The organism is Bacillus sp. DU-106 (genome assembly GCF_004799705.1).
In the GTDB taxonomy this organism is placed as follows: Bacteria; Bacillota; Bacilli; order Bacillales; family Bacillaceae_G; genus Bacillus_A; species Bacillus_A cereus.
Window position 1 is genome coordinate 4,192,789 of record NZ_CP026607.1, and the last position, 56,151, is coordinate 4,248,939.

A 56,151-nucleotide genomic window follows, 5' to 3' on the forward strand; every position below is an offset into this window, starting at 1 on the left:
TGCCCTTTCCATATACATTTACCTCACGAACACCGAGGCGATTTAGGTTAGGACCGTTTACGAGGAGTAACTTTTTCATATTCTTAAAACTCCTTAATATTAAATATCTATACAATATTTTAACATAGGAGTTACTTATTTGAATAGTTCGTCTTCTCTTGCCCTTCTTGTTCTGCTTTATTGCTATTCACTGCGTAAGAAACAGAATATGCTATAAACACACCATACAATATAAAAATACATATTGTCGTCACAATTGTCTCTTTTGGTAAATGGAGCGCACTTTTAATAACAGGAGCCATTAAACCCATCCCCAAAAACAGTAGTGCCCACCAAAATAGCCCATAAATAATTCCCGCTATAATCCCTTCAAACTTCGCAAAAAATGCTTTATACAAAAAGGCGATCAAAATTGAAAGAAGTCCCATACACACTATTCCGAACACATTGCCCCATACCCCCTCTTTCCAACTTCCAAACGCAAATGGTAAAAGGAAATAATTCGGTCCCGCCTCCGTGAATGAAAATATATGAAGGAAATACCAGATCCCGCCCCAAAAGATTCCACCAAACAAACCAATCTGCACAAAATTCCTTGTTCCTAATTGTTCTTGACTCACATCGACACCTCCGCTCAATAGTATGCCCGAAACTATTTTGAAGCATGTTTAAATCCTGCGAAATTTGTCTATAAAAAGAATAAGAAATGTCCGACTCTCATAACATTTTCCCTTGTCATCTACTTGTATTTGCCGATAAAATAAAGGAAACTCGGTGATTGTCTTATTTCAAAACGACAGAACCCAGTATGACAATTGCCTCTTTTTCTACATAAGAGAGAAACAAATACAGGTTGGTGTTAACATGGCAGAAGAGTCAAAACAAATATATGGCGGGCAAGCGGTCATAGAAGGAGTTATGTTTGGCGGTAGAGAATATACTGTTACAGCGGTTCGTCGTAAAGATAAATCGATTGAATTTTATCGATTACCACGCGTTCGTAATAAAGTACTATCTACCCTAAAAAAAATTCCATTTTTACGAGGGATTGCCGCTATTGTGGATGCAAGTGCGAATGGAGCAAAGCATTTAAACTTCGCTTCAGAACGATTTGACGTCCACCCAGAAGATGATGAACAAATTGCAAATAAAAAAGAAGAACAATCAAAATTAACGATGGTATTAGGAGTTGCAGCTGTTGGCGTTTTATCTTTTATATTCGGTAAAGTCATTTTCACAGCAGTTCCTGCACTATTAGCTGAATTAACGAGACCGATTTTCCCATCTCATACTGGGCAAATCATTGTCGAAAGTGTCATTAAGCTCATGCTATTATTGAGCTATATATACTTTATTTCTTTAACCCCACTTATTAAGCGGGTATTTCAGTATCACGGTGCAGAGCATAAGGTAATCAGTGCTTACGAGAATAACCTTCCTCTGACTGTAGAAAACGTTCAAAAGCAAACTCGTCTCCATTATAGATGCGGCAGTAGCTTTATTATATTTACAGTCATTATTGGAATGTTCGTTTATTTCCTAGTCCCTACAGATCCTCTTTGGGCACGAGTTATAAACAGAATTTTATTAATTCCAGTTGTACTTGGTATTTCTTTTGAAGTATTGCAATTTACAAATCGATTACGAGACATTCCCGTATTACGCGTACTTGGATATCCTGGATTATGGCTACAACTATTAACAACGAAAGAACCAACAGATGATCAAGTGGAAGTAGCAATTGCATCGTTTGAAGAATTATTACGTTTAGAGAACAAACAATAATTATTTAAAAATGGTGTTCAACTCCTTTCCTCATCGTTAATATACTAATTTCAATATATGTTTTTAGGAGGTGTCCCTTATGAACGGTCGTTCGTTTACTTTCGCTATATTTGTGCTTATTATCGGATTGGCAATATTCGGCCTTGTTTCATCTGTTATTACAAATCCCATGGGTGTATTAAGAAATATCGGGTACATGTTACTTGTTGTCGGTATCTTTTACTTGCTATACAAGATGTTTACAAATTCCAGTGGTTCCGCAAATTCGCAAAGCTCATATAAGCGTGCGGCAAAACAATCGAACCGCAAACATGGGAAACAAAATGTAGCACCCCTAGGCAATTCTTTCTTTAAGTCAAATACTTCTAATGACAAAAGTAAAAAAGGGAATTCTTCCACTTTGAAACGAAAAAGAAAACAGTCTCATTTAACTGTCATTGAAGGCAAAAAAAGCAAAAAGAAAGACCGTGCTTCCTTTTAGGAAATACGGTCTTTTTTTATACTTTGAAGCACTTCTTTTAAACTTTTCTCTCTCATACTTTCAATTCGAAGATGATGATTTTCAAACGGTAAATTCCGTGTCACATCATTAGGTACCACAACGCACGTTAATCCCGCTGCAACTGCTGCTCTCAATCCATTTAATGAGTCTTCAAATACAACAGCTTCAGATGGCTTAATTCCTAATTCTTCTATTGCAACTCGATAAAGAGCTGGATCTGGTTTTACCTTCTCAACATCTTCTCTCGTTTTAATTACTTCAAAATATTCTCGAATTTGTAGCTCTTCTAAAAAATGAATAACCCATTCTCTAGAAGAACTAGAAGCTAGTGCGATTTTTAATCCCATTTCTTTCGCTTCTTCTAAATATTCTTTTACCCCGTCACGAGCTTCTGGTATTCTCATTTTCTCTTTATGTAAAGTTGCCACTTTTTCTTTTAATACACTTTTGTTAAACTTCTCTTTTAATTGATCATTTAGATATGTATAAAGTACCTCATCTGTTGTTCCAATGCATTTCGCAAATTCCTCTAAAGGTAGTTCCCCGCCGTATTCACGAACAGCATCTCTGAAAGAGTGAAACCATATCGTTTCTGTGTCCACAATTAATCCATCAAAATCAAAAATAATTGCTTTCATAATTCTCCCATCCTTTTCGAATTGAAATAAAAAAGGAAACGCCATACGTTCCCCTTAATTACTTTTCTCTTCATTTGCTCTTTGAACACCGCGAAGTGTTTCCACTCGGACTGTATCTTGTTCAAAGTATTGCACTAAATCACCAATGCGATCAATCGCTTCCCAACTTAAATGATGTTCAATTCCTTCTACATCATTGTAAATTTTACTTTCATCCACACCGATAATACGCATAAATTGCTCTAGCAAGTCATGACGATATACGAGACGTTCTCCGATTTTTTTACCTTTTGTTGTTAATACAAGCCCTCTATATTTTTCATAAATTAGATATTCATCTTTGTCTAATTTTTGCACCATTTTTGTTACAGAGGATGGATGTACACTAAGCGCTTCAGCAATATCAGATACGCGGGCGTAACCCTTTTCATCAATCAACAAATAAATTTGTTCAATATAATCTTCCATACTAGGGGTAGGCATCGGTTTCCTCCATCCAAGTTCATTTTGCTTATTCCGTACGAAGCAATCAATAAAATGATACACCAGAAAGAATAACGTGACAAGTTGAAAACGAGCCTAAATATATAAAACAAAAAAGAATCTGTATTTGCATACAGACCCCCCTTAAGTAAAATATTGTATTTCTGCATTAGGAAAAAATTCATTTATATAACCTCTTATCGTTTCTTCCAATACTGCTGCATCATCCTTTTTATATACATATTTTCCGATGCCATATCGTCCCCATTTATACTTCCGCTTCTCTTCATCCATTTCAAGCTTCGTATTTGGATAACGCTCTTGAATAACCTTTTTCGCTGGTTTCGTAAAACGATGCTGAATTAATTCAAACGTTAAATTTGGTATCGTCATATCTTTCAGCGCATTGTACAGTCGCTCAAATAGTTCACGATATCCTTCTTCCCATCCTTCATGCATATAAAGTGGCGCGACTATAAAACCAAGTGGATAACCTGCACCTGCTACTTTACGTGCCGCCTCAATTCGCTCCTCAAATGGCGATGTCCCTGGTTCAAAATTTTTAATTACATATCGTGAATTTATACTAAATCTGAAACGAGTTTTCCCATTATGCTTTGCATCTAATAAATGATCAACGTGCGAATATTTCGTGACGAAACGTAAGCGCCCATATTCACTTTCTCCAATGAATTCAATCGCCCGCTTTAATGCATGTGTTAAATGATCAATCCCAACAATGTCTGATGTACACGCTGCTTCAAATCTTGTTATTTCAGGTGCCCTTTCATCCATATATTGCTTTGCCTTCTCAAATATTTCATCAAGATTGACATACACACGAACGTAAGGCTTACTCCCAAGTGTTGTTTGCAAATAGCAATAATGACAATGTCCCATACACCCTGTTGCGAGCGGAATTGCATATTCAGCTGACGGTTTTGACGTATCAAACTTTAGCGTCTTCCTTACTCCAACGACAAGTGTAGCCTTTGCATTACGATACTTTTGCAAATCATTTTCTCCTGGCAAATTTCTAATTTGATTATGTGATGTCGTTTCACGAATTTCTAATCCCATCTTCGTAAACTTCTCATAAAGCTCTTTTCCAAGCGGATATTCAAGTGCCTTTGGTTCAAAGTAAACGAGTTTTGGCATAAATGGTTTCATGTGCTTCCCTCCCTCTCGTTAGTATGGGAAACGTTGAAAAATTAACACGCATTAAAGTTTTCCACTTCAGTAACTTGCGTTGCAAGTTACTGAATGTTATAATTTGGATAACAACTACCTTGCAACGCAAGTTACCTGAGTAAAAGGTGGTGAAATCATGCACAGCCAAATGTTAAAAGGTGTATTAGAAGGTTGCATCCTATACATCATTTCACAAGAAGAAGTGTACGGATATGAACTGAGCACAAAATTAAATAAACACGGATTTACATTCGTAAGCGAAGGAAGCATCTATCCGTTATTATTACGTATGCAAAAAGAAAAATTGATCGAAGGCACATTAAAAGCTTCCTCACTCGGTCCAAAGCGAAAATATTATCACATAACCGATAAAGGATTAGAGCAGCTTGAAGAATTTAAACAAAGCTGGGGAATGGTTTCAACTACGGTAAATAACTTATTACAGGGGGAGTGATAGGGATGAATGCACAAGACATGATTGAATTGAATAATAAAAAACGTGAGCTTCTAACACCTGAAAATGAAGTTGCTTATAGCGATATGTTAGTTTATCTTCGTTTATCTAACGTGCCAGAGCAACAAATGGAAGAACTGTTACTAGAAATATTAGATCACCTCATCGAAGCACAAGCAGAAAATAAAAACGCTTATGACATCTTTGGAGATAATTTACAATCTTATTGCGATGAACTTATATCAGCTTTACCAACTCAAACAAAGTTAGAAAAAGCCTCTTTAATTGGATTTTCTATTAGCTTACTTCTTGCTATACAGTTTGGCATAAATGCAATTATTTCATTTTTTATGTTTTTTCTTTGAAAAAAACAATACATTATCAAGTCCGCCTTTTAGCATCCTTGGAACTACTTTGTCTGTTTCAATAATTATACTAGGTATACTATTTATTTTATATTTATTAAAGCGTTACTCCTTTAATCAGAAAATGAATTGGAAAAGAAGAATTCTATTTGGATTCGCATTTGCTACTCCATTTTGTTCCGCTGTATTCTTAAATATTTATTTCCAAAAGCAACCTTATCTCATTTATCATCTAAACTTTTGGCAAAATGCTTTAATTGCTATCTTATTTTTTATTTTATATAAATTACTATATAAAAAATCAAATTTTTAACAGCCCTTCAAAAGGCTGTTTTTTCTTCTGTCTAATTTTACAAATTGAAAAATTTCATAAAGAAAATAAGAAAAATGCAAAATAATTAAAGTTAATTGTTGACGTGATGCTTTTATTATCGGTATCATAAATCTTCGTGAGCAATTATTTTTCGTTATACGATTTTTTTATTATTACTGAATTTTTGAGAGGAGAAATTAGATGTCAGTTAAGAAGAAAACGCAAGTACGCACCGGCAAAATGGTACGTGAACTAATGTTAGCAGACGAAGATGTAAATGCTTCGCTAATTATGGTATATAGTGAAAACGGTGTAAACGCAGAAATTAAAATCGAGGGCTTAACGCCGAAATGTAACGAAGAATTATTTTTGAGCGGAAACGTGGATTGGAACAAGAGTGTTATTTATAAAATTGTTGATTTCACTGGAAACGCTGAAGTTGGTAAAGTTACATTAACAGCGATGAACAAAAACAATGTTTCTCTAGAAATTGAACGCGTTATGTGGAGTAAAGAAAATAAAGAAGCTGCCGAGCAAGAAGAAACACAGGTAGAAGCAGCACCGAAAAAGGAAGTAGTTGTAGAAGCTCCAAAAGCAATTACGCCTGCTCCTAAGCCTGTTACGCGTGTGGAAACACCTGCTATGGCACCTAAGCCTACTCCGGTACCGACACCGAAGCCAGTAAGCGTAGAAGCAGCTGTAGAACTAGTTACTCCAGCGCCTGTGAAAAAAGCGGTCCCTACTCCAGTTACAAAGCAAGAGACAGCACCGGTTGCTCCTGCAAAACCGAAGCAGCCTGCTTTGACTGAAACAAATTCAAAACTACAAGAAAATTATGTTAAACTCGTGAAAAAGACAATTGAAGTTTGTCAAGATTACGAGCTTGGCATCGACATAGATGATTCTATTGAAAGCTTAAAAGAAGAACTACAAAGCCAAGGTATTAGCGTTACATTTGACAAAGAAATTATGGACGTTGTAAATCGCCTTCGTTCTTTACAAGATAAAGGAATCAAAGTAGAAAAAGTACTTAATTTACTATAAAAAAATAAGAGGTGGCAATTGCCATCTCTTATTTTTTATAATTCCACTCATTACTTTCATACTTTTCTTTCGCTAACGTTTGAACTTCATGTAACTGTTCTTCTGTTAATTCATATGGAACAAGTTCTACATCCAATCCTTTTTCAAAGCCAACTTCAAACGCTTTAATTAACTGTTCTATCGTAAATGTACGGTCTGTTAATTCATTAATTGCTACTGCTTTAGAAGAGAACATACTCTTCATGCGTTCCTTCACACGTTCATTTGGGAATAAAAATAGATCATATAGTTCATCTAAATCAATTTCTAATGGAATCGATCCATGCTGTAGAATAACACCTTTTTGACGCGTTTGAGCACTACCAGCAATTTTTCGTCCTTCCACTACAATTTCATACCAAGATGGTGCATCAAAACATACGCCGGAACGTGGATTTTTTAAATTTTCACGATCTGCTTCTGTTTTTGGAACTGCATAATATGCTTCTAACCCTAATGCCTTAAAACCATCTAATAAACCTTGCGAAATAACACGATACGCTTCTGTAACTGTTTTCGGCATATTCGGATGATCTTCAGACACAATAACACTATACGTTAACTCTTTGTCATGTAGTACACCCCTGCCGCCTGTTTGACGACGAACGAATCCATATTTCTTTTCGTTAACTACATCCATATTAATATCTTTTTCAACACGTTGAAAATACCCAACTGTTAATGTTGGTACTTCCCATTCATAAAAACGAATTGTTGGTGGCATTTTCTTTTCACTTTGCCAATTTAATAAACATTCATCTAACGCCATATTAAATGCCGGTGAACATTGACCAGAGTTAATATAACACCATTTTTCTTTTCCCATCCTGCACCTCATATAACCAATTATTTTTCACATTCTCTAGTCTACCAAATTCGACAAAATTTGTGAAAGAATACGAAATTTCTTCTTATATGCAAATGAATCTGTTGCATAAATACATAAGGGCATTATAATATTGAAAGTAGGATAAGAAAAAAGGGAGCGATAGAATCGTGTCAACAACTTGGATTATTTTATTAGCCGTAATCGTAGCATTTATCGGCTACACTGTATGGATGTACTTCTATCAGAAAAAATTAATTAAAACTCTTACAGAAGAAGAATTTCGCGCTGGCTACCGTAAAGCACAGCTTATCGATATTCGTGAAGCAGACGAATATAACGCAGGGCATATTTTAGGTGCACGTAACATTCCGTTATCACAAATTCGCCTTCGCCATAAAGAACTTCGTCAAGATCAACCTGTTTACTTATATTGCCAAAGCGGATTCCGTACAGGTCGTGCAGCGCAATACTTAAAAAAACAAGGCTACAAAGATTTCTACCAATTACAAGGTGGATTTAAATCTTGGACAGGCAAAATTAAAAAGAAATAATAACATACAAAAAACTAGCTGAATAAATCAGCTAGTTTTTTCATTTCATCTTATTCGCAATGTATAATAAATTCTGCTTGATTACCTTTTCATCGTTCTCTTCTACATTCCGATACAGCAGTTGATATTCAATTCCTTTCTCTTTCCATATAAGCGTAGCAAATTCGTCACCACGTTCATAATCATCTTTATTTTTAAAATAAGCAGACGTTCCATTATTCAGTTTCATTTGTTCTTGAAATCGCTTCTCTTCCACAAGATCCGGAAAACTATAAGGAAAGTTCGCGACATTTAACTCAATATACTCATTTCTACCTGGTTCTTTCTGTTTATATTTAATCGTTAAGACAGTGTTCTTTTTCCCAAGCGTTCTTACTTCCCCCTTCACATCACTTGTAATATCGTACGGTAAAAACGTTGGAACTTTAAACTTCACCGGAAAATATTTTGGAAGTTCCTTTAGCGGAATAGGATCCGTAACACGATCCATAGCTCCTCCCGTTGTTCCCACAAAGTGTTTTTCTTCTTGCATCGTTTGCTGAAACGAACACGAACTAAGCACGAAACTAGAAAACACGAAACAAATGATTCTTTTTTTCAATTTGTTTCCGCCCTTTCATATCGCTCTCTTAACGAACGAAGCGTTGATATTCTCTTCATATTCGCTTTGTCACCAAACTCCACCTTTGAAAACTTTCCACGTTATTCTCACACATTTTGACAACACTTTTTGCAAACAAAAAAGACCCCTATCATTCTTACGCCCAAGTGAAAAGGTTACGCGAATAAAAAGAAGTCTTATTAATACCATAGTTTGTGAAAAGCTTTTCAGGTCAAGATTTTTTCTTTCTTATTATTTTCCCTTTATAATAAGGGAAAGAGGTGATACATATGGCCAATATAAAACAAATTGCTAAAACTGCTGGTGTATCGATATCAACTGTTTCTCGTGTCCTGAATAATCACCCTTACGTAAAAGAAGAAAAGCGTAAGCGTGTTCTAGATGCTGTTGAAGAATTAAACTACGCAAAAAATATAAATGCTGTCCATTTAATAAGAGGGAAAACATATACAATTGGCGTTATGCTTCCTTTCATTAACCTCCCCTACTTCAGTACGATTATTGAAGGAATCGGAAACGAAGCGTTATTAGCTGGGTATCATATTAATTTATGTCAAACGAATTACGATAGCATTGAAGAAATTCGTGTTCTTGAAATGATGAAAATGAAACAATTTGATGGGATGATTATTTGCTCCCGAACGAGCTCTTGGGAACAAATCGAACCTTTTGCAAAATTTGCCCCTATTATTTCATGTGAAAAAATGAAGCATCCCCTCATTTCATCCATCTACGTAGATCATTATGAAGGTTTCCGTCTTGGTACTGCCTATTTACTAAGTAGAGGCCATGAAAAAATCGGAATTTGTTTAGCAAGAAAAACAAGTGTAAATTCCATGGAGCGCGAAAAAGCGTTCGCCGATACACTTCGTAACGAAGGGAAAACGTTGCATCCTGAATGGATTTTCCACCAATGCTATACAATGCAGGACGGAGCACAAATACTCCATCGTATTTTAAATATGAAAAATCGTCCAACTGCTATTTTCACAGCGAACGATCAAGTTGCAGCTGGTTTATTAACAGAGGCTCGAAAACATGGTATTCGAGTACCTGAAGACCTTGCTATCCTTGGATTTGATAATCATGAAATTTCAAAGGCATTAGAAATTTCCACAATTGAACATCCCGGTCTCGCAATGGGCTCACATGCTTTTTCTTTATTCCATAAGCAGATCCAAAGCGAGCAAATTGTCGGCAGTGCAAAAGAACTTTCATTCCATTTAATTGAGCGAGAGACTGTCTAAAAAGAGCGTTACTTATAACGCTCTTTCTCAGCTCTTCACCTATTGACTTTATATTTCCCATCTCATATAATGAAACTAACGAACGGTAGGTAGGGGATGAAAATGACAGCAAACCGCATTAAAGCTGTAGCACTTTCTCATTTCGCACGCTACGGCTATGAAGGAACTTCATTGGCAAATATTGCTCAAGAAGTTGGGATTAAAAAACCATCGATTTACGCACACTTTAAAGGAAAAGAAGAGCTATATTTCATATGCTTAGAATCTGCTCTTCAAAAAGATTTGCAGAGCTTCACAGGCGATATCGAAAGCTTTTCCAATTCGTCCACTGAAGAATTGCTTTTAAAATTATTAAAAGGGTATGCAAAACGATTTGGTGAAAGTGAAGAATCAATGTTTTGGTTACGAACTTCTTATTTTCCGCCTGATGCATTTCGCGAACAAATTATTAATAAAGCAAATGTACACATTGAAAACGTCGGAAAACTTTTATTCCCTGTATTTAAAAGAGCAAGCGAACAAGATGAGCTGCATAACATTGAAGTAAAAGACGCCTTAGAGGCTTTTCTATGCTTACTCGACGGTCTTATGGTTGAACTATTATACGCAGGTTTAAATCGTTTTGAGACACGTTTAGACGCTTCTTGGAAAGTATTTTGGCGCGGACTTTCAAACTGACGGATTGCTCCTTTGCAATGCGTCGTTTTTAAGCCCTTTACCTAACGACTGGTAGGAAGGAGAAATGACATATGGCATGGATTTATGTAATCATCGCTGGTATTATTGAAATATTTTGGGTGATTGGACTAAAAAAAGCAGAGGCACCACTTGAATGGGCTGGTGTTGCTCTATTAATTACAATTAGTTTCGTCTTATTATTTAGAGCTTATAAAGATTTACCTGTCGGCACTGTATACGCAGTCTTTACAGGAATCGGAGCTGGTGGAATCGTTCTTACAGAGATTTTCATCTTCGGAGAACCTTTCTCTATCGTAAAAGTTTTATTAATCGGTTTAATCTTCTTCGGAGTAATTGGTTTAAAACGAGTAACAGAAGAAAAAGAAGCGAAGGAGGCCGCATAAAATGGCTTGGGTATTTTTAATTCTAGCTGGTATTTGTGAAATTATTGGTGTACTCTTTATGAAAGTAGCCACTGAAAAGAAAGGCTGGGCACCAAAAGTTATTTTAATCGCTAACTTCGGCGTAAGCTTCTTCTTCTTATCTCTTGCGATGAACACATTACCGATGGGAACTGCTTACGCAATTTGGACTGGAATCGGAACTGCCGGAAGTGCACTTCTAGGCATTCTCATTTTCCGAGAATCAGCGGATTGGCGTCGTCTTGCTTTCTTAAGCTGTATTCTATGCGGCGCTGTTGGCTTAAAACTATTAAGCTAACGAGAGGTGAATGTCATGTGGAAAGAACAAGGAAAGAAAATATTAGCATGGATCACACTTGGTATCGTCATTCTATTACAAATAAGTTTTCATATAATAGAATCATTGTTTCATAAAGTATTATCCATTCTCACATTCCTTCCTAACATGACAATTGAAATGATATCAATTGTTTGGTCCATTATCGCCTCCATTGCAATCGTCATTATATGGAGTATCGCCAAACTATGGAATAAGTTATTAAAAAAGGACAGTACTTCTGAAAAAGAGTAACTGTCCTTTTTTATATTCATTCAGACTTTCTGTAGAAGTTAGATGTGATAAGACAAAACAGACCAACTATGGCAATACTTATACCAACCCTTTTATGTAAACTTGGAAATAACGGTGGTATATCCGAGTAAACATTTGCTAATATGAGACCGATTGAAAATAAAAATATTCCTATTCTATATAACCATTTTCTTTTGTTCATCATTCTCCCCTCCTAACATTTTTCATACACTCCTTTCTTTTGGACATACTACCTAAAAAAGGAGTGGATAATATGCAAAATTCTATACATAAGCAAATTCTATTTTTATTTTTCCTCTTTCTTATTCTCGTTATCGTTTTCAGCTTTATATTACATACTCCAAAAGATGTACCAAATAGCGTTTCTTTTTATAAACTACTGCTCTCGTATTGTCGTTATTGAAGAAGGTGCCTTTTTTAAGGCACCTTTTAAAATTCTCTTTTTTCATATATTTTTACTGAAACAAAGGTAGATGCTATGAACATGCACATGGAACTAATGAATAACAAGCTGTTGTATAGTTGAATTTGTTCTAAGTTAATTTGAAACAAAGCTTCTAAAACAACTATCGGTGCCATGAATATTACTATCGTAATGAAAATGGTTTTCTTATACCCTAGCCAAAAGGATATTGGTAAAACAAAACTTAAATACAATAAAATAAAGCTAATACTAGCAACCATTGTCGTTTCAATAAATTCAAATAAGTTAACCCCACTCTTCATTCCCATCGTGAAACAACCGACCGTTACACTTATAAAAAGAATAATAATTGCTACTATATATTTCGCATACACAATTTGTTTTCTCAATATTGGTAAACTATTTACTATAACTTCACTCTCATTTTTACTATCTGCTTCAAATGTTTTTACTGTTGCCCCAATTGTAATAATTAGTGACATAATTATGAACAGATTTTCCGTATCTGTTAAGGCCATATAAAAGAAAACAGGATACAGTATGTACCAAATTAAAAATTTCCATTGAATGATGAAATCTTTTAAAATTAGTTGCTTGATCATGTATTACCCCTCCTAATATGAAAATGCCCCTTCTATAACTCTGCCTCCTGAAACATTTTCATTGAGAGAAACATTGATATGACTATACTTACTAACACTCCAATACCAAGAACACCCATTGCTAGTGTAGCCTCTTGAGAGTGGAGTACTTTTAGCATAATTGTTTTATCACCAAAAATATTGCACATAAGACCAATCATACCCATTAAAGGAAAAAGCATACTCAAATTTAAGACAGTAATAACTTTATATCCCCCAATGTAATTAGTCGGTATCGTTACTGCACAATAAATCAAAGTTGCTACTATTGCTGAAAATATTGCATACCCAGGCATAACTATATCTCTGTTCAATAAAATATTTCCTAATATTACGACTATAAAAGTTACACTCAAACCAGCCATAATAAATAATGAACTTGCAATATATTTAGCTATAACTATCTCTGTTCTCGTTATAGGCAAACTCACTAACACTTTTTCTGCTTTACTTTTCTCGTCATAATAAAAAGAAATGTATATAATCGTACTACATGTTATAAATACTCCTATTGCAATCCCCATTGGTTCGACGGAATCCTTAAAAATAGATAAAATGGGTATTAAAAAATAGAAAGGAAACATCTTCTTCTGTAAGAAAAACTCCTTCAAAATCAATTGTTGCATATAAATTCTCCTCTCTATAAATCACGCGTTTCATAAATTTTAATTGTAAGAAACATAGAAACGATATAGACACTAGCTAATATCATTCCTCCAACTATAAATACACCAATATGTACTGGATTCATAATCCACTCACTGAATGAAGATGTTGTTTCATACAGCCCATCACTAATAAATATCCAAAGAATTACACCCACTCCTATTGATGCTGCTGATCCTATACTTCTTACTACCTTCGATTTTGTACCATAATAACTAGGGAAAAACGTGACAACAAAAAATGTGGCATAAACAGCTCCATTTATGACTTCATACCATGGAATTTCAATGTATAGATTAGGATGATATACACCGATATCACTAATAACCACAATACCCCTTATAAGAAAAACAACTAACATCGTAGAGAGAATGGCACCAACAATGAATATTGCACAGGAAATATATCTAGCAATTATGATATCCTTTCGACTTACCGGTAAACTATTTATAACAATGTCACTTTTATTTCTTTCATCCATAACGGTTAACGTCATAACCGATGAAAAGGTTATAAATAGACAACTCATTGGAAATAACAATTCACCACTTGCATCTAACATAAAGAACAAAAGGGGCATAACAAGATTCACTAACCAAATTACCCGAAAAAAGAACAAATCTTTATATACGAGCTGACGCATAGGCACCTCTCCCTTTCGCAGTGTAAACGATAATGTCATCTAATGTAGGCTTTTCTAGTACAACCTCATTTCCAAACCAATCGATAATTGTTTGTTTATCCTTCGCTAAACCTTCAAAACCAAATTTATTTTTTCGTAATCCAACAAATAGTTCTTTTCCTTCTCGGTCTAATAAATCATTACTTCCTTTTACGATTACGTAGTTCTCCATTAAGTCTTCTTTTTCACCAGTAAATATAATTTCTCCATCGTTGATAAACGTAATATAATCTGCAATGCGCTCTAAATCTGTTGTAATGTGCGTTGAGAATAATACGGATACTTCATCTTCCATTACAATTTCTTGCAACATATCAAGTAATTCACTTCGAACAACTGGATCTAACCCTGCTGTCGGTTCGTCCATAATAATAAACTCTGCGTGGTGCGAAAGTGCGATGGCAATCGCAAACTTCATTTTCATCCCTTTAGATAGCTCTTTAATTTTTTTATACTTTGGAACTTGCAATCTATGCATATACGATTGATACTGCTCTTCGTCCCACTTTTTATATAACGGTGCAATAATACGCTTCATTTGTTCACACGTTAAATCTTCGTAATAATGATTTTCATCATATACAAAACCAATATTTTGTTTTATGTCCTTTTCGGCTTTCTTATTGTCTTTGCCAAAAATTTTTATATCGCCGCTATCTTTTCTAATTAAATTCATAATCATTTTGATCGTTGTACTTTTCCCAGCACCATTGGGTCCGACAAACCCCATAATATATCCTCGTGGTAATGCAAAACTTATATTTTTCACTGCAAAACCTTGATAACTTTTACAAACATTTTTTAGCTCTAACATCTCTTATTCCCCCTTATATAAACACGCAATCATCTGCTGCAATTCTTCAAGTGAAAGCTGCAACACTTTACTTTCTTTTACGATTTCTTCAGCTTTACTTTCCAATAGGCGAAGCCTTTGTTCTTTTAATAGTTCATTATTTTTACGTGAAACATAAGTCCCCTTCCCAGCAACAGTTTCTATATATCCTTCTTTTTCAAGCTCCTCGTATGCACGCTTCGTTGTAATGACACTAATTTGTAATTCCTTCGCTAAGCTACGAATAGACGGTAATTGATCTCCACCCTTTAAACCGCCATTTAAAATAAGCTGGCTTAATTGTTTTCTTATTTGCACATAAATAGGGTCTTGGGAAGAATTCGAAATAATAATATTCATGTTTTCCTCCAGTGTGTGTATATACTGTGTATACCTTATATATACAGTATATACACACCATCCTATTTTTGGCAAGAAAAAAAGACCAACATTTTCCTGTTGGTCTTTCGTATATGTATCACTTTTCAAAGCGATCTAACATCTCGTCTCTCATTCCGAAACTTACTACTGCAATTCCTATATACATAAACAGAAGGAATGCCGGATGAACCGTGTTGTACCAGCTGCTGTCAACAATTAAGTAAATCGTTAATGCCACAACAAGAACAAACGCTAAGATAAACATATAAAAGTGTCTTGTACTACCCATGATAAACTCCTCTCTTCTCACTTCACCATTCAACAGTTTATTTTATCGAATAATTCGATATGACTCAAGGTTAACTTTCTGTTATGTAATCAAGTTCCACCTTTACAATGTCCTCACATGCTATTGAAATGATTGTTCCTTGTTTATCAATCGCCGTCACTTCTCTATTATCCATTACACGATTTGCTACTCTTTCTAACACTTTCCCTTGGTCTCGATAGCAAAATTCTTTTACATCTTTAATTGTTTCTCCATTTTCTAAATGGTATACCATTCTATAACATCGATATCCCACACTTTCACCCCCGTCTTGTTCGTTTTTTCACATATACATAAAAATGAGTAATCTTTGCCTCATCACATCTTCTTAATTTCAATAAAATTCTAACAAAAATAAATACTTTTATCAAACCGACTTTTTCAACAAAACTACCTATAAAACTACACCTTTACACCATTAGGAAACAAAAAATATATTTTTTTAACATTTTCTTCACTATTTCTGCATAAAGTGAAACTTTAATCAGTGGGGATTTTTGTTCATCCCCACTGATTATTAGTTGAACCAATCGGGCATTTACGGACAGTTTATCTCCCACCTGGCTTCTTTGCACCAGCTAAGTTTTGAGTTGGAAGTTTACTGTCCGTTAATGCGGGACAAATTATCCATACAAAAAAAGAACCCGCCTCAGCGAGTTCTTCTTTTGTTATTCTAATCAAACTTGTACAGGAGCTGGCTTTGCATAACGTAAAACTGGTTTACGTGCAGCCATCGTTTCGTCTAAACGTTTAATGACTGTCGTATGCGGTGCTTCTTGTACAACTTCTGGATTTTCTTCTACTTCTTTAGCGATTTGAATCATCTTATCAATGAAACCATCTAATGTTTCTTTTGATTCTGTTTCTGTCGGCTCAATCATAATACATTCTTCCACATTTAATGGGAAGTAAATTGTTGGTGGATGGTAACCAAAATCAAGCAGACGTTTTGCAATATCTAATGTACGTACACCAAGTTTCTTTTGACGACGACCTGATAATACAAATTCATGCTTACAATGTCTATCGAATGGAAGATCATAGAATGGCACTAATCTTCTCATCATATAGTTCGCATTTAATACAGCATACTCCGTTACTGCACGCAAACCATCTGGACCCATAGAGCGAATATACGTGTATGCACGAACGTTAATTCCGAAGTTACCATAGAATGGTTTCACACGACCAATTGCTTCTGGGCGGTCGTAGTTGAAGTGATAACCACTTTCCGTTTTCTCTAAAATCGGTTTTGGTAAGTACGGAATTAAATCAGCTTTCACACCTACTGGACCAGAACCTGGGCCACCACCGCCGTGAGGACCTGTAAATGTTTTATGAAGGTTTAAATGCACAACGTCAAATCCCATATCTCCTGGGCGTGCTTGGCTTAATACCGCATTTAAGTTTGCACCATCATAGTATAATTTACCGCCTGCATTATGGACGATTTCTGCCATTTCTAAAATATTTTCTTCGAATAGACCTAATGTATTAGGATTTGTTAACATAAGTGCTGCTGTTTCTTCGTTTACAACACGTTTTAAGTCTTCTAAGTCAACAAGGCCATTTTCATTTGATTTTACTGTAATTGTTTCAAAACCAGCTACAGTTGCAGATGCTGGGTTCGTTCCGTGAGCAGAGTCAGGTACAATTACTTTCGTACGGTTAAAGTCACCATTCGCTTCATGGTATGCACGAATTAACATTAAACCTGTCCATTCTCCGTGTGCACCAGCTGCTGGTTGTAAAGTAACAGTATCCATACCTGTAATTTCAATTAAATGCTCTTGTAAGTCGTACATTAATTCCATTGCACCTTGTACTGTCTTTTCATCTTGCAGTGGATGAATATTTGCAAATCCTGCGAAACGAGCTACACTCTCATTAATTTTCGGATTATATTTCATCGTACAAGATCCAAGTGGATAGAATCCAGAATCAACACCGTGGTTACGGTTTGAAAGTGCTGTATAGTGGCGCATAATATCAAGTTCAGATACTTCTGGTAGCTCTGCATCTTCTACTCGAATATAATCGCTCTCAAACACATCTTCTAGTTTCACTTCTTCTACATCTAATTTGGGTAAGCTATATCCTATGCGTCCTTCTTTACTCACTTCAAAGATAAGTGCTTGGTCTTGATTCTTCATTGGATAGCCCCCATTTCGTTTACAAGTGTGTCAATTTCCTCTTTTGTACGAAGCTCAGTTACTGCTACAAGCATATGGTTTTCATGCTCTTTATAATCACGGCCTAGATCGTAACCACCGATAATATTCTTTTGTAATAATGCATCGTTTACTTCTTTCACTGGACGTTTGCAATCTACAACAAACTCATTGAAGAATGGTCCAGCAAATGTTACTGTGAAGCCTTTCGCTTCAAATTGACGTTTTGCATACTGTGCTTTAGAAATGTTTTGACGTGCCATTTCTTTCACACCCTGTTTGCCAAGTGCCGTCATTGCAACAGAAGCTGCTAATGCATTTAACGCTTGGTTTGAACAAATGTTAGATGTCGCTTTATCACGACGAATATGCTGTTCACGTGCTTGTAACGTTAATACAAATCCACGTTTACCATCTGAATCTACAGTTTGTCCAACAAGACGTCCTGGAATTTTACGCATAAATGCTTTCGTTGTTGCAAAGTAACCACAGTGCGGTCCACCAAACTGCGTTGGAATACCGAATGGTTGTGCATCACCGATTACAATATCAGCACCAAATTTCCCTGGTGGTGTTAATGCGCCTAATGATAATGGATTTGAAGAAACGATAAATAATGATTTTTGTTGATGAACGATTTTTTCAATATCAGCTAATTTTTCAACTTGTCCGAAGAAGTTTGGATATTGAACGATTACACAAGCAACTGTATCATCTACTTCACTTTGTAATACATCTAAATCTGTTACACCATCTTTATGATTAATTTCAACAACTTCAAGATTTTGACCTTTTGCATACGTTTCAAGTACTGCTCTTGATTCTGGATGAACCGCGCTAGATACAAGAATTTTCTTTTTGCGAGTATGGCCAGCTGCTAACATTGCCGCTTCAGCTAAAGCTGTACCCCCGTCATACATAGAAGAGTTTGCTACATCCATTCCTGTTAATTCACAAATCATTGTTTGGAATTCAAAGATTGCTTGTAATTCCCCTTGTGAAATTTCCGGTTGGTATGGTGTATAAGCTGTATAAAATTCTGAGCGAGAAATAACATGATCTACAATTACTGGAGCATAATGATCGTATACACCTGCTCCTAAGAAAGAAGCGTATTCTTTTAAGTTAGCATTTTTACTAGCCATTTGAGATAGCTCTTTTAAAAGCTCTGGCTCTGATTTTGCTTCTTTAATTTTTAAATCCCCTTTAAAACGAACACTCTCTGGAATATCAGAGAATAATTCATCGATCGTTTGAACGCCGATCGTTTGTAACATTTCTTTTTTGTCTTCTTCTGTCATTGGAAGATAACGATGCAACATGAAATCTACCCCTCTCCCCGTTACTTTGAACGTTTGTAAAATGGTGTTGGAACAACTACTGCTTTGACGCGTTTATTACGAATTTCAATTTCTACTTCTGTATCAACTGCTGCGTATTTTACATCAATTAGTGCTAAACCAATGCTTTTCTTTAACGTTGGAGATTGTGTACCACTTGTTACTTCCCCAATTTTTTCTTCACCAATAAATACAGGGTAATGCGTACGAGGAATTCCACGTTCGATTACTTCGATGCCGACTAATTTACGAGGCGCACCGTTTTCTTTTTGCTCTTTTAACGTTGCTTTTCCAAAGAAGTCTGCTTCTTTATTTGTTTTTACCGCAAAGCCAATTCCAGCCTCAATCGGTGTAATATCTTTTGATAATTCTTGTCCATAAAGTGGTAATGTTGCTTCGAATCGAAGTGTATCACGAGCACCTAAACCACATGCTTTTAAGCCCTCTTCTGCTCCAACTTCAAGAAGTTTCTCCCAAAGTTTTGCAGCATCTTCACTCTTACAGTAAATTTCGAATCCATCTTCACCTGTGTAACCTGTACGAGATACAAGTGCTGGAATTCCATCTACAAGAATATCGTTTTTAAATTTAAAGAACTTAATTTCTTTCAAATCTTCTGACACAACTTTTTGTAAAATGCCTTCTGCTTTTGGTCCTTGAATTGCAAGCTGTGCAACTTCACTAGAAACATTGACTACTGTCGCATCGCCAATTACATGACTTGCTAACCATTCGTAATCTTTCTCGATATTTGATGCATTGATTACTAATAAATAGTCTTCTTCACCACGTTTGTAGATTAATAAATCATCTACTGTACCACCATTTTCGTAGCACATAGCTGTATATTGTGCGCCCCCTACCTTTAAGGTAGATACGTCATTTGTAACAACACGTTGTAAAAATGCTAAACTATCTACACCTTTTACTTCAACTTCTCCCATATGAGACACATCGAACAAACCTGCAGCTGTACGTACAGCTTCGTGTTCTTCTTTAATGCTTGAAAATTGAACTGGTAATTCCCAACCACCGAAGTCGATTGTTTTCCCACCATACTTCGCGTATACATCAAATAACGGTGTACGTTGTAATGTAATCATGCTCTCTCCCCCTTATGCTTTGACAAATCAATAAAAGTTGCTTCCCTTTTCTAAACATTTTCATTCTGAAAAGATAGGATATACGGAATCTCATTATATTTTTTTATGAAAGCGTAAATAAAAAATCACTTTCTTGGATAAAATACGAAAGATTCCACACATTTCACACCATTATCCTAACATCATTCGCTATATTTCATCAATATTCTAGCATAAAAAATAATTTAGAATTTTTTATGTTAAAACACAATAAATACAGCTTTTGAGATTTAATACTTTATTATTGTCTATCATATAGCCTTTAATAACGATAATTATGCCTTCTTTTAAGGCAAATCATCATACATTAAAAAATAATTACTTTAGTTTATAAAAGGTGGGAGAGTCGTAATGAATGTCGATATTTCCGTAGATCGGACGTGGCAAAACAATTTTTTAAATAGAATTGATGAAGATGGTCCTTGGACAAACTGGGATTTATATCACTTAGCTTATGAAACAGAAAAATCGTTACTTGTTCCTACTTTTGATGGACTACAAGCACCGAAACATTTATCCCATTTCACACCGCTTCCGCATCAATTAGAAGTCGCTCAAAATGTAATTGAACAAATGAATGGTAAAGCGATTCTAGCAGATGAAGTAGGTCTTGGAAAAACAATCGAAGCTGGACTTATTTTGAAAGAATACATGGTCCGCGGGCTTGTGAAAAAGGTACTTATACTTGTCCCAGCTTCTCTCGTATCACAATGGGCATACGAGCTGAATACAAAGTTTTTCATTCCCGCTGTAGCACAAAAGAAAAGCTACTCGTGGGAACAAGCTGACGTAATCGTATCATCAATTGATACTGCGAAACGTTCTCCACATCGCGATATCGTGTTGAACTTAGAATATGACCTTATTATTATCGATGAAGCACATAAACTGAAAAATAATAAAACAAAAAACTATGAATTTGCACAACGATTAAAAAAGAAGTTTTGTTTATTACTAACCGCTACTCCTGTTCAAAATAAGATTGATGAAATTTTTAACCTTGTTTCTTTATTAAAACCAGGACATTTAGGCAATCAATCCAACTTTGAAGAATATTACGCTTCCAAAAATCGTTCAGCCGAATCAGATGAAGACTTAAAAGCTCTCATTAATAAAGTAATGGTGCGAAATAGACGACATAATACCGGTATCGATTGGCCGAAGAGACATGTACGTACAATTTTTGTTGAGTTTAATGAACAAGAACAAGCTCTATATAATGATATCGAAAATTGGCGAGGACAAGACGCCTTCACATCTGCTTTCTCATCGTTAACGTTAAAACGGGAAGCGTGTAGTAGTCGTGAGGCTGTTTACTATTCATTGAAAAAGCATGTAGAAAAAAGACAGAAAGAAAATGAACATTATATAAAAGATCCACATATCGATGTGCTAATGGACAAAATTAATCATATTCCTTTCAACTCGAAAGCAACTAAAGCTCTAGAGCTTATAAAAGAAATTGACGATAAAGTCGTCATTTTCACGGAATACCGAGCATCACAGATGTACTTACAATGGTTTTTACAACAACACGGTATTTCTTCTGTCCCATTCCGCGGCGGATTTAAACGCGGGAAGAAAGATTGGATGAAGGAACTTTTCCAAAATCGTGCCCAAGTGTTAATTGCAACGGAAGCTGGCGGAGAAGGCATTAACTTACAGTTTTGTAGCCATATGATCAATTATGATTTGCCATGGAATCCAATGCGTCTTGAGCAAAGAATCGGACGTATTCACCGTCTCGGTCAAAAGAATGATGTTCATATTTATAACTTAGCTACAAAGCATACTGTTGAAGAACATATTCTGAAACTGTTATATGAAAAAATCAACTTATTCGAGCGTGTTATCGGTGAACTCGATGAAATTTTAACGAGAATTAATATGAAAAACATCGACGCGCACATTCAAGAAATTTTCGCGCAATCAAAAAGCGAAGGTGAAATTAGAATTAAGATGGAAAACTTAACATCTATAATCGACTTTGCGAAACGAAATGAAGCTGAGGTGCAAGGCTATGCAGCAACATGAAATTCATAATTACTTATACAATTTCTTTGAGGCGAATAACTGTGAAATTTTAGAACGTTCTCCTCATTTATTAGATGTACAGTTAACAATTGAGATGGATAAATTATTAATGAATCGCCCTTTTTATTGGCACTATCTTGAGAAAACAGGAGGCGTACCGAATCCGATGCGCCTTACTCTTATTACAAATCCAGAAAATGAAGAAAATGATGGTGAGCTTATTCACTACGGTTCACCACGTCTACATCAAATTTTCCAAACGACAAAAGAATTAGGCTCTTACATACGTTTATATGAGGATGTAAGACATAATGGGGCAACACATACACCGCTCCACCCTTGGCTCGGTATTAATATAAAAGTTTCCTATCAATGTGATCGAAAAAAAGACATCCTTCACTCGATTGGTATTCATCTCATTTCTGGAACAATGATGGCAAACTTTCATGAAACATTAACAAACATTAAACTTACACCAAAAATACCTGATTTTTGTTTTACGCTCTCGCCCATCATTAAACCTCAAAGTGGTTTACAACGCATAGAAGACGCTTTAAAAAATATAATTGCAGAAGATGACCATACGTGGGCAAAAGAAGCAAGAGTGCGTTGGAATCATGATTTAGACCTTTTAAACCGTTTTTATGAAGAAAGTGACGAACTTCCTGAGAGCTATGAAATTGAAAAACAAGCTCTGCAAGAACAGTATGAACCACGTATTACAGTGCAAATTATTAACGGTGGACTCTTTTATGTTACCGCGAATCATTTTCTATCAAAATAAAGCTCCTTCTGCTTTAGAAGGAGCTTTATTTCGAGTTACTCTCTATCCTCATTACGCTCTTGTTGTTTTTGCTTTGCCATGCGTTTTTGATACGCACGATCCTTCGCGCTCACATGATTTGCATCAGTTGGAAGATTTTCTTTCGAACGTCCAATTCCATTGCTCATCTTTCCCACTCCTTTTTACGTTTTTCAGAATACATGTTTATTTTCAGCTAGAGTTACAATCCTTATACAAAAAAATAAGAGCAGCCATTGGCCACTCTTACTCGCTCACATATTTTTGAAACATATCATGGATGCCTTTATTTACTAGGTTCGAGATCTGCTCGTCAGATTTATTCGGATAACGATCACGCAATCTGATAGATGCCTTCACCATTAAATTTTCTAATACAGAACGGCCACCTTCTCCATAAATAATTTCAGCATATTTAACAAGCCTTCCATCCTCTACTGTTGCTGGATTATGATTGAAGAAAAATTTACTCATTGTCTCCACCTCTCTCTTTTGATAACGTTTACATTTATATAGATTATTTATGTTATTTATTTCACAATATTGTATGCATGTATATTTAATTAGTTTCATTATAAAGCAACATATCGATAGTAAATATGTGATTTTCCGTCCATTTTGTGAACAAATTAAAAATGAAAGCGTTCCCTTTATTATATACTAAAAAAACTTACTACGCTAGGGGCAATTTTTTTCAATCTACTCCCCCCCTCGAAAATTGATATATTTTTTCTTTTCCCATTAAACCTTATACAATTTTCAGAAATTATATTATAAAATATATGTATGACTTAAGGAGGCTTTGTATGAATCAAAATAAAAAAGCTATATTAGATCTTGTCTTTTATCTCGTAATCCCATTCCTCATTTGGAAATTTGCAAAACCTTATATCGATCCTTATTACGCGATGTTACTTTCCTCTGTTCCGGGGATTATTTATACACTGTATACCTTTAAAAAAGAAAAACAGTTTAACGTAACAGGGTTCTTTATTTTAATTACACTCATTTCTAATACAACGGTAGATCTATTATCTGGATCAGCTGAACGAATGTTATGGAACGATGCGTATTATCACATCGTACTCGGCATTATTGTTATATGTACAATTTTTATAAAAAAACCACTTATGTTATATTTCGCAGCAGATATTGCCGCACTTCAAGGTCATGACCGTGATAAAAGTCGTGAGCTTTATCGTGATAGTCGTATATATCCAGCACTGCAATATTTAACGTTATTTTTCGGGCTACAATTTATATTAAAAAGCTTTTTAAAAATTTATTTCATCTCTGTTTTTGGTGTAGATGGCTACGGTGAAATGAGAGCGATTATGACCGCTGTCGGATGGGGCATTTCTATTTGTATCGGAATAGGATTTGTATGGGTGAACAATAAAATACATGCCGTTACGGAAGAACAAGAATCCGTGCGGTAAACAAAGATGCCCTAGTGTATTACGACACTAGGGCATCTTTATTTTGCTAGACATATGACTAAAATTTAACTTGATTTTTTTCTTTTACTTTTTACATTTCGATAAAACAAAGCAGCACTCAGCGGCATAACACCAAACCACTTATTCATAAATGGCTCTTTTTCAGCACGGCGTTGTTCTTTCTTTTGTTTTCGATCTTCTTTTGGAGCATCCATATACGACACAAACTGCTGCGTCACAAAGCGAACATAATCATTAGTAGACATATTATCATCACCTCTACTTGATTAGTATGTCCACTTTTTTATACATTAATCTTTTCCTTTAATTCATTCATAATTTGCTTTACAGACTTATTTGTCGTATCGATATGAATATGAGCCTCTTCATAATAAGCTCGGCGTAATTCAAATTTCGTTACAAATGCATCTATATCTTTCTTTTGAAATAGTGGACGTGTCGTATCTTCACGAAGCCTTTCTGCAATTACATGCGGATCACAATATAAATACACGACAGTTCCGTTCTCTTTCATCCACTTGCGATTTTCTGCTCGTTCAATAATTCCCCCACCAGTTGTAATAATGACATTATGGACTGGTAGCGAACGTAACATTTCGCTTTCATATTCCCGAAAAGCCGTTTCGCCTTCTTCGGCAAAAATATCACGAATTGCCTTCTCTTGCTTCTCTTCGATTTTTTGATCAGTATCTACAACATCCATTTGAAGTTCTTGACTTAATGCTTTTCCAATTGTTGTTTTCCCTGCTCCCATATAGCCGGTTATGTATATAGATTTCATTTTCTGTCCTCTCAATCGTCATTTATTAATTGTTATTATAACGAAAGATGCTACTTTGTTTAATAAAAAAACGTTTTGTTCTTATACTATGAAGAACAAAACGTAACATTCGCTTTTACTTATAAGTACCTCTTCTCACCCACTGCGTTGCAATCCATTTCTCGCCTTTCGTTACAGGTGCCCCTCCGTGTAACGTAAGCTCGTTTAATGATTGATCTTGATAAAAATACTCAAAGTATACTGCCATTCCCTTTCTAGGGTGTACAGAAAGATTTAATTTTGGGAAGTACGTTTCGCCGCCTTCTTCTACATCATTTAAGTACATTACAAGCGTACTAATACGATTGTTAGCAGCTGATCTACTATGTTCCGCAAAATAATCATAGTGTGCTTTATATTGTTGATCCACTTCATAATTTAAAATGTGCAATCCTTCACCATGCGACGCAGGAACATTCATGATAGATGAAATTCGTTTTTCAATCTTTGAAGTAAATTCATTATCTTCCAAAAATGCACCGCTACTTGTTCGAATATCATTTACATCACGTGATGAACCAATTTTAGAACGCTCCATTTTATTTTTAGACATTTCAATCAATTCATCACATTCTTCATCACTTAGTACATTTGCTAATACGACAATAAGAGGTTCTTCAAATTTTGAAATAATGTGTATTTCTCTATCTTCTGTCATAATCGTATTTCCTTTATGATCAAAAATAGTTTGTTCCTTATTTTCACCTATTTGATTGTTGTTTGTCATTTCCCTATTCTCCCTAAAAATAATGATTGGATAGCATGAATATATCATATTCTTTCTACCTTTCTCTTTTTTGAGAAAATTTAAACTTTTAATCATTATATTTATCCATTTCTTCTAAAAAATCAATTTAATTTACAATAGGAAACCTTGGTTTATTTACATATATTTTATACATTATCCTTCTATCCAATCGACTATTTTCCCATCCTTTTTTCTATACCGAAAACCTACCGTATAGAAAGCTTCCTGTTTGAGTGTGCACTGCAACGTAACGAGAATTAAATCATTTTCAAAGACATAATTTCCACTCGCTTCTCCCTTTTCATACTGAAAGAAAAATGTACCTTCTTTTTCTTTTTGCTGTAAATCTTTTTTTATATCTGTAATAGATCGGTTAAGTAATTCATCCAATAAAAACTTTTGTTCTATTTCTATATAAAAATTTTTATCTGTAAACAACATATTTGTTTCGTATATAAAAAAAGAAGTTAATAAAATAAGAAAGATAATCGTTCCAGGCATTGTAAATCCATTTTGCTTTCTCATACGTTTATTCCTATTTCGCTATATCGCATAACTACACCTTCATATATTTTCCCACTAGTATCTTTCACATTTATAATGAGTACATGAGGTGTTAGTTTGTAAGAAACCGTTCCAATATTTTGTAAAACAACTTCCCTCCCGCGCCTATTTACCTTTCTTATAAGACGACTATTCTCTTTTTCATACGATACTTCACTCCCATTACGCGATCGGAATCGTAAAATACTTTCTCCATTTTCAAATGCTAGCTGTTCTCCAGATGATACTTCACGAAACTCCAATTGCATTTGCCCTAAATACACATCCCACTCCCAATCATTTAACCCTTTCGACTGTTTATTTTCCATTTCAATGAAATGTAGGCGGGGAAAGAGCAAAAAAAATATTGATAATAGAAACAGACATACAATCATTTCTATTAATGAAAAACCAAATTCTAATTTATTTTTTCTCCTACATAAAAGCATTGTTCCATCATTCTGTCTTTCACATCTCTCCACACAGTACAAACTTCATTGCCTCCCCAATATGTGTAATACACAATTCCATTTATATTCTTTTCTATTATTCGCTTGTCTTCATTTCCATACATATATATAGCTGCTTCTTTTTTTAATAATCCAGTTGCCTTATAACGAATTTGTATATTTTTTCTTTCTTGCATAACTAATACTGTTTGCGGTAGTAGTAACGATACAGCCATCATTAAAACACTTAACGATACAATCATTTCAGCCATTATGGATCCTTTTTGACATTTCACGATACGTAAATCTCCCTCTTCCAAGCTGAAATACAATTTCATATTTATAATTTCGATACGAAATTATAATCGTACCACCTCTATTAATATTTCCACTTGGATTATATGTCATCGGATTTGGAAACGTATGCAAATCAATTTGTATATCTTCTTCATACTCTCGCTTGACGATATAATACTTTGTACCTGACTCTTTTATAGCATACATATTTCTATCTTTATGCCAACGTAATGTATAGTGCTTTTGACGGTTTATCGCTAATTGCTGCATATACAAAATATCATTTGAAAACTGTCTCAAAAATTGTTCAACTTTTTGTCGCTCGTATAAGGAATGAACACTAAAATACGTAACTATACTTAATACAGAAATAGCAAATAAAACGAGTAACATTTCTAAAAAAGTAAACCCCTGTTGTTTCACAATGCCCTAATTGATACTGCGCCATCATCTGAAATATGAATAGATTCGCCATTCGGGCACTTATCAGTTGTAATATACTTTTCATCTGTCAGTTCTTTTAACGATGGAATTTTATTATGTTGTAATTGATATACTTGTATTTGCGCTTCTATAGATTTCACGTAAGCTGCACAACCTTTTCCTTGGACCGATGAGCGCTGTGTAACTACATTCGGAATAATTAATAGTAATAATATAGTTATGACAACCATTACTAATAGCATCTCTAACAGAGTAAACCCTTCCTCATTCTGCATACAAATGCCCCCTAAATAGAATTCATCATTTGAAACATCGGCATAATCATCGCTAAGTACATAAGGACAACGATTCCTCCAATACATGTAAATAAAATAGGCTGAATGATAACTAACATATGTTTAATTTTCCGTTCCATCTTTTCCATAATAAGATCGCTATAGTCACCTAATTCAATCCCTAAATTGCCGTTTGCTTGTCCATGCGTAATAACATAAGAAAGTTCTTTCTCGTAATACCCACTTTTAGCAATGATAGATTGTAACTGTTCTCCTCCAATTAATTGTCTTTCAATCCGGCTCGCTTCATATTTAAAGAACGGATGATATCTTTGCTCCATCATTATTGTTAAAGCTTCACATACTGATAGTCCACCATTTAATAAACCACTCAACTGAGTAGCAAAATAATGTGAATGCTTTAAAATAAGAAATGTTTTGATGAGGGGAATACGAAGCATAATTTTTACCTGTCTAATATGTGGAAGTTTCCTAAAATACAACATGTATAAAATACCTCCAATAATAACAGTTAAAATAGCGGTTAAAATAATGTAAGGTAGCAGTTTTATTGCACTTAAAATTTGTTCTGTAAGTAGTGGTGTATTAGAACCGAACGAACTATAAACCATTTCAACCTGAGGTAATAAAATGAGTTTAAAAATAAAGAGCATGATTAGTAGAAAAAACATCAAAAACATAGGATACTGCATTATTTTCATCATGTCTCTCCTATACTTATCTTTCTTATAAAGAAGTGCACTTCCTTGTTGCAAAGCAAAAGAAATATCACCATGTTGCTCGGCATAAAATAAATAACTTAACATGTCCTGATGAAACTTTAACTGATGAAAAGAATCGTGTAGACTTTTCCCATCTTTTAACCCCTCAATCATGCGCTGCAATTGTACTTTCTTTTCTACAGGTAATTGAAACTGTAAAAATTCTAATGCTTGTAAAAGAGAGTAGCCTTTTTCTAATAATTCTCCTAAACGTTTCAACAATACTACTTGATCACTTAAACTCCATGTTTTCTTAAACATAAACATCTTCTTCTAAAAAACCTAAAGCATATCCTTTTCGTATTGACGATTCTAAAGTCTCATGTTTGTAAGTAACACATTCTCCACCAGCTTCTTTAAGCGCTTGTTTTAACTCATATCCATATAGTAGCTCATATATGCTAGCCTGCCTTACTTGCCTCATTGATTTACATAAAGTTGAGCACTTTCCTCTGCAAAACGGACACTTCAATTCGACAAGTCGCTGTGCAGCTACAGCCAATAAAGACTGTTCAATCTCTTGCCTCGTTATACCATAATCCATGAAGCGAATGATTGCTCCTTTCGCATCATTCGTATGCAGTGTTGTCATTACTAAATGTCCTGTCAAACTTGCTCTTATAGCTATTTTTGCTGTTTCTTCATCACGGATTTCACCGACTAAAATAATATCTGGATCATGACGTAAAATAGCCTTTAATCCTGTTTCATATGTGAGACCCGCTTTTTCATTTATTTGAATTTGTAATACATCGTCACTTCTTTTTTCAACCGGATCTTCAAGTGTAATGATGCGACGTGTTTTCTTTTTTCTAATTACCTCTAATAATGCATACATTGTCGTCGTCTTCCCAGATCCAGTCGGTCCAGTAAACACAAGTAGCCCCTGTGAATAGCGTAAAAACGAGAGTAGTTTTGCTGCCGTACTTGGAAATAACGAAAGATGTGATAAGGGCTGAACAGATGCTTGTAAATGAAGGCGAATAACGAGACTTTCTTGATATACTGTTGGAAGTGTTGAAAGGCGTAAATACACTTCTTGTCCATCAATTTGCAAATACAACGAACCATTCTGTGGCTTCCGTTTCTCGCCTATGTCCATAGATGCTAAAAATTTGAAATGTGAGACAAGTTTTTCTCCAAACTCCTTTTCAATACACTGTCTCGTCATTAAATCTTTTCCTATACGTAGTTGCACCGCTACATCCTTCTGCCGGGGCACAATATGTAAATCTGACGCTTGTACCCTACACGCTTCTTTTAAAATTGCATTCGCAAAAATTTCAATCCCATTCATCACTTTTCCCTCCTCACTATGTATATAGCATGAAAACATGCGCAATAAAAATTTGGACTTTTGTATTTTCAATAGAGGAAAAAGGAAAAATATGTTTGTGAAATTATGAACAATTTCCGAATTATTGTCTGAAATTACCTATACTCATGTTTATCTGTATTATAATGTTATTATCTTGGATAAAGTGATAAAGGTGGAGATCCTCATGGAACAAGCTTTAAAAATTACAGGTGTATTATCTGACCCAACTCGTTATTACATTTATAAATATATTTCGCAAAAACATAGTTACGTAACGGTACAAGAAATTGCAGATGAGTTTGACATTCATCCAAACGTAGCGCGTTTACATTTATCTAAATTAGAAGATGTTCATATGCTAAAATCGGAAACGAAGAAAACTGGAAAAGGCGGACGACCGAGCAGATTGTATGTCTTATCTGAAGATGTTATCCAATTACAATTTCCATTCCGTGATTATCAATTGTTAGCAAGAATCGCATTTAATTCTTTACTTAGTCTTGGTGCTGCTGGTGAGAAAGCGCTATACGAAACAGGAAAACAATTCGGAGCTGAATTAATGCAACAACATATGCAACGTTTAAATGTGAGTGAAGATGCTTTAACAGTGGAACAAAAAGTTCAAATTGCAAAAGAAGCTTTCTCAACAGCTGGCTTATCACCTGCATTTGAATTAAGTGCAGATGGAACAAAAATTTTCTATGATGTACACAATTGTCCATTTAAAGAAGTTGCTGTTCATCATCCAACTGAAATTTGTAACATGCACGGAGATATGATGAAAGGGATTTTTGAAATCCTATTCCCTAACATGGAATTAACTCGAAATGATAGTCTATTAGATGGATGTAAATCTTGTAATTATAAACTAACAATTTAATTTTTCATATAAAAAGAAGCCAATAATAATTGGCTTCTTTTTATATGAACGAATATTTACAATAGTAAGAAAAATAAACTATAATGAGGTGAGGTTTACTTTTTTTAGAAAAGGAGGGAGATGGCATGGAGCGCATGTTTCGCGTTCTCGGCTTTTGGACTGGAATTTTCTCGGTTATGTTTTACGTAGGGGATATGCAACCGGCCGCACTACTATTTTTAGGACAAACAGGTTTCTTCGTACTTTTAAGCTATTTAAAATTAACAGAGCGTATGTATATATACGTATTTGGGGCATATTTAACTGTTTTCTTCATAGGATTTACATACTACACGACATTCTTACTTGTGCCTGGGGCTGGACATTAAAAGATGGCATTTTGCCATCTTTTTTTTAATTCCGGAATTTCCTAGTTGACTTATAGGTTTTATTACCTTATATTCTATATAACAGATTGGAATTAGGGGGAATCAACATGAATACACTGCTTGTCGGAATTAACGTTGCAGTCATGCTCATCTTAGTTGGCGTATTATATTATATGCAACGTAAGCATGTATCTTTTAATAAACGTGTATTTACCGCTTTAGGAGTCGGAATTTTATTCGGTCTTATATTACAATTTATTTATGAGCCAACTTCTAAAGTAATTATTGAATCAAATACTTGGTTTGGCTTAATCGGTAACGGTTATGTAAAATTACTTCAAATGATCGTTATGCCACTTATTTTAGTATCTATTATTTCAGCATTTACAAAATTACAGTTAACGAAAAACCTTGGTAAAATTAGTGGCCTTATTATCGGTATTTTAATTCTTACTACAGGAATCGCTGCAGCTGTCGGTATCGCTGCAAGTGCAGGATTTGATGTATCTGCAACCGGCCTACAACAAGGTGATGCAGAATCTGCTCGACTGAAACTAGTTGAAGAAAGATTTACTTCTATTGAAAAGACAACAATTCCAGATAAATTATTAGAGCTATTACCTACAAATCCGTTTCTTGATTTAACAGGCGCTCGTCCAACATCAACAATTTCTGTCGTAATATTTGCAGCCTTTATCGGCATTGCCTTTATAGGTGTAAAACGAAAATATCCAGAACAAGCAGAGCTATTTAAGAAGATGCTTGATGCTGTATATGCAATCGTAATGCGTATGGTAACATTAATTTTACGCCTTACTCCATACGGCGTATTAGCTCTTATGGCAAAAACAGTTGCTGGTAGCGACATAAATGCTATTTTAAAACTTGGCAACTTCGTGTTAGCGTCTTACGTAGCACTTATCGTAATGTTCGTTATCCACTTATTATTAATTGCGCTATCTGGTTTAAATCCAATTCAATATTTAAAAAAGGTGTTCCCTGTATTAACATTTGCATTCACATCTCGCTCTAGTGCTGGTGCGATGCCATTAAATATTGAAGCGCAAAAAGAAAAGCTTGGTATTTCCGAAGGAATTGCAAACTTCGCAGCTTCATTTGGGGTATCTATCGGACAAAACGGTTGCGCAGGTATTTATCCAGCAATGCTTGCAATGATGGTCGCTCCAACTGTAGGAATTGATCCATTACAACCACAATTTATTTTAACTTTAATCGCTGTTGTTGCTATTAGCTCATTCGGTGTTGCCGGAGTTGGTGGCGGCGCAACATTCGCAGCTTTAATCGTACTATCTACAATGAACTTACCAATCGGTATTGTTGCTCTAGTTATCTCGGTTGAGCCATTAATCGATATGGGGCGTACAGCTCTTAACGTAAGTGGCTCTATGACAGCAGGTCTTATTTCAAGTAAATGGCTTGGTGAATTAGATCAAGATACGTACAATCAAGATGATACAAAAACTGGTGAAATTGCTTCATAATGAAAAAAGACGCTAACATACAATTGTTAGCGTCTTTTTTATTCCGTCCCCTCTTTATAGATTTTATCTTGAGAATTATCACTCTAAGTATTCTTCTAGTTGCTCTTTTAACTCTTCCCCAATCTCATAACAAGATTCATCAGCGAGTTCCCCTACTTTCTTACTCCCCAAAATGTTTGATTGAATTGGCATTCCTAAAAAGATTCTTTCACATTTCCAAATTGGAATATTATGAAATCCAATCAGCTCTTTTTCTTCATCTAATATAGCTATAGCAACTGATGAATAATAACCCACCTCAAAGGGATTCTCTTTTTCTCTTGCAAATCCCATATCTAATTCCATGTGTTTTTCTATGTATAAATGTGAATACTCTTTATGCAGTTTAAGTGATATTCGCTCTATTTCCTTCTCCATACATTGAATGTTCTCTTTTAACTCCAACGTAAACTCCTGTTCTTTATATTTCATTTTCGCCTCCTTAAACATAGAAAAAGAGAATACAATAACATATCCTCTTTCCTCAAATATATTTCATTATCTCACAGCCCGTCCTTTTCACAAATAACCATTTTGTTCGCACCATTTATGAAATTGTCCTACGTCTACTCCAACTAACACGATATCCTTTAGCTCTACATCAATGACTTGTTCTCCAATTACAATAGCAAACTGCGATGCTAATTTTGTCTCATTTTTCTTTACAATTCCAATTCGGTTCCGATGCGGTCCATCTTTTATATATGCTTTTTGTCCTACAATATCAAAGTTCAAAATTCTCACCTCTTTTACTGCGCTCAAATTGGAAATACGATCTCCACCTCGGAAAATTTCCTTTCATTGCACTATTTCTCTATATATATGACGAAACAATAAAAGAGTCCTTCCTTCTTTACAATTATTTTTTCTTTGTTTCATTTTTGTGATTGAAACGTAAAGTTTATAATAAAACACACTTGGAAGCGCTTTCTATGTAATTTTTTATGTTATAATATATAAGTAGAACTTCGTAAAGAGGGTTAAAAAATGAATACAAAAATGATTAAAAAAGTAATTGAAGCATTAAAAGTATATGGCTTTCAGGATGTATCATTCTGTGACAAAACGAGGCAATTTTTATTTCATAACGAAACCGATATTATGAGCGGCTATGCAGAAATAACATATAGTAGTCAATTTGAAAAATTCAACGTACAAATTCATCCAATTGAAACACATCACCAAGCAGAGTTACAAGAGATTGAAAGACATATACAAGCTTGTATAAGAAAAGTGGAATATTTAAACGCACTTCTTACCGGGCAGACAAAACTAGATGATAAAATTATTATTATGTAAAAAAAGAACGTGATCCAATCACGTTCTTTTTTCATTATACGTTCATCTTTTCCTTTAGTTGTAATCCTGTAACAGATTCTAATACATCCATCGATTCTCCAAATGTCATATCAAAAATTGTCTTGTCCTCTATGTATGGAAACTGTCTGAAACGCTTTTCTAACACCTTCACAGCATCTGATGTAAAGTTTGCACTATCAATGCCAAATTCTGTTTCAAGAAGAACGATCCAATCTAACACATGAAAACCTAATCCATTGACGAATGAAATCAATTTTTCTTCTGGGTTTGAAGATAAGAATACTTGGCGTTCCATCTCACTAAAAAGTTCTTCTCCTAAGATTTCAGCTAACTCATCATCATGTTCACGTTCAACAAGTTCTTCGTAGCCGTAATCATCCACAAGCTCTTCTACTTCTTCACTATCCTGACAAAGCAATTGACTAAGAAGTGCCTCTTTCTTAAATTCACTATTTTGTACGACTTCTAAAAAGCTCGTTTCCCATCCATTTTCTAATTTCATATTATGTACTCCTTTATATACGTTTCTTATCATCACTGTACCCAAAAGATCACTTTTATAACCTTTTAGGTAGTTACTATTATTTCATATGATTCATAACATAAGATGCAAACTCAGCTACATCTCCTTCAAAAATATTTATTTCTGGCAAGTGATAGAACGTTGTTTGGAGCGGGCTTCCTGCATGATATACATATATCGTTTTCTCTAGTGCAATCGCCATTCCAAACTCTGTATGGCTCCCATTTCCGCCATCTAATATAAGTAAAAATACATCCGCTTCTTTTACAGCATTTTGTTCTGCCTGACCAATTTCTCTTAATTGTTCTTCATTTGCTGCTTTTTCGTTTTTGGTCCAATCATATGTATGGTGCCATCCTGCATGTTTCAGTTCATTTGCTACGGAACGTACAAGATGTTTATTTTGGAAACCTGAGGCGATATAAAAATTCATTTATATACACTCCTTCATTATGTATAGGGAAACTCCTTTTTAGCGTTATTTGTTATAGCTACAATAAAGAACAACTTCAAAAAAAATCCCCATCTTTAAAACTTATTTGCGTTTAAATGATGGGATGCTTCATGGTCTTCTTTTATTTTTTGTTTTTTATAACTTTCATCAGCTAACATTTCTAGTTCAGCTGTTATCTCCGACTTTTCAAGCTCTCTTTCTTGCGAAAATTTCCTTGAAATATAAACAATAACACTACCAACGTACAACACAAAGCATATAATAAGTGCAGTATTTTCATAGAGACTTAGCTCCAACACAGTCACTCCTAATCCATTCGTATTTTCACGCCTCATTAATTGGAATTTCCCTATTAACCCATTTGTTATCCCGCTATTTGAGGGCAGTAAGACTCCCTCCTCAAAATTCAGTAACAGTAAAGAAGTTAGATGTGGGATGCACCCAACTGATTAAAGTTTCACTTTATTGTAACATAAAAATATCAATTCTTGGAATCTTTCACCCTACTAAAAGAGGCATGATTATTTCATCATGCCTCTGAAATATTTTGAATGATTGTTTTAATTGCTTCTTTTCCATTATATTTTTTTAGTGCTGTTTTATACTTCTCATTATTTTGATTTAATTCTTCGACATACTTTATAAGAGATTTTACATTTACATCTTCTTCATATAATACGGAGGCATATCCTTGTCTTTCAAAGGACTCTGCATTTAATATTTGATCTCCACGGCTTGCAAATTTCGATAATGGAATTAAAACCATCGGCTTTTGTAATGTTAAAAATTCAAAAATTGCGTTGGAGCCCGCGCGTGAAATAACAAAATCTGTTACCGCTAATATATCTGGCAGTTCTCCATGTACATATTCAAATTGTCTATATCCTTCTTTATTTTGTAAACTTTCATCAAGGTTACCTTTTCCGCAAAGGTGAACAATTTGATACTTTTTAAGAAGTTCTGGTAATGCTTCTCGAGCCGTATCATTAATTTTTTTCGCGCCCAAGCTGCCTCCCATAATCGTAATAACTGGCTTTTTACGTGAAAAACCTAAAAACGCTAAACCTTTTTCACGATTTCCCTTCAGCACTTCTTCACGTACAGGAGACCCCGTATATATTACTTTTTCTTTCGGTAAATGTTTCGCTGCTTCTTCAAATGTAACAAATATTTTCGAAGCAAAACGAAGCGCAATTTTATTTGCTAGTCCTGGCGTCATATCAGATTCATGCAATAAAACTGGTACTCTATTTAGCCATCCGCCAATTACGACTGGTACAGATACGAAACCGCCTTTTGAAAAAATCACATCTGGTTTTAGTTTTCGAATTCTTACATACGCATCCATAACACCCTTCATTACAAGAAAAGGATCTTTTATATTTTTTAAATCAAAATAACGACGTAGCTTTCCACTCGAAATACTATAGTAGGGAATGCCTTCCTTTTCTATAATCGTTTTCTCAATACCTTGGTGAGAACCAATATAAGAGATATCCCAGTTGTCTTCCTGTAAATATGGGATAATGGCTAAATTAGGTGTTACATGTCCTGCCGAACCGCCACCTGTAAAGACTATTTTCTTCATACGTCTCCCCCTTCTAGACTATAATACACTAAAATATCTTGCCTCAGGGTGAGAAAATACCATAGCCGTTACGGACGCTTCTGGCTCCATCATGAATCCTTCTGTTAATGAAATACCTATTTCCTCTGGATGAATTAAGCGAAATAGCTTTTCTTGATCTGCAAGTTCTGGACACGCCGGATAACCAAATGACACTCGTATTCCTCTATATTTCGTACGGAAACGTTCTTCCATCGTCAGTTCAGGTGAGTCCGGAATGCCCCAGCGGTCACGAATGAGCATATGTGTTTTTTCAGCAAGTCCTTCCGCTAATTCAAGCGCTAACGATTGAATGGCATGACTACGTAGGTAATCACCTTTCGCCTTCCACTCTTCAGCAATATCCCGAACTCCTTCCCCAACCGTAACAGATAAGAAAGCAACATAGTCCATCTCATCTCCTATTGGGCGCAAATAATCACCTAAAGTACGATAGGGAGCCTTTCCTTGTCTAGGGAATGTGAAACGCTCTATAACACGCGTATGATCTTCTGGATCATATATTACAATGTTTTGTCCGTCGCTTTGCGCTGGGAAAAATTGATACACTGCTTTCGGCTTTAACCAAGATTGTCCTTCCTGCAATAATTCATCTATTAAATCATTTAATTCATGTGCTCTCTTATCTCCCTCTTTCAAAAGCTTCTTCACATTTCCTTTTAATCCAAGGTGATGCCCAAGTAGCATTTGTCTATTCAGAAATGGTGCGAGATGAAGGGCGGGAACATCTCGTAATACAATTCGTTTTGTTGAATCAGGCACCATAACCTCTGATTTTGGTAATGGCTCAATTACTGCTGGAATTTCTACTTTCTTCTCCTCTTTTTTTACGATATGAAGATGACGTTCTTTTTTATCCTGCTTCATCTTCTCACGCTCTTCTTCTTTTTGAAGCTTATTAATAATATCGAGCCCCGTCATCGCATCACTCGCATAACAAACGAGTCCTTTATATGATGGTGAAATCCGATTATCTGTAAACTTTCTCGTTAACGCTGCACCACCTACAACAATGGGCACATCAATATTTGCCGCTTTTAAATCTTCAGCAGTCGTTACCATTTGTTGAGCTGATTTTACTAATAAACCTGAAAGGCCTATAATGTCCGGCTTCTTTTCTTGTACTTCTTGAACAATTCGATCCGAACGTACATTAATTCCTAAATTAATAATCTCATATCCGTTATTCGCTAAAATAATTTCAACGAGATTTTTCCCAATATCATGCACGTCACCTTTTACAGTTGCTAACAATACTTTCCCTTTTTTCGCACTATCACTAGATTCCATATGTGGCTCTAAATAGCTTACAGCGGCTTTCATACTTTCGGCACTTTGCAATACTTCAGCAACAATAAGTTCATTATTATTAAATAGTCGTCCTACCTCGTCCATCCCTGTCATAAGCGGACCGTTAATAATATCAAGAGGTTTTCTTCCTTCTTCAAGTGCAAGACTTAAATCCTCGTGTAATCCTTGTTTCGTACCTTCTACAATATAATTTGCTAGTCTTTCATCAAGCGTTAACGTTTCTTGCACAACGACATCTTTCTTTTTAGCAACTCGGTAAAAGTTTGTAAATTCTTCTAACGTCTCTTTCGTCGTTTCAAACAGTAATGCATCTGCAAGGCGTTTTTCTTCCTCTGGAATCGACGCATAGCGTTCTAATTTTTCCGTATTCACAATCGCGTAATCTAATCCTGCTTTCGTAGCATGATATAAAAAGACTGAATTTAATACTTCACGTCCAGCCGGTGGTAAACCAAATGATATGTTACTTACACCTAAAATCGTTAAACACTCTGGTAACGCTTCTTTAATAAGGCGAATTCCTTCTATAGTCGCTGCCGCTGAGCCAATATATTCTTCATCACCTGTCCCTACTGGAAACACAAGTGCATCAAAAATAATATCTGACGGGCGTATCCCATACTTCTTTGTAAGTAATTCATAGCTTCTTTTCGCAATTTCTATCTTTCGTTCCGCACTAACCGCCATACCGTCTTCATCAATTGTTCCTACAACTATAGCGGCACCATACTTTTGAAGAAGCGGTGTCACTTTTTTAAATCGTTCTTCTCCATCTTCTAAATTAATTGAATTAATAACAGCTTTTCCTTGAATATAAGTAAGAGCTCGCTCCATCACATTTTCATCTGTTGAATCAATCATAATCGGTACTTTTAAAACTTTCGTAACTTCTGCTAAGAAGTTTTCCATATCTTCTATTTCATCGCGATCAGGATCTGCCATACAAATGTCAATAATATGAGCATTTTTCTTCACTTGCGCTCTTGCCACTTCAGCAGCCTCTTCAAATTTCCCTTCTGCTACTAAGCGTTTAAATTTACGTGACCCAATAACATTCGTTCTTTCACCTACAAATAACGGTCTCATAGACTCATCATATTGCAGTGCTTCTAATCCACTAATTCCATGTCCTTCTCTCTCATGATGGTCACGAGGCCTAAGAGATGCTAGCGCGGATTTCATTGCTTTTATATGTTCTGGTGTCGTGCCACAACAACCACCAATAATATTAACCCATCCTTCTTCAGCAAATCGCTTCACCTTTTCAGCAAGAGAAGATGGAGATTCATGGTAATGTCCATCTTCATCAGGAAGACCTGCATTTGGATAACAAGAAATGTAACACTCCGATAAATCAGATAGTGAACGAATATGGTCCCTCATAAACTCCGGACCAGTCGCACAGTTTAACCCAACAGATAATGGTTTCATATGTTCTACTGATAAATAAAAAGCTTCAATTGTTTGCCCAGCCAGAGTCGTTCCCATTGGCTCAATCGTTCCTGAAATCATAATAGGAACCGTTTTTTTCAGTTCTTCAAAAGCGGCTTGAATTCCAATATAAGCTGCTTTCACGTTACGCATATCTTGACTCGTCTCAACGAGTAATACATCAACTGCTCCTTTTAATAATCCTCGTGCCTGCCTTGTATAAGCCTCAATCAATTCTTCAAAAGTCACACCACCTGTAACACTAATTGCTTTCGTTGTTGGTCCCATCGCTCCCGCAACATATACTTCCTTCCCGCTTTCTTTAACAGCTTGCTTCGCCAAAAGTGCTGCCTTTTCATTTAGTTCTTCATCTAAATGAGACAGATCATAATCACTTAGTACAATATTCGTTGCTCCAAATGTATTTGTTTCAATAATATCCGCTCCAGCTTCAATATAAGCTTTATGAATCTTTAAAATAACGTCTGGTCTTGTTTCCACTAAATATTCATTACAGCCCTCGTACTCTTCTCCTCCGAAATCTTCAGCAGTTAAATCCTCTTGCTGAATCATTGTCCCCATTGCACCATCTAATATTAAAATGCTATTTTTTAATTTTTCTTCTATACACTTCATCAATTAATACCTTCTTTCACTTCTTGCTTTTCTCTTACATATTTAACAAGATGTTCTGTAATTTCATACTTTAAAAATGGTGTAATAAGATAAATACCATTAAAATATTTCATCGCTGCGTCGACCAATTCTTGTGAAATGCGGATCCCTTCCTCAATTGCTGCCTCTTTCGTTTCATGTCCATCCATTCTCTCTCTTATTTCTTCAGGAAGAGTAATACCCGGCACCTCAAAATGAAGAAAATCTGCATTCCGCTTACTTACTAACGGCATAATTCCAATAAAAATAGGTTGTTCCAAATGCTTTGTCGCTTCATACACTTCTTCAATTAACTTGATATCGTAAATTGGCTGAGTTAAAAAATACTCCGCTCCAGCATCTATTTTTCGTTCCATTCGCTTAACCGCTGCTTTTAAGTGCCTCACGTGAGGATTAAATGCGCCGCCTACAGAAAACCTTGTCGCCGGTCCAATTGATTTCCCTAAAATTGAACGTCCATCGTTCATTTCTTTAATCATTTTAATAAGCTCAATAGAGGATAAATCATATACAGAAGTGGCACCGGGAAAATCACCAACGCGCGCTGGATCACCAGTTAAAGCTAACACTTCTTCCATCCCTAACGCCGATAAACCTAACAAATGAGATTGTAGTCCAATGACGTTATGATCTCTACACGTTAAATGCGTCAATACTGGGATATCATGCTTCGTTAATAACGCACCCATCGCCATATTAGAAACACGAGGCGATGCTAATGAATTATCTGCTAGAGTAATAGCATCTGCTCCCGCTCTTTTTAACGCTCTTGCTCCTTCAAAAAAACGCTGTGTATCTAACGTTTTCGGTGGATCTAATTCCACTACAACTGTTGTTTGTTTTTTCGCTTTCTCTGCTAGAGTGACGTGAGCCTTCGAACGTTTCTCATGCGTATGAACGACTTTCGGCCTTTGAATCGTGTCTTTTTCTATTACAGGGGTAATATTCGCAACAGCGCGCTTCATACTTTGAATATGTTCTGGAGTCGTACCACAACAACCACCCAATAACCGAATACCTTGCTCAATAAATCTCGGTGTCATCGCTTCAAAATAAGCTGGACTTCCCTCATATACGTAACGTCCATCCACATAATTCGGGAGGCCTGCATTTGGGTATGCTGATAAATAGCCATTTTGAGGAATCGATATCATTTTGAAAGCTTCCGTCATATGAAGCGGCCCTAGTTGACAATTCAATCCAACAACATTTGCACCGTAATCTATAAGTTGCTTTAATATTTCATTGACATCATTTCCATTTTGAGTCGTACCTGCTTCATGTAACGCTAATTGCGCAACAATTGGAATATTCGTTTGCTTACGCAATACTTTAACGGCATGAAGTAATTCAAATTCATCGTAAAAAGTTTCTAATAGTAATCCATCAACCTGTTCTTCTAGTAAAGCCCCTGCCTGTTCAAGTAACATAAACTCTCTTTCCATATCAGTCGTTGTAACAGCTCCGATATGTTTCATACCACCAATTGTTCCTAAAATTGCATTTTTATCTGTCACAGATGCTTTCGCTAGTTTTACTGCCGCTCTATTAATTTCTGTAACTTGATTTTCTAAACCATACATACGTAATTTCGCCTCATTTGCTCCATACGTATTCGTTTGAATTACATCTGCTCCAGCAGCTACATATTGTTTATGAATCGATATAATTAAGTCTGGATCAGATACATTCAATTCTTCAAAGCTACTTTGCAAACCATGTGAATGCAATAACGTCCCAACCGCACCATCACCTATTACAATTCCTTTTGATAATAAATCTAGTAATTTCACGACTCTCCCTCATTTCTATCAATATAAAAACCCCCTCTTCACTTTGAAGAGGGGGACATAATCGTTCCTCCTCTTATTATGCAAAACATTCGTTTTGCAGGTATTAGCACCGTTTCAAACATTTCGTTTGAAGGTTGCCGGGTTTCACAGGGCCTTTCCCTCCACCGCTCTCAATAAGAGTTGTCTTTATTATTTTATTTATGTAGCTAAAAGGAAATGCGTTCCCCTTTTAACAATGTTTGTTAATTTTTTAATAAATTTAGCATGCACAAAAGTAAAAGTCAATGACACTTGCGGAAAAATAAAAATTATTTAAAATAAAGTTGCAATTCAGTTATATTTTATTGTAAAGTTAAAAACATAATAAAAATTTCATACGAACATTCTTATCTAGAGAGGTAGAGGGACTGGCCCTGTGACGCCTCAGCAACCATTAACATTTTGTTAATAAGGTGCTAATTCCAGCAAATTGTGAAAGATTTGACAGATGAGAAGAAGACTCTATTCAAACCGAAAGCCTTCTTCTTAGAAGGCTTTTTTTATTTTATATTCACTTAATGTTTCAATTTAAAAAGGAGGAATTTTCATATGTCAACAATCGAAACAAAACTAGCACAAATCGGAAATCGCAGTGAAACTACAACCGGAACGGTTAATCCACCAGTTTATTTCTCAACCGCTTATCGTCACGAAGGAATTGGTAAATCTACTGGCTTTGACTATTCACGAACTGGCAATCCAACTCGAGGTCTTTTAGAACAGGCGATCGCAGACTTAGAATATGGCGAACAAGGTTATGCCTGTAGTTCAGGGATGGCGGCTGTTCTCCTCGTCCTTTCTCTATTCCGCTCTGGAGACGAACTTATTGTATCTGAAGATTTATACGGGGGAACGTATCGATTATTTTCTGAGCATGAAAAAAAGTGGAATGTTCGATGTAGATACGTAAATACACAGTCTATTAAACAAATTGAGCAAGCTATCACAACTGAAACGAAGGCTATTTTCATAGAAACTCCAACTAATCCATTAATGCAAGTTACTGATATTGCTGCTGTCGCAACTGTAGCGAAAAGGAACGGACTACTCCTTATTGTAGACAACACTTTCTACACACCTTATATACAGCAACCATTAACAGAAGGTGCTGACATTGTACTTCATAGCGCAACGAAATATTTAGGGGGACATAACGATGTACTAAGCGGGCTTGTCGTTGCAAAAGGAAAGGAACTTTGCGAGGAAATCGCTCATTATCATAATGCATCAGGTGCAGTTTTAAGCCCATTTGACTCATGGTTATTAATTCGCGGTATGAAAACGTTAGCGCTTCGCATGAGGCAACATGAAGAAAATGCGAAAGCAGTTGTTGCGTATTTAAATGATGAAGACGGGGTGACAGATGTATTTTATCCAGGAAGAGGTGGCATGATCTCATTCCGCCTTAAAGATGAAGCTTGGATTAATCCATTCTTACAATCTTTATCCTTAATTACATTTGCCGAAAGTCTTGGTGGTGTAGAAAGTTTAATGACTTATCCAGCAACGCAAACACATGCTGATATTCCTGAAGAAATTAGAACAGCAAACGGCGTATGCAATCGTCTTCTTCGATTCTCAGTTGGCATTGAAAATAGTAACGATTTAATTCAAGACTTAAAGCAAGCAATTAAACTCGTAAAAGAAGGTGTAAGAATATGAGCTATTCTATAGATACACTCTTACTACACAACCAATATAAACACGACTCGCAAACAGGCGCTGTGAACGTTCCTATTTATAACACATCAACTTTTCACCAGTTTGATGTAGATACGTTCGGAAAATATGACTATAGCAGGTCAGGAAACCCAACTCGTGAAGCTCTTGAAGATATCATTGCTTTATTAGAAGGCGGAACAAAAGGATTCGCCTTTGCATCAGGCATTGCAGCGATTTCCACTGCATTCCTCCTTCTTTCACAAGGTGATCACGTACTCATTTCAGAAGATGTGTACGGAGGCACTTACCGAGTGATAACTGAGGTACTCTCCCGTTACGGTGTTTCACATACATTTGTTGATATGACCAATTTAGAAGAAATAAAACAAAACATTAAACCAAATACAAAGCTCTTTTATGTAGAAACACCTTCTAACCCACTTTTAAAAGTGACAGATATTCGCGAGGTTTCTAAACTCGCAAAATCTATTGGGGCTCTTACTTTTGTTGATAATACATTTTTGACACCACTATTCCAAAAACCACTTGAACTTGGAGCTGATGTCGTTCTTCATAGTGCTACAAAATTTATTGCTGGTCATAGTGATGTTACTGCTGGATTAGCAGTAGTAAAAGATTCAGAACTCGCTCAAAAGCTTGGATTTTTACAAAATGCATTCGGTGCTATTTTAGGACCTCAAGATTGTTCTCTCGTACTTCGCGGTCTAAAAACATTGCATGTACGCCTCGAACATTCAGCTAAAAATGCCAATAAAATCGCACATTATTTACAAGAGCACTCTAAAGTAAAAAATGTCTATTATCCGGGATTACAAACTCATCTCGGATTTGATATTCAACAATCTCAAGCAACATCAGCTGGAGCGGTCTTATCGTTTACTTTGCAGTCAGAAGATGCACTCCGCAAATTTTTATCAAAAGTAAAATTGCCTGTTTTTGCAGTTAGTTTAGGAGCTGTAGAGTCAATTCTTTCTTATCCAGCAAAAATGTCACATGCAGCACTGTCGCAAGAAGCTCGTGATAAAAGAGGAATCTCTAATTCATTACTTCGGTTATCAGTCGGTCTTGAAAATGTTAACGATTTAATATCCGATTTTGAAAATGCCCTTTCTTATGTAGAAGAACCTGTAAATGCATAGAGAAAAAGAAGATATGAGATTAGGTTTTCATATCTTCTTTTTATGCGGTTTAGCTATATTCATTTGAATTTCTTCTTTTCTTATAGTCCATAAAAAATAAAAGTATATCATCTATTTCTAAATAATGGATTAATTGATATATTAAGAAATAAAAAGGGGTGAAAATAATGGATACTTGTGCAGATATTTTAATCGTTATCGATTTACAAAATGGCGTATGTTATAGCGAGGAGCATTTATTTGATTTACAGAACTTACTAAAAAAAGTAAATAAAAGAATTTATTCATATAGAAAATTAAATAAACCAATCCTTTTTGTTCAACATTGTGATGATGATTTAGTACCCGAGAAAGAACTTTGGGCTATTCATACCGATCTAGATGTTCAAGAACAAGATTTTTTTGTAAGAAAAACACATGCAAATTCATTTTATAAAACAAACTTAAAAGAAATTTTAGATCAATTATCTGTAAATCGCATTGAATTTTGTGGCGCCCAAACAGAGTACTGTATGGATGCAACGATTAAGTTTGCCCACGGGCTAGGATACGAAAACTTTATGGGACAGAAAACAACCTCTACGTTGAATAATCCTTTTATGTCCGCAAAAGAGACAATTGATTTTTATGAGAACATATGGAATCACAGATTTTTAACGTTGCTAAAAGATGAATTTTAGAATAAATGACTAATGACTTGATCATCCTAAGATTTATCAGCCGTAATCAAATATTTCATTATCACCATAAAGAAGCGAATGACATTCAGCTTCTTTTCTTTTAACCTGTTTTATATTCTATATATATCATTATAATTCCTTTGTCATATTATTTTAAAAATTTCGTATATTCATTTGAAAGAATAAGAAAATCATGATAAAATTGTGTTACAAATATATCTATATCTTTCAATTTTTAAAACGCATCGAAATTTTCACCCAAAAATGTCATTTTACAAAAACATGCTAATTTACCTATTTTATTTACATCCGGGTCTCTTTTCTTACAATTTCTTTACTTTAGGACTTTTTTTCTGCAACAACTATTTTCTTTTCTTTAAATTTTTGGTATGTATAGTATGGTATAATAGCTCACACGGAGGTGGAAAAGAACATGTTAGAAACCTTTCAAAAAGAATTAGAACTATATGAAAGTAATGCAGAATTATTAAAAGTGCTAGCTCATCCTGTTCGTTTATGTATCGTAAAAGGATTAATCGAGCGCGGTCCAAGCAACGTTTCTACAATGTATACTGGCTTAAACATGCCACAATCTACAATTTCACAGCATTTAGCAAAATTAAAAAGCGCTAAAATCGTTTCTAGTGAAAGAAAAGGATTGGAAATTTATTACAAAGTAGAGAATGAAACAATCATTCAACTCGTTCGTGTATTATTAGGTTAGGGACTAATAATCGCAGAAAAAGAACGTATTCTATATTTTTTATCTCATATCTTTAATATAAATATATATCATGAGAGGAAATATATAATACTACATAAGTCGTATTAAAAAACAAGACACAGTATATACTGTGTCTTGTTTTTTATATTGTTACATACTGATCCAAATGTAAATGTTGCATATCTTTTGTATGTATAACAACATCAAACGAACTCCCTACTCCTCCATTTAAAATCATAGAACGAACTGCTCGATTTTGTTTTTGCGTTTCAGAAAAAGGATTCGTATCTTGATGGCTCGTAAGCTGTTCTAATATCCCTGCAGCTAACAAGAACTCAGATTGTTTCTTATGCCATACTGCACTCATTCCTTGCATACTAAAGATCTCCTTTAGCTCGTCCCAATGAACATGAGTAGTAAGATCCATTTCACCTGGATGCGCTAGTGGGTTACGCATTAGCTTATGCTGATAATATCCTCGCAAACTTCCTTCGCGGTGTGCTGGATGCATCCATTCTTCTTTTGTGTATCCGTAATCAACTGTAATACATATACCTTTTTGAAACCATTTCGAAATTTCTTTTATATACTCCTCCATAACAATTGGTACTTCAAAACGTTGCCCTTCAGCAATATAAATATTATATTTCAATAAATAGCGACCAATTCTTTTATTTAACGGCCTACATACTTCTGAAAGGTTTCCTTCCTCTGTATATGTAATACGTACTTCATACAATATACCATTTCTTTTCTCAATTACTTCAACAGGAAATGCATCAAACAACTCATTCGAAAAAAGAATTCCCTCGAAAGAATCTCCCATTTCACTATAGGAGGTATAGTACGATACATTAGAAAATGAGCCAAGTTGCTCCTGCTGTAATTTCCTATGAAAAGGGCTCACTTCAATCATTGAATAGTTTAAATTAATAAAGGTGTTTGGAGATAATTGCTTCCATTCTTGTAAAACATCATAGGCAAACTTCCCTGTTCCCCCACCAACCTCACAAATATTCGAAGCAACTTCACCATTTTCAACAAGACGAATAAAAAGTTTAGCAAAAGTTTTTGCAAAAACAGAGGATACATTGCTACTTGTAAAAAAATCCCCTTGTCTTCCAATCTTTTCACGTTCTTTCATATAATATCCATGACCCTCCGTATACAATACAAGGTTCATATACGTACTATATGAAATTGAATAATCCTTTTCTTTCCCCATCCATTCTCTTAAAATGAGCTCCATTCCCATAATAACTCCTTATTGTAAAAACGGATTATTTTCTTTTTCAAAGCCAATGCTTGTTTCTGGACCATGTCCACATAACACCGCTGTTTCATCTGGTAATACAAATAATTTCTCTTCAATACTTCCAATTAATTCAGCAAAACTTCCACCAGGCAAATCTGTTCTTCCAATGCTCATTTGGAACAATACATCTCCTGAGAATACAGCATTCGCTTCTTTACTATAATAAGAAATACTTCCTGGAGAATGTCCTGGTGTCTCAAAAACTTCAAAATTAAATGATCCAATTGTTAATGTACCTTCTGCATCAATAATATGATCCGCTGGTTTTGCTGTAATACTGCGGTTCATCATAAAAATTTGAGAGCCGTTTACAGTTGCATCTCCTAACCAATCTGCTTCTTCTTTATGTACGTACACAGGAATATAAAAAGCGTCTCTTACGGCATCAACAGCACCGATATGATCAAAGTGAGCATGTGTTAATAAAACAGCCAATGGTTTTAATTGTTCTTCTTGTAAATATGTAACGAGCTTTTCACCTTCATGACCAGGGTCAAAGATAATGCACTCTTTTTGATCGTTCATTAAAATATAAGCATTTGTTTGTAATGGGCCTAACGGCATTTGTATCCATTTCATATAAAAATCTCCTCCAGTTATTAAAAACTTACTTTTAATGATACAACATTTCTTTCTCTGAGGAAAAGAAAGGATGCTATCTCGACAATCATTTTTAAAACATGTACAATATAAAAGAGTAAATATTCCAAAAACTCATAATAAGAAATGGGTAGACAGAGGAGGATATTGTATGGGCCTTGTTATTATTTTTACACTTGTCACTCTGTTAGCTGTATTTGCTACGCTTAGAACACTTCGTGAAAAAAACTTTTTCGCGAGCGGCTTTGCAATTGCAACTGTACTCGTTTTCGGATGGTTTACGATCATGACTGTTCTATATAACGGGTATCCACCAGCAGCTTAATTCGTTTACACTTTATTCTTCATCGAGATTTTACACAAAAAGAGGAAGGGTTCCCCCTTCCTCTTTTCATATTTCACAACTTATATCATCTTCGCTTCGTATTTGTGCTTTTTTACAAGCCAAGCTCCTCCGATAACACCTGCATCATTACCAAGTGTTGCAATAGCTAACTTCGTGCTCTTTACAGCACGTGAGAAAGCGTATTGCTCGAAATAGCGTTGAATTGGTTCTAATAGCGCATCTCCAGCTTTAGACACGCCTCCACCAATAACAATTTTCTCTGGGTTCAATGTACTAGAAAGGTTCGCTACAGCTAATCCTAAATAAGAAGCTACTTTTTCTACTACTTCACCTGCTAATTCATCACCTTGTCCAAGTGCTTCAAAGACATCTTTTGATGTAATACGTCCTTCTTCAGCTAACATAGAACGCAACACGCTCTCTTTATTAGTCTCTTGTATTTTTTGCATAGCAACACGTACAATACCTGTCGCAGATGCTACTGTTTCTAAGCAACCAGACTTCCCGCAATTACATGGGAAAGCATTTTCTGTAACGACTGTAATATGTCCAATCTCACCAGCAGCACCACTCACGCCGTGTACAATCTCACCATTGGCGATTACACCACCACCAACGCCCGTACCAAGTGTCATACAGATTAAATCTTTTGCACCTTCACCAGCACCTTTCCACATTTCACCAAGCGCTGCTAAGTTCGCATCATTATCAATAACAACAGGTAATCCTGTTTCTACTTCTAATAAATCTTTTAGCGGATAGTTTTTCCATCCTAAATTAACCGCTTCATAAATCATTCCAGACGCCACATGTACAGGACCAGGAGCTCCCATACCAATACCAATTAATTTGCTCTTCAATTCGCCTAATTCTTCTAGCTTTTTATCAATTGCTTTCGCAACATCAAGTGTAATATGTTTTCCTTGCTCACCTGTATTCGTAGGGATTTCCCACTTATGTAAAATTTCACCGTATACATTAATAAATGCTAATTTAATCGTTGTACCACCAAGGTCAACACCAACTAACCATTTCTCTTCCATGTTGCTTACCTACCTTTATCTAATTCTTATTTAGCTCTTTTTGAATTTCTTGCTTCAATAAAAATAAAGCTGTTTGATAGTCTTGTGGATCGATTAGCTGTGATTGATTTAATTCACGCAATTCATCTTGCATTAATTGTAAATCTGCAATTCGATCTCCCGTATAAATAATCGTACCAAATTTCTTTAGCAATTGCTGAATATCATAAATAGATACCATTTCATCACCCTCTATGCTCACTTACTATAAAAAATTATAATAAGAAAACGTTCACATATTTTATTATAATCAAGAAGAAAAAGTCTCGTCAATTTTTATTTGTCTATACAAGCTTATTTATAAGCAGTGTTCCTTTTTCTGTAATAATTTTTTCTATGTTTTTATCAAATGGCTCTACTGGAATGTGTTTTACCATTTGAAAATCATACGCTAATGACAGCGTTTTCCCTTTATAATGCACGAGATAACGATCATAATAGCCACCGCCGTACCCAATTCGCTCTCCTCGTTCTGTATAAGCTACGCCTGGGACAATTTGAAGATCAATTTCATCCATATTCACTTCTTCCGTAAGCCCGGGAATCGGTTCACGTAAATTCATATACACCGTTTCTAATTGATCAAAATTATTAATTTGCCGGAAGGACATCGTTCTAGTTCCTTTATTACACTTAGGAACTACAACTTTCTTTCCTTCTTCCCAAGCTTTTTCGATAATAGGATATGTATTCACTTCATTTTCCATTGAAAGAGTAATTCCAATTGTTTTAGCTTCAACCCACTCTTTTTGCGCATACAACGAAAATGCAATCTGTTCTGATAAAGTTGTATACTGTTCTTCTGATAAAGAATTCATGTGTTCTATTATTTGTTTACGTAAACGTACTTTCTCTGCTTTCACACATTCTCCCCCTTACAGTGACACTTTACTCTATGCTGATAGTGTATCACTTTTAACATAGGAATCGAATAAAAAAAGAAACAGTAGGAAAATATTCCTACTGCTTACTTTGTTTCACGGTGTAACGTAGACTTCTTGTCACGCTTGCAATACTTTTTAAGCTCGATACGCTCAGCGTTGTTACGTTTATTTTTCTTTGAGATATAGTTACGATCTCCGCATTCTGTACATGCTAGAGTAATATTCACACGCATTCTTATTTCCCTCCAGTACTAATAACTTAAATCAGACTATACTATAATACCACTTTTAAAATAAAAATTCTACACCTTTTGATATTGTCTAATTTTTTCTATAAGATTTTTCATATTTTCCCTTGCTATTACTGGGTTTCTAGCATGTGAATACACCAAAAATTTTGGTTGTTTTGTGTCAGAAACGATATAAGACCACTCTTTTTCAGTATATTTGAACTGTACTCCTTCAAATATACCTTCTCCCTTCCTTTCTATATCATCCAATAATTTCCTCATAATTTCCCCTTTTTCATTCCATGAACATACCACTTCATCATAAAGTAAATAGAGCGGAGGTGATTGCTCTACTATGCTGAGAAACGTTTTTCCTTGCAATGCTATTAGCTCGAATAATTTTCCAATCCGATATAAAATATCTCGCTTCCACCTTACTTGAAACGACTTTCTTTCATCCTGCGTATAAAATAGAAGATAACATTCTCCTAACTTCAAAGACATTGGGTAAATATTTCCTGTCGATTCGAGTAAGAAATCTGGAATATCGACCTCTTCCAAATCTGTACCTTGGTAAATATTACTATGTTTATCGTATAACTCGAAATGATTTCCTTGCTCAGAAAACATAAGAGCCATATTCGCTTTACTTGATTTCATCAAAGCTTTCACATGATCTTTTTGTTCGCTTGCATAAATCCATGTAACTGTACAACCAAGTCTTTGCAGAAAGAGCATAAGTAAATGTTGCAACGTATCATTTCTCTTATTAATAAGAAGATGAAACTTCTGCATCTGTATTTTCTCGATATCAATATGCCCCAATATAACTTCTATATACTCATTCATAGAAACATGAACCAGCTTATTTCGCCCCATCTCTTTCTCATGCACGTAATAAAACAATTCGGACATATATACTTGTTCTATCTCTTTTTGCTGCTTATACGTTAACGGCATGCCAGCTTGACCATACAACTTTATAACAATCTCATTCTCATTCTCCACTTGAATGAAAACCCCACCTGCACATTGCAAATGATGAACACTATATTGAAAAAGTGACTCGTTCATTTCTTTACATTCCATCGTATGAATCCCTATACCATGAATAGCATGTAAAAATAAATTTTTATAAGAGGTTGTTTCTATATTTTCTTGACTTCCAATTAATATACTTTCTCCTTTTTTAAAAAGAGAACCATACGCCATCGCAATCTTCACGATAAACTGGGGAGTAATTTCAACATTCCCTCTTCCTACAATGCGGCTTTTTTGTAACCACCCTGCACTCATTTCACTCTCTTGAATACCAGCCGCTCCTACTATCGAATGACTATCAATCGCCTTATAAGGCCATAGTTTTCCTTTTTGCTTAATTACCGTACTTCTTCCGATGTGACAGTGATCCGCTACAACACTTTTTTGAAACAGTGTAACATCATCTTCAACTATTGTACGCTCTCCTATTGTCGTTTCTAATAGTTCACAATACTTCCCAATGTGGGCATTTGCAAAAACAATACTTTTTTGAAGATGAGAATAATTTGAAACGATACTATTTTTCCCAATAATAGAATATGGCTCAATTACAGCTCCTGTACCAATCTTTGCTCCTTCTCCAATAAAAGAGGGGCCATGAATTTTCGTCCCTTTACCAATCGTCACCCCTTCTCCCATCCATACCATCGGTAATACTTCTGTATAAGGAATAGGTACTTGTAACTTTTTCGTTAACAAATCAAATTGTGCTTGTCGATATTGATTAAATGTGCCGATATCTAACCAATAACCTTCTGACAAATATGCGAATAACACATTTTTGTTTGCCAATAACGGAAACACATCATGACTGAAATCAAAAAATTGCCTAGGCGGTATGTAAGAAAAGACTTCTGGCTCCATAATATATATGCCTGTATTCACAACATTAGATACTACCTCATTCCAGCCCGGCTTTTCTATATATCGTGTAACCTCCTGGTCTTTATTCATTACAACCAATCCAAATGAGAGTGGATTTTCTACTTCTTTCACAAACATTGTTACCATTCTTTTCTTTTGTTCATGAAACCTAATTCCTTCTGATAATTGAAAGTCAGTTAATGCATCCCCGCTTATCACAACAAATGTTTCATCTAAAAATTGTTCTGCTTGTTTAATACTCCCTGCTGTGCCAAGCGGAGGAGAGTCTTCAAAATAATACAAGTTAACTCCCCATTTACTACCGTCACCAAAATATTGCTTAATGGTCGTACTCATATATTGAACAGTAATTGCAATTTCACGAATACCATGCTGGCGTAATAACTCAATATTATATTCTAAAACTGGTTTTTCTAATAATGGTAACATCGGCTTTGGAGTATTACATGTTAATGGTCTAAGGCGCCTTCCTTTTCCTCCAGCTAAAATAACCCCCTTCATATACTTCAGCCTCCACTTATATAATGTTCAGTAACTCCATATACCATATGTATATTCCCTATCCCACATGAACTAGCAGCATAAACTTGATTAGTTAAACACATCCTCATTTAGAAGACTATATAATTAAATTTCTAACCTATAAAAACGTACATTTCAAACAACAAGAAAGCGCTTACTATAAATTGGTAAATAATACTTATTAACGACAAACATATATACTAATTTTTCCATTACATTATGATACATCTTATCATCATAAACTAAAGGAAACAACGAGCTTTTTTTGTCATGTTTTGACTAAAAAAAGCAGGTGATTTCTCATCACCTACTTTCATTCCTACTCATTCAATAAATAATGCTTTCCTTTTACTAAATAAAAGACATTTTCAGCAATATTTGTAATATGATCTGCTACACGCTCAATATATCTCGCGACAAATGATAATTGTGTAATTTGCGTAATTGCTTCTGGTTGTTCCGGAACTGAAGATATAAACTCACGAATTGCTTTTCCATATATTTCATCAACGGAATCATCCATTTCAGCAATTTGTTTCGCAAAAGTTAAATTTTCTTGTTCATATGCTTCTAACGCTAAATGCAACATCTCATTTGCAACCGCAAACATTTCATCTAGGTTGTGCAAACTAACAGCCACTTCTTTTTCCCCAAGACGAATTGTAGCCTTTGCAATATTAACAGCATGATCTGCAATGCGCTCTAAATCTGTCGCTGTTTTAATTGAAATAAAAATCCTTCTTAAGTCACTTGCTACAGGTTGCTGCTTCGTAATGAGCATAAGCGCAAGATCGTTTATTTCCTCTTCTAAATTATCCATGCGGTAATCACCATCAATGACCTCTAACGCTTTCTCTACATCTCTTGTATGCAGACCTTCCATAGCAATCAATAAAGCCGCATTTGCTAATTCTCCAAGCTCAATCACCTTTTGCTGTAACGCTTTTAAATCACCTTGGAACTGTTCTCTTACCATTTTTCTTCCCCCTCAATATTATGTGCCATTATATAAAAGTGAAACTTTAATCAACCCTCATCAATCGGGATTTGATAGGCAGCAAGATCCCCTCCCTAACTTCTTTGCTTTCGCTAAATTTTAAGGTGGGGGTCTTACTGCCCGCAAATAGCGGGGTAAATCTCCTACATAGCCTCTTACGCTTGTAATAAAACTTAAGATAAGGAGAAGTATTACTTCTTTATTAACAGTAAGATAAAATAAGAAATGCCCTCTGTTAAGAGGGCATTTGCTCTTAGCTTTGAAACGATATCAACCAAAGCGACCTGTAATATAATCTTCTGTACGCTTATCTGAAGGAGTCGTAAATAATTTGTTTGTATCTGTATACTCCACAACTTCCCCGCTTAAGAAGAAAGCTGTTTTGTCTGAAATACGCGCTGCTTGTTGCATATTATGCGTTACGATAACAATACTAAAATCTTTCTTTAGCTCTTGAATTAATTCTTCTACTTTTAATGTTGAAATTGGGTCTAATGCCGATGTTGGCTCATCCATTAAAATAACGTCTGGCTCAATAGCTAAGCAGCGTGCGATGCATAGACGCTGTTGCTGTCCACCAGATAAACCGTATGCATTATCGTGCAAACGATCTTTTAACTCATCCCAAATCGCTGCTCCACGTAAACTTTTTTCAACAATTTCATCTAATGTCTTTTTGTCACGAATACCATGGATTTTTGGACCGTATGTTACATTCTCATAAATAGATTTTGGAAATGGATTTGGCTTTTGGAACACCATTCCTACATGCGTTCTTAATTCTTCAACTGGATATGATTTATCAAATATATTGCGTTCTCTATACTCAATTACACCTGTAGTTCGAACGATCGGTACTAACTCTACCATGCGATTTAATGTTTTTAAGTACGTTGATTTACCACAGCCACTTGGACCGATAATGGCTGTAACTTCATTCTCATGAATACTTAAATTAATATCTTTTAAAGCATGGTCTTCCCCGTACCATAAATTTAAGTTTTTCGTATCAAATACTACCTTCTTTGGCGCAGTCTCGATTTTCTCTTCGTTTTTCACCTGTACATTTACTACTGTTGCTACCATTTGAATTCCCCTTTCATCCACTTCCAACTTATTTTCGATTTCGTAACCATAAAACAAATATATTGATAAATAGCAACAAACCTAACAAAACAATCATCCCAGCTGCTGCTACATACTGAAATTCTTCTTGTGGCCTACTCATCCAATTAAAAATTTGAATTGGTAGAACTGTAAATCTATCAAACATACTAAATGGAACATAATTTGCAAACGCAAGTGCCCCAATAACTAATAGTGGTGCAGCCTCTCCAATTGCTCTTGATATCGCTAACGTACAGCCCGTTATAATCCCTGGGAAAGCATATGGCAATACAATTTGATACATCGTTTGCCACTTCGTAGCACCTAATCCGTAAGAACCCTCTAATAAAACACTTGGTACTGATCGAATTGCTTCTTGACTCGCCACAACAACTGTTGGTAAAACGAGTAGACTCATCGTCAATGCTGCTGCAACTATACTCTCTCCTAAATGAAGAGCATATACAAAAATAGTTAAACCAAGCAATCCAAATACAACGGACGGTACTCCTGCCAACGTTTGATTATTAATCTCTATTATTTTTTTAAATAGAGATTCCTTCGCATATTGCTCTAAATAAAGTGCTGTTCCAACTCCAAATATAAAAGAAACAGGTATA

General features: G+C 35.2%; 71 protein-coding genes, 1 pseudogene and 2 riboswitches (2 of these 74 cut by a window edge). Of the genes and pseudogenes, 24 read left to right on the forward strand and 48 right to left on the reverse strand.

The features are described 5' to 3' along the window. A protein-coding gene (gene aroQ / locus C3Y97_RS21240) for a type II 3-dehydroquinate dehydratase (protein ID WP_000735140.1) crosses the window boundary here: on the reverse strand, positions 1-79 show its start. 362 nt of this gene lie to the left of the window's left edge; 79 of the gene's 441 nt are visible here — the first part of the coding sequence; the start codon lies at positions 77-79; its stop codon lies beyond the left edge, outside the window. A 52-nt stretch (positions 80-131) separates the two neighbouring features. Then, positions 132-620 (reverse strand): YqhR family membrane protein, encoded by a 489-nt coding sequence (locus C3Y97_RS21245; protein WP_000076881.1) that lies wholly within the window; start codon positions 618-620, stop codon positions 132-134. Positions 621-864: 244 nt separating this feature from the next. On the opposite strand from C3Y97_RS21245, the gene C3Y97_RS21250 reads away from it, so the two are divergent. Then, positions 865-1,785, forward strand: coding sequence for a DUF1385 domain-containing protein (locus C3Y97_RS21250; protein ID WP_136363632.1), 921 nt, complete (start codon positions 865-867; stop codon positions 1,783-1,785). 79 nt (positions 1,786-1,864) lie between these two features. After that, complete coding sequence (locus C3Y97_RS21255) at positions 1,865-2,266, forward strand: SA1362 family protein (protein ID WP_001014463.1); 402 nt, start codon at positions 1,865-1,867, stop codon at positions 2,264-2,266. On the opposite strand, the gene C3Y97_RS21260 is transcribed toward C3Y97_RS21255, so the two are convergent. From C3Y97_RS21260 to splB, 3 genes are all read right to left on the reverse strand, one after another. Beyond that, entirely contained in the window at positions 2,263-2,925 is a 663-nt protein-coding gene (locus C3Y97_RS21260; RefSeq protein WP_025687934.1) for an HAD family hydrolase, read from the reverse strand. The genes C3Y97_RS21255 and C3Y97_RS21260 overlap by 4 nt on opposite strands. Positions 2,926-2,979: 54 nt before the next feature. Further along, positions 2,980-3,408, reverse strand: coding sequence for a transcriptional regulator MntR (gene mntR / locus C3Y97_RS21265; protein WP_001143085.1), 429 nt, complete (start codon positions 3,406-3,408; stop codon positions 2,980-2,982). A gap of 144 nt (positions 3,409-3,552) precedes the next feature. Next, positions 3,553-4,578: a spore photoproduct lyase gene (splB, locus tag C3Y97_RS21270; RefSeq protein WP_000802107.1), complete on the reverse strand. Its 1,026-nt coding sequence runs from the start codon at positions 4,576-4,578 to the stop codon at positions 3,553-3,555. 157 nt (positions 4,579-4,735) lie between these two features. On the opposite strand from splB, the gene C3Y97_RS21275 reads away from it, so the two are divergent. From C3Y97_RS21275 to C3Y97_RS21285, 3 genes and pseudogenes are all read left to right on the forward strand, one after another. Beyond that, entirely contained in the window at positions 4,736-5,053 is a 318-nt protein-coding gene (locus C3Y97_RS21275; protein ID WP_000556078.1) for a PadR family transcriptional regulator, read from the forward strand. A 5-nt stretch (positions 5,054-5,058) separates the two neighbouring features. Then, positions 5,059-5,731, forward strand: a pseudogene (locus C3Y97_RS21280) (DUF1129 family protein). A gap of 201 nt (positions 5,732-5,932) precedes the next feature. Beyond that, on the forward strand, positions 5,933-6,775 hold the full coding sequence (locus C3Y97_RS21285) for a hypothetical protein (RefSeq protein WP_000111898.1): 843 nt from the start codon (positions 5,933-5,935) through the stop codon (positions 6,773-6,775). Between the two features lie 28 nt (positions 6,776-6,803). Here C3Y97_RS21285 and C3Y97_RS21290 read toward each other — a convergent pair whose 3' ends face one another. Beyond that, the gene (locus C3Y97_RS21290) at positions 6,804-7,640 is read right to left on the reverse strand and encodes a lipoate--protein ligase family protein (RefSeq protein WP_000514081.1); all 837 of its coding nucleotides are present in this window, start codon (positions 7,638-7,640) and stop codon (positions 6,804-6,806) included. Positions 7,641-7,810: 170 nt separating this feature from the next. Here C3Y97_RS21290 and C3Y97_RS21295 point away from each other — a divergent pair, with 170 nt between their 5' ends. Further along, positions 7,811-8,194 (forward strand): rhodanese-like domain-containing protein, encoded by a 384-nt coding sequence (locus C3Y97_RS21295; protein WP_000108653.1) that lies wholly within the window; start codon positions 7,811-7,813, stop codon positions 8,192-8,194. A 40-nt stretch (positions 8,195-8,234) separates the two neighbouring features. Here the strand turns inward: C3Y97_RS21295 and C3Y97_RS21300 are convergent, their stop codons facing one another. Next, positions 8,235-8,771 carry a hypothetical protein gene (locus tag C3Y97_RS21300; RefSeq protein WP_033666640.1) on the reverse strand — a complete coding sequence of 179 codons (537 nt, stop codon included), beginning with the start codon at positions 8,769-8,771 and terminating at the stop codon, positions 8,235-8,237. 314 nt (positions 8,772-9,085) lie between these two features. Here C3Y97_RS21300 and C3Y97_RS21305 point away from each other — a divergent pair, with 314 nt between their 5' ends. From C3Y97_RS21305 to C3Y97_RS21325, 5 genes are all read left to right on the forward strand, one after another. Further along, positions 9,086-10,063, forward strand: a complete 978-nt coding sequence (locus C3Y97_RS21305; protein ID WP_001273985.1) for a LacI family DNA-binding transcriptional regulator — start codon at positions 9,086-9,088, stop codon at positions 10,061-10,063. A 96-nt stretch (positions 10,064-10,159) separates the two neighbouring features. After that, entirely contained in the window at positions 10,160-10,741 is a 582-nt protein-coding gene (locus tag C3Y97_RS21310; RefSeq protein ID WP_002005730.1) for a TetR/AcrR family transcriptional regulator, read from the forward strand. 71 nt (positions 10,742-10,812) lie between these two features. After that, positions 10,813-11,145 (forward strand): DMT family transporter, encoded by a 333-nt coding sequence (locus C3Y97_RS21315; protein ID WP_000312339.1) that lies wholly within the window; start codon positions 10,813-10,815, stop codon positions 11,143-11,145. 1 nt (position 11,146) lies between these two features. Continuing rightward, complete coding sequence (locus C3Y97_RS21320; protein ID WP_000312623.1) at positions 11,147-11,461, forward strand: DMT family transporter; 315 nt, start codon at positions 11,147-11,149, stop codon at positions 11,459-11,461. Positions 11,462-11,476: 15 nt separating this feature from the next. Then, on the forward strand, positions 11,477-11,734 hold the full coding sequence (locus C3Y97_RS21325; RefSeq protein WP_000265429.1) for a DUF3975 family protein: 258 nt from the start codon (positions 11,477-11,479) through the stop codon (positions 11,732-11,734). Between the two features lie 16 nt (positions 11,735-11,750). On the opposite strand, the gene C3Y97_RS21330 is transcribed toward C3Y97_RS21325, so the two are convergent. The 11 genes from C3Y97_RS21330 to gcvT form a co-directional block, all read right to left on the reverse strand. Beyond that, a complete protein-coding gene (locus C3Y97_RS21330; protein ID WP_002164431.1) occupies positions 11,751-11,939 on the reverse strand; it encodes a hypothetical protein in 189 nt (62 codons plus the stop codon). A gap of 245 nt (positions 11,940-12,184) precedes the next feature. Beyond that, positions 12,185-12,778 carry an ABC-2 transporter permease gene (locus tag C3Y97_RS21335; RefSeq protein ID WP_079998907.1) on the reverse strand — a complete coding sequence of 198 codons (594 nt, stop codon included), beginning with the start codon at positions 12,776-12,778 and terminating at the stop codon, positions 12,185-12,187. Positions 12,779-12,813: 35 nt separating this feature from the next. Continuing rightward, a complete protein-coding gene (locus C3Y97_RS21340; protein ID WP_001186551.1) occupies positions 12,814-13,446 on the reverse strand; it encodes an ABC-2 transporter permease in 633 nt (210 codons plus the stop codon). A gap of 14 nt (positions 13,447-13,460) precedes the next feature. Then, the gene (locus C3Y97_RS21345; protein ID WP_001249555.1) at positions 13,461-14,129 is read right to left on the reverse strand and encodes an ABC-2 transporter permease; all 669 of its coding nucleotides are present in this window, start codon (positions 14,127-14,129) and stop codon (positions 13,461-13,463) included. Beyond that, entirely contained in the window at positions 14,110-14,982 is an 873-nt protein-coding gene (locus tag C3Y97_RS21350) for an ABC transporter ATP-binding protein (RefSeq protein ID WP_136363633.1), read from the reverse strand. Before C3Y97_RS21350 ends, C3Y97_RS21345 begins: the two co-directional genes overlap by 20 nt. A 3-nt stretch (positions 14,983-14,985) precedes the next feature. Further along, the gene (locus C3Y97_RS21355; RefSeq protein WP_001021349.1) at positions 14,986-15,360 is read right to left on the reverse strand and encodes a GntR family transcriptional regulator; all 375 of its coding nucleotides are present in this window, start codon (positions 15,358-15,360) and stop codon (positions 14,986-14,988) included. 118 nt (positions 15,361-15,478) lie between these two features. Continuing rightward, the gene (locus tag C3Y97_RS21360; protein WP_000535933.1) at positions 15,479-15,670 is read right to left on the reverse strand and encodes a hypothetical protein; all 192 of its coding nucleotides are present in this window, start codon (positions 15,668-15,670) and stop codon (positions 15,479-15,481) included. 70 nt (positions 15,671-15,740) lie between these two features. Next, positions 15,741-15,944 carry a DUF3929 family protein gene (locus C3Y97_RS21365; RefSeq protein WP_000262496.1) on the reverse strand — a complete coding sequence of 68 codons (204 nt, stop codon included), beginning with the start codon at positions 15,942-15,944 and terminating at the stop codon, positions 15,741-15,743. A 442-nt stretch (positions 15,945-16,386) separates the two neighbouring features. Continuing rightward, positions 16,387-17,862 (reverse strand): aminomethyl-transferring glycine dehydrogenase subunit 2, encoded by a 1,476-nt coding sequence (gene gcvPB / locus C3Y97_RS21375; RefSeq protein ID WP_136363634.1) that lies wholly within the window; start codon positions 17,860-17,862, stop codon positions 16,387-16,389. Continuing rightward, a complete protein-coding gene (gene gcvPA, locus C3Y97_RS21380; protein WP_000903240.1) occupies positions 17,859-19,202 on the reverse strand; it encodes an aminomethyl-transferring glycine dehydrogenase subunit 1 in 1,344 nt (447 codons plus the stop codon). Before gcvPA ends, gcvPB begins: the two co-directional genes overlap by 4 nt. 20 nt (positions 19,203-19,222) lie before the next feature. Continuing rightward, complete coding sequence (gcvT, locus tag C3Y97_RS21385; RefSeq protein WP_000631769.1) at positions 19,223-20,323, reverse strand: glycine cleavage system aminomethyltransferase GcvT; 1,101 nt, start codon at positions 20,321-20,323, stop codon at positions 19,223-19,225. A gap of 390 nt (positions 20,324-20,713) precedes the next feature. Here gcvT and C3Y97_RS21390 point away from each other — a divergent pair, with 390 nt between their 5' ends. Then, positions 20,714-22,396: a DEAD/DEAH box helicase gene (locus C3Y97_RS21390; protein ID WP_001100040.1), complete on the forward strand. Its 1,683-nt coding sequence runs from the start codon at positions 20,714-20,716 to the stop codon at positions 22,394-22,396. Further along, complete coding sequence (locus tag C3Y97_RS21395) at positions 22,383-23,180, forward strand: YqhG family protein (protein ID WP_001183964.1); 798 nt, start codon at positions 22,383-22,385, stop codon at positions 23,178-23,180. The genes C3Y97_RS21390 and C3Y97_RS21395 overlap by 14 nt, the downstream gene beginning before the upstream one ends. Positions 23,181-23,215: 35 nt before the next feature. Here C3Y97_RS21395 and C3Y97_RS28280 read toward each other — a convergent pair whose 3' ends face one another. Further along, the gene (locus C3Y97_RS28280) at positions 23,216-23,347 is read right to left on the reverse strand and encodes a hypothetical protein (protein ID WP_000064668.1); all 132 of its coding nucleotides are present in this window, start codon (positions 23,345-23,347) and stop codon (positions 23,216-23,218) included. A gap of 97 nt (positions 23,348-23,444) precedes the next feature. Continuing rightward, complete coding sequence (locus tag C3Y97_RS21400) at positions 23,445-23,672, reverse strand: hypothetical protein (RefSeq protein ID WP_000032702.1); 228 nt, start codon at positions 23,670-23,672, stop codon at positions 23,445-23,447. Positions 23,673-23,745: 73 nt separating this feature from the next. Between C3Y97_RS21400 and C3Y97_RS21405 the strand changes: the two genes are divergently transcribed. Both C3Y97_RS21405 and C3Y97_RS21410 read left to right on the forward strand, forming a co-directional pair. Beyond that, entirely contained in the window at positions 23,746-23,862 is a 117-nt protein-coding gene (locus tag C3Y97_RS21405) for a GTP pyrophosphokinase (protein ID WP_078030520.1), read from the forward strand. Positions 23,863-24,004: 142 nt separating this feature from the next. After that, positions 24,005-24,637, forward strand: a complete 633-nt coding sequence (locus C3Y97_RS21410; protein ID WP_001075112.1) for a VC0807 family protein — start codon at positions 24,005-24,007, stop codon at positions 24,635-24,637. Positions 24,638-24,702: 65 nt separating this feature from the next. On the opposite strand, the gene C3Y97_RS21415 is transcribed toward C3Y97_RS21410, so the two are convergent. The 10 genes from C3Y97_RS21415 to comGA form a co-directional block, all read right to left on the reverse strand. Next, positions 24,703-24,903 carry a YqzE family protein gene (locus C3Y97_RS21415; RefSeq protein ID WP_000106083.1) on the reverse strand — a complete coding sequence of 67 codons (201 nt, stop codon included), beginning with the start codon at positions 24,901-24,903 and terminating at the stop codon, positions 24,703-24,705. Positions 24,904-24,941: 38 nt separating this feature from the next. Further along, complete coding sequence (locus C3Y97_RS21420; RefSeq protein ID WP_000836660.1) at positions 24,942-25,439, reverse strand: shikimate kinase; 498 nt, start codon at positions 25,437-25,439, stop codon at positions 24,942-24,944. Positions 25,440-25,554: 115 nt separating this feature from the next. After that, entirely contained in the window at positions 25,555-26,205 is a 651-nt protein-coding gene (locus C3Y97_RS21425; RefSeq protein WP_000183856.1) for a 2OG-Fe(II) oxygenase, read from the reverse strand. Positions 26,206-26,379: 174 nt separating this feature from the next. After that, positions 26,380-26,751 (reverse strand): competence type IV pilus minor pilin ComGG, encoded by a 372-nt coding sequence (comGG, locus tag C3Y97_RS21430; protein WP_001231317.1) that lies wholly within the window; start codon positions 26,749-26,751, stop codon positions 26,380-26,382. Continuing rightward, positions 26,748-27,218: a competence type IV pilus minor pilin ComGF gene (gene comGF, locus C3Y97_RS21435; RefSeq protein WP_000923101.1), complete on the reverse strand. Its 471-nt coding sequence runs from the start codon at positions 27,216-27,218 to the stop codon at positions 26,748-26,750. The genes comGG and comGF overlap by 4 nt, the downstream gene beginning before the upstream one ends. Next, positions 27,188-27,490, reverse strand: a complete 303-nt coding sequence (locus C3Y97_RS21440; protein WP_000829469.1) for a hypothetical protein — start codon at positions 27,488-27,490, stop codon at positions 27,188-27,190. Before C3Y97_RS21440 ends, comGF begins: the two co-directional genes overlap by 31 nt. Further along, positions 27,483-27,938 (reverse strand): competence type IV pilus minor pilin ComGD, encoded by a 456-nt coding sequence (gene comGD / locus C3Y97_RS21445; protein ID WP_000813141.1) that lies wholly within the window; start codon positions 27,936-27,938, stop codon positions 27,483-27,485. Before comGD ends, C3Y97_RS21440 begins: the two co-directional genes overlap by 8 nt. Further along, positions 27,935-28,234 carry a competence type IV pilus major pilin ComGC gene (gene comGC / locus C3Y97_RS21450; RefSeq protein ID WP_001178687.1) on the reverse strand — a complete coding sequence of 100 codons (300 nt, stop codon included), beginning with the start codon at positions 28,232-28,234 and terminating at the stop codon, positions 27,935-27,937. The genes comGD and comGC overlap by 4 nt, the downstream gene beginning before the upstream one ends. A gap of 11 nt (positions 28,235-28,245) precedes the next feature. Then, entirely contained in the window at positions 28,246-29,277 is a 1,032-nt protein-coding gene (comGB, locus tag C3Y97_RS21455) for a competence type IV pilus assembly protein ComGB (protein ID WP_000475187.1), read from the reverse strand. Continuing rightward, on the reverse strand, positions 29,270-30,313 hold the full coding sequence (gene comGA, locus C3Y97_RS21460; RefSeq protein ID WP_001013170.1) for a competence type IV pilus ATPase ComGA: 1,044 nt from the start codon (positions 30,311-30,313) through the stop codon (positions 29,270-29,272). The genes comGB and comGA overlap by 8 nt, the downstream gene beginning before the upstream one ends. A 205-nt stretch (positions 30,314-30,518) precedes the next feature. Here comGA and C3Y97_RS21465 point away from each other — a divergent pair, with 205 nt between their 5' ends. The 3 genes from C3Y97_RS21465 to C3Y97_RS21475 all read left to right on the forward strand — a co-directional run bounded on the left by C3Y97_RS21465 (position 30,519) and on the right by C3Y97_RS21475 (position 33,084). Then, on the forward strand, positions 30,519-31,214 hold the full coding sequence (locus tag C3Y97_RS21465; protein WP_000434125.1) for a helix-turn-helix transcriptional regulator: 696 nt from the start codon (positions 30,519-30,521) through the stop codon (positions 31,212-31,214). A gap of 125 nt (positions 31,215-31,339) precedes the next feature. Next, positions 31,340-31,582, forward strand: a complete 243-nt coding sequence (locus tag C3Y97_RS21470; protein WP_000440716.1) for a DUF2626 domain-containing protein — start codon at positions 31,340-31,342, stop codon at positions 31,580-31,582. Positions 31,583-31,689: 107 nt separating this feature from the next. Then, positions 31,690-33,084: an L-cystine transporter gene (locus C3Y97_RS21475; protein WP_001094345.1), complete on the forward strand. Its 1,395-nt coding sequence runs from the start codon at positions 31,690-31,692 to the stop codon at positions 33,082-33,084. Positions 33,085-33,162: 78 nt separating this feature from the next. On the opposite strand, the gene C3Y97_RS21480 is transcribed toward C3Y97_RS21475, so the two are convergent. Then, positions 33,163-33,555: a hypothetical protein gene (locus tag C3Y97_RS21480; RefSeq protein WP_000875395.1), complete on the reverse strand. Its 393-nt coding sequence runs from the start codon at positions 33,553-33,555 to the stop codon at positions 33,163-33,165. A gap of 87 nt (positions 33,556-33,642) precedes the next feature. Beyond that, on the reverse strand, positions 33,643-33,858 hold the full coding sequence (locus C3Y97_RS21485; protein WP_001008327.1) for a DUF3912 family protein: 216 nt from the start codon (positions 33,856-33,858) through the stop codon (positions 33,643-33,645). A gap of 252 nt (positions 33,859-34,110) precedes the next feature. Here C3Y97_RS21485 and C3Y97_RS21490 point away from each other — a divergent pair, with 252 nt between their 5' ends. Then, complete coding sequence (locus tag C3Y97_RS21490) at positions 34,111-34,422, forward strand: hypothetical protein (protein WP_001093239.1); 312 nt, start codon at positions 34,111-34,113, stop codon at positions 34,420-34,422. Positions 34,423-34,456: 34 nt separating this feature from the next. On the opposite strand, the gene C3Y97_RS21495 is transcribed toward C3Y97_RS21490, so the two are convergent. From C3Y97_RS21495 to C3Y97_RS21520, 6 genes are all read right to left on the reverse strand, one after another. Continuing rightward, positions 34,457-34,945 carry a hypothetical protein gene (locus C3Y97_RS21495; RefSeq protein WP_000764267.1) on the reverse strand — a complete coding sequence of 163 codons (489 nt, stop codon included), beginning with the start codon at positions 34,943-34,945 and terminating at the stop codon, positions 34,457-34,459. 79 nt (positions 34,946-35,024) lie between these two features. Continuing rightward, positions 35,025-35,399 (reverse strand): nucleoside 2-deoxyribosyltransferase, encoded by a 375-nt coding sequence (locus C3Y97_RS21500; protein ID WP_001012342.1) that lies wholly within the window; start codon positions 35,397-35,399, stop codon positions 35,025-35,027. Between the two features lie 95 nt (positions 35,400-35,494). Continuing rightward, complete coding sequence (locus tag C3Y97_RS21505) at positions 35,495-35,755, reverse strand: DUF3966 domain-containing protein (protein WP_001250699.1); 261 nt, start codon at positions 35,753-35,755, stop codon at positions 35,495-35,497. 194 nt (positions 35,756-35,949) lie between these two features. Beyond that, positions 35,950-37,008: an undecaprenyldiphospho-muramoylpentapeptide beta-N-acetylglucosaminyltransferase gene (gene murG / locus C3Y97_RS21510; protein WP_000724776.1), complete on the reverse strand. Its 1,059-nt coding sequence runs from the start codon at positions 37,006-37,008 to the stop codon at positions 35,950-35,952. 18 nt (positions 37,009-37,026) lie between these two features. After that, on the reverse strand, positions 37,027-40,425 hold the full coding sequence (gene metH / locus C3Y97_RS21515; protein ID WP_000649674.1) for a methionine synthase: 3,399 nt from the start codon (positions 40,423-40,425) through the stop codon (positions 37,027-37,029). After that, the gene (locus tag C3Y97_RS21520) at positions 40,425-42,257 is read right to left on the reverse strand and encodes a bifunctional homocysteine S-methyltransferase/methylenetetrahydrofolate reductase (protein ID WP_000770352.1); all 1,833 of its coding nucleotides are present in this window, start codon (positions 42,255-42,257) and stop codon (positions 40,425-40,427) included. The genes metH and C3Y97_RS21520 overlap by 1 nt, the downstream gene beginning before the upstream one ends. A gap of 70 nt (positions 42,258-42,327) precedes the next feature. Then, positions 42,328-42,437: riboswitch (SAM riboswitch) on the reverse strand. A gap of 203 nt (positions 42,438-42,640) precedes the next feature. Further along, positions 42,641-42,751: riboswitch (SAM riboswitch) on the forward strand. Positions 42,752-42,845: 94 nt separating this feature from the next. Here C3Y97_RS21520 and metI point away from each other — a divergent pair. From metI to C3Y97_RS21540, 4 genes are all read left to right on the forward strand, one after another. Then, positions 42,846-43,958 carry a cystathionine gamma-synthase/O-acetylhomoserine thiolyase gene (gene metI, locus C3Y97_RS21525; protein ID WP_000103897.1) on the forward strand — a complete coding sequence of 371 codons (1,113 nt, stop codon included), beginning with the start codon at positions 42,846-42,848 and terminating at the stop codon, positions 43,956-43,958. Further along, on the forward strand, positions 43,955-45,118 hold the full coding sequence (gene metC / locus C3Y97_RS21530; RefSeq protein ID WP_000122299.1) for a cystathionine beta-lyase: 1,164 nt from the start codon (positions 43,955-43,957) through the stop codon (positions 45,116-45,118). The genes metI and metC overlap by 4 nt, the downstream gene beginning before the upstream one ends. Before the next feature lie 167 nt (positions 45,119-45,285). Then, complete coding sequence (locus tag C3Y97_RS21535) at positions 45,286-45,798, forward strand: cysteine hydrolase family protein (protein ID WP_000379156.1); 513 nt, start codon at positions 45,286-45,288, stop codon at positions 45,796-45,798. A 433-nt stretch (positions 45,799-46,231) separates the two neighbouring features. Beyond that, on the forward strand, positions 46,232-46,522 hold the full coding sequence (locus tag C3Y97_RS21540; protein ID WP_000894377.1) for an ArsR/SmtB family transcription factor: 291 nt from the start codon (positions 46,232-46,234) through the stop codon (positions 46,520-46,522). A gap of 142 nt (positions 46,523-46,664) precedes the next feature. Here the strand turns inward: C3Y97_RS21540 and C3Y97_RS21545 are convergent, their stop codons facing one another. After that, a complete protein-coding gene (locus C3Y97_RS21545) occupies positions 46,665-47,777 on the reverse strand; it encodes a class I SAM-dependent methyltransferase (protein ID WP_000525154.1) in 1,113 nt (370 codons plus the stop codon). Between the two features lie 9 nt (positions 47,778-47,786). Continuing rightward, positions 47,787-48,416 (reverse strand): MBL fold metallo-hydrolase, encoded by a 630-nt coding sequence (locus tag C3Y97_RS21550; RefSeq protein ID WP_000871231.1) that lies wholly within the window; start codon positions 48,414-48,416, stop codon positions 47,787-47,789. 172 nt (positions 48,417-48,588) lie between these two features. Here C3Y97_RS21550 and C3Y97_RS21555 point away from each other — a divergent pair, with 172 nt between their 5' ends. Next, positions 48,589-48,762: a DUF2759 domain-containing protein gene (locus tag C3Y97_RS21555; protein WP_000524852.1), complete on the forward strand. Its 174-nt coding sequence runs from the start codon at positions 48,589-48,591 to the stop codon at positions 48,760-48,762. A gap of 80 nt (positions 48,763-48,842) precedes the next feature. Here the strand turns inward: C3Y97_RS21555 and glcK are convergent, their stop codons facing one another. From glcK to pstA, 8 genes are all read right to left on the reverse strand, one after another. Further along, entirely contained in the window at positions 48,843-49,826 is a 984-nt protein-coding gene (glcK, locus tag C3Y97_RS21560) for a glucokinase (RefSeq protein WP_000391704.1), read from the reverse strand. A gap of 19 nt (positions 49,827-49,845) precedes the next feature. Further along, positions 49,846-50,046, reverse strand: coding sequence for a YqgQ family protein (locus C3Y97_RS21565; protein ID WP_000253699.1), 201 nt, complete (start codon positions 50,044-50,046; stop codon positions 49,846-49,848). A gap of 103 nt (positions 50,047-50,149) precedes the next feature. Then, a complete protein-coding gene (locus C3Y97_RS21570; protein ID WP_000642750.1) occupies positions 50,150-50,728 on the reverse strand; it encodes a 5-formyltetrahydrofolate cyclo-ligase in 579 nt (192 codons plus the stop codon). 104 nt (positions 50,729-50,832) lie between these two features. Further along, complete coding sequence (gene rpmG, locus C3Y97_RS21575; protein WP_001265616.1) at positions 50,833-50,982, reverse strand: 50S ribosomal protein L33; 150 nt, start codon at positions 50,980-50,982, stop codon at positions 50,833-50,835. Positions 50,983-51,051: 69 nt separating this feature from the next. Continuing rightward, a complete protein-coding gene (locus C3Y97_RS21580; RefSeq protein WP_000679342.1) occupies positions 51,052-53,406 on the reverse strand; it encodes a sugar phosphate nucleotidyltransferase in 2,355 nt (784 codons plus the stop codon). Positions 53,407-53,746: 340 nt separating this feature from the next. Continuing rightward, on the reverse strand, positions 53,747-54,403 hold the full coding sequence (gene phoU, locus C3Y97_RS21590; protein ID WP_000251240.1) for a phosphate signaling complex protein PhoU: 657 nt from the start codon (positions 54,401-54,403) through the stop codon (positions 53,747-53,749). A gap of 291 nt (positions 54,404-54,694) precedes the next feature. Further along, positions 54,695-55,510 (reverse strand): phosphate ABC transporter ATP-binding protein, encoded by an 816-nt coding sequence (gene pstB, locus C3Y97_RS21595; protein WP_000226686.1) that lies wholly within the window; start codon positions 55,508-55,510, stop codon positions 54,695-54,697. 28 nt (positions 55,511-55,538) lie between these two features. Then, on the reverse strand, positions 55,539-56,151 hold the 3' portion of the coding sequence (gene pstA, locus C3Y97_RS21600; protein ID WP_001242557.1) for a phosphate ABC transporter permease PstA. 254 nt of this gene lie beyond the right edge of the window; only the last 613 of its 867 coding nucleotides appear in the window; its start codon lies beyond the right edge, outside the window; its stop codon occupies positions 55,539-55,541.

Coding starts and splice junctions, on each gene's coding strand:
- C3Y97_RS21250 (WP_136363632.1), top strand. CDS start 865: ATGGCAGAAGAGTCAAAACAAATATATGGCGGGCAAGCGGTCATAGAA.
- C3Y97_RS21255 (WP_001014463.1), top strand. CDS start 1,865: ATGAACGGTCGTTCGTTTACTTTCGCTATATTTGTGCTTATTATCGGA.
- C3Y97_RS21260 (WP_025687934.1), bottom strand. CDS start 2,925: ATGAAAGCAATTATTTTTGATTTTGATGGATTAATTGTGGACACAGAA.
- mntR (WP_001143085.1), bottom strand. CDS start 3,408: ATGCCTACCCCTAGTATGGAAGATTATATTGAACAAATTTATTTGTTG.
- splB (WP_000802107.1), bottom strand. CDS start 4,578: ATGAAACCATTTATGCCAAAACTCGTTTACTTTGAACCAAAGGCACTT.
- C3Y97_RS21275 (WP_000556078.1), top strand. CDS start 4,736: ATGCACAGCCAAATGTTAAAAGGTGTATTAGAAGGTTGCATCCTATAC.
- C3Y97_RS21285 (WP_000111898.1), top strand. CDS start 5,933: ATGTCAGTTAAGAAGAAAACGCAAGTACGCACCGGCAAAATGGTACGT.
- C3Y97_RS21290 (WP_000514081.1), bottom strand. CDS start 7,640: ATGGGAAAAGAAAAATGGTGTTATATTAACTCTGGTCAATGTTCACCG.
- C3Y97_RS21305 (WP_001273985.1), top strand. CDS start 9,086: ATGGCCAATATAAAACAAATTGCTAAAACTGCTGGTGTATCGATATCA.
- C3Y97_RS21310 (WP_002005730.1), top strand. CDS start 10,160: ATGAAAATGACAGCAAACCGCATTAAAGCTGTAGCACTTTCTCATTTC.
- C3Y97_RS21315 (WP_000312339.1), top strand. CDS start 10,813: ATGGCATGGATTTATGTAATCATCGCTGGTATTATTGAAATATTTTGG.
- C3Y97_RS21320 (WP_000312623.1), top strand. CDS start 11,147: ATGGCTTGGGTATTTTTAATTCTAGCTGGTATTTGTGAAATTATTGGT.
- C3Y97_RS21325 (WP_000265429.1), top strand. CDS start 11,477: ATGTGGAAAGAACAAGGAAAGAAAATATTAGCATGGATCACACTTGGT.
- C3Y97_RS21330 (WP_002164431.1), bottom strand. CDS start 11,939: ATGATGAACAAAAGAAAATGGTTATATAGAATAGGAATATTTTTATTT.
- C3Y97_RS21340 (WP_001186551.1), bottom strand. CDS start 13,446: ATGCAACAATTGATTTTGAAGGAGTTTTTCTTACAGAAGAAGATGTTT.
- C3Y97_RS21345 (WP_001249555.1), bottom strand. CDS start 14,129: ATGCGTCAGCTCGTATATAAAGATTTGTTCTTTTTTCGGGTAATTTGG.
- C3Y97_RS21350 (WP_136363633.1), bottom strand. CDS start 14,982: ATGTTAGAGCTAAAAAATGTTTGTAAAAGTTATCAAGGTTTTGCAGTG.
- C3Y97_RS21355 (WP_001021349.1), bottom strand. CDS start 15,360: ATGAATATTATTATTTCGAATTCTTCCCAAGACCCTATTTATGTGCAA.
- C3Y97_RS21360 (WP_000535933.1), bottom strand. CDS start 15,670: ATGGGTAGTACAAGACACTTTTATATGTTTATCTTAGCGTTTGTTCTT.
- C3Y97_RS21365 (WP_000262496.1), bottom strand. CDS start 15,944: ATGGTATACCATTTAGAAAATGGAGAAACAATTAAAGATGTAAAAGAA.
- gcvPB (WP_136363634.1), bottom strand. CDS start 17,862: ATGAAGAATCAAGACCAAGCACTTATCTTTGAAGTGAGTAAAGAAGGA.
- gcvPA (WP_000903240.1), bottom strand. CDS start 19,202: ATGTTGCATCGTTATCTTCCAATGACAGAAGAAGACAAAAAAGAAATG.
- gcvT (WP_000631769.1), bottom strand. CDS start 20,323: ATGATTACATTACAACGTACACCGTTATTTGATGTATACGCGAAGTAT.
- C3Y97_RS21390 (WP_001100040.1), top strand. CDS start 20,714: ATGAATGTCGATATTTCCGTAGATCGGACGTGGCAAAACAATTTTTTA.
- C3Y97_RS21395 (WP_001183964.1), top strand. CDS start 22,383: ATGCAGCAACATGAAATTCATAATTACTTATACAATTTCTTTGAGGCG.
- C3Y97_RS28280 (WP_000064668.1), bottom strand. CDS start 23,347: ATGAGCAATGGAATTGGACGTTCGAAAGAAAATCTTCCAACTGATGCA.
- C3Y97_RS21400 (WP_000032702.1), bottom strand. CDS start 23,672: ATGAGTAAATTTTTCTTCAATCATAATCCAGCAACAGTAGAGGATGGA.
- C3Y97_RS21405 (WP_078030520.1), top strand. CDS start 23,746: ATGCATGTATATTTAATTAGTTTCATTATAAAGCAACATATCGATAGT.
- C3Y97_RS21410 (WP_001075112.1), top strand. CDS start 24,005: ATGAATCAAAATAAAAAAGCTATATTAGATCTTGTCTTTTATCTCGTA.
- C3Y97_RS21415 (WP_000106083.1), bottom strand. CDS start 24,903: ATGTCTACTAATGATTATGTTCGCTTTGTGACGCAGCAGTTTGTGTCG.
- C3Y97_RS21420 (WP_000836660.1), bottom strand. CDS start 25,439: ATGAAATCTATATACATAACCGGCTATATGGGAGCAGGGAAAACAACA.
- C3Y97_RS21425 (WP_000183856.1), bottom strand. CDS start 26,205: ATGACAAACAACAATCAAATAGGTGAAAATAAGGAACAAACTATTTTT.
- comGG (WP_001231317.1), bottom strand. CDS start 26,751: ATGAGAAAGCAAAATGGATTTACAATGCCTGGAACGATTATCTTTCTT.
- comGF (WP_000923101.1), bottom strand. CDS start 27,218: ATGCTTTTATGTAGGAGAAAAAATAAATTAGAATTTGGTTTTTCATTA.
- C3Y97_RS21440 (WP_000829469.1), bottom strand. CDS start 27,490: ATGGCTGAAATGATTGTATCGTTAAGTGTTTTAATGATGGCTGTATCG.
- comGC (WP_001178687.1), bottom strand. CDS start 28,234: ATGCAGAATGAGGAAGGGTTTACTCTGTTAGAGATGCTATTAGTAATG.
- comGB (WP_000475187.1), bottom strand. CDS start 29,277: ATGTTTAAGAAAACATGGAGTTTAAGTGATCAAGTAGTATTGTTGAAA.
- comGA (WP_001013170.1), bottom strand. CDS start 30,313: ATGAATGGGATTGAAATTTTTGCGAATGCAATTTTAAAAGAAGCGTGT.
- C3Y97_RS21465 (WP_000434125.1), top strand. CDS start 30,519: ATGGAACAAGCTTTAAAAATTACAGGTGTATTATCTGACCCAACTCGT.
- C3Y97_RS21470 (WP_000440716.1), top strand. CDS start 31,340: ATGGAGCGCATGTTTCGCGTTCTCGGCTTTTGGACTGGAATTTTCTCG.
- C3Y97_RS21475 (WP_001094345.1), top strand. CDS start 31,690: ATGAATACACTGCTTGTCGGAATTAACGTTGCAGTCATGCTCATCTTA.
- C3Y97_RS21480 (WP_000875395.1), bottom strand. CDS start 33,555: ATGAAATATAAAGAACAGGAGTTTACGTTGGAGTTAAAAGAGAACATT.
- C3Y97_RS21490 (WP_001093239.1), top strand. CDS start 34,111: ATGAATACAAAAATGATTAAAAAAGTAATTGAAGCATTAAAAGTATAT.
- C3Y97_RS21495 (WP_000764267.1), bottom strand. CDS start 34,945: ATGAAATTAGAAAATGGATGGGAAACGAGCTTTTTAGAAGTCGTACAA.
- C3Y97_RS21500 (WP_001012342.1), bottom strand. CDS start 35,399: ATGAATTTTTATATCGCCTCAGGTTTCCAAAATAAACATCTTGTACGT.
- C3Y97_RS21505 (WP_001250699.1), bottom strand. CDS start 35,755: ATGAGGCGTGAAAATACGAATGGATTAGGAGTGACTGTGTTGGAGCTA.
- murG (WP_000724776.1), bottom strand. CDS start 37,008: ATGAAGAAAATAGTCTTTACAGGTGGCGGTTCGGCAGGACATGTAACA.
- metH (WP_000649674.1), bottom strand. CDS start 40,425: ATGAAGTGTATAGAAGAAAAATTAAAAAATAGCATTTTAATATTAGAT.
- metI (WP_000103897.1), top strand. CDS start 42,846: ATGTCAACAATCGAAACAAAACTAGCACAAATCGGAAATCGCAGTGAA.
- metC (WP_000122299.1), top strand. CDS start 43,955: ATGAGCTATTCTATAGATACACTCTTACTACACAACCAATATAAACAC.
- C3Y97_RS21535 (WP_000379156.1), top strand. CDS start 45,286: ATGGATACTTGTGCAGATATTTTAATCGTTATCGATTTACAAAATGGC.
- C3Y97_RS21540 (WP_000894377.1), top strand. CDS start 46,232: ATGTTAGAAACCTTTCAAAAAGAATTAGAACTATATGAAAGTAATGCA.
- C3Y97_RS21545 (WP_000525154.1), bottom strand. CDS start 47,777: ATGGGAATGGAGCTCATTTTAAGAGAATGGATGGGGAAAGAAAAGGAT.
- C3Y97_RS21550 (WP_000871231.1), bottom strand. CDS start 48,416: ATGAAATGGATACAAATGCCGTTAGGCCCATTACAAACAAATGCTTAT.
- C3Y97_RS21555 (WP_000524852.1), top strand. CDS start 48,589: ATGGGCCTTGTTATTATTTTTACACTTGTCACTCTGTTAGCTGTATTT.
- glcK (WP_000391704.1), bottom strand. CDS start 49,826: ATGGAAGAGAAATGGTTAGTTGGTGTTGACCTTGGTGGTACAACGATT.
- C3Y97_RS21565 (WP_000253699.1), bottom strand. CDS start 50,046: ATGGTATCTATTTATGATATTCAGCAATTGCTAAAGAAATTTGGTACG.
- rpmG (WP_001265616.1), bottom strand. CDS start 50,982: ATGCGTGTGAATATTACTCTAGCATGTACAGAATGCGGAGATCGTAAC.
- C3Y97_RS21580 (WP_000679342.1), bottom strand. CDS start 53,406: ATGAAGGGGGTTATTTTAGCTGGAGGAAAAGGAAGGCGCCTTAGACCA.
- phoU (WP_000251240.1), bottom strand. CDS start 54,403: ATGGTAAGAGAACAGTTCCAAGGTGATTTAAAAGCGTTACAGCAAAAG.
- pstB (WP_000226686.1), bottom strand. CDS start 55,510: ATGGTAGCAACAGTAGTAAATGTACAGGTGAAAAACGAAGAGAAAATC.